This window comes from Enterobacter sp. BIDMC109 (assembly GCF_001037885.1).
GTDB classification, from domain to species: Bacteria; Pseudomonadota; Gammaproteobacteria; order Enterobacterales; family Enterobacteriaceae; genus Enterobacter; species Enterobacter hormaechei_C.
On the sequence record NZ_KQ090002.1, the window covers coordinates 2,229,848 to 2,287,518 of the forward strand.

Below are 57,671 nucleotides of genomic sequence, written 5' to 3' on the forward strand. Positions count from 1 at the left end.
CACCTCCCCTTCCAGCCCGCCGTAGATCGAGTAGTCATAGGCGGTGATTTTCACCAGCGCTTTTTGCCCGGGATGGATAAACGCGACATCGCGCGGCGAGATTTTCGCTTCTATCACCATCTGGTCATCAAGCGGTACCAGGCTCATCAGTTTGCCGTTCGGCGGGATCACCCCGCCCACCGTCGTCACGTCAATGTCCTTCACGATGCCACGCACCGGTGCATTAAACGTTAAGCGGGTGAGTGAATCTTCGCGCCCTTTCATGACCGAACGCTGCGCTTCCATTTCTGCGTTCGCTTTCGCCAGTTCTTCGCGGGCGCGAACGTAGTACTGGTTTTTCATCTCGGTGATTTTGCTCTCCAGCTCATTTTTTTGACGTTCAAGGCGTAAGACTTCGACCTTACTGGCTGCCCCCTGCGTCACCAGCGGGCGCGTTAATGCCAGTTCACGCTGCACGAGATCCGCTCCCTGGCGTAAACCCGCCAGCCCTTTTTCCAGGCTTTCGCGACGTGACTGATAAAGCGCCGTTTCCTGTTTGACCAACTCAACGTCGTCATCCAGCTCTGCCGGGAATGTCAGCGCGGTGTCGTTCACCTCAGCATTCAGACGCGCGGCCGTCGCCATCGCAGCGTTTAATCGAGACTCGCTCTCCAGCACGCTGGACTCGGTTTTCGTCCGGTCCAGTTGGGCAAGCTGTTGACCACGCTCGACGATATCGCCTTCGCGCACCATCAGACTGTGGATAATCCCCCCTTCCAGGGACTGGATCACCTGCTCGTGGGAGGACGGGATCACCTTGCCGCTGCCCGTCGTGACCTCATCCAGCTGGAACAGGCTGGCCCAGGTAATAAAGACCACCAGCAGGGCAAACAGCGACCATGCCACCAGCGACGAACGCGGCAGGCGCGGCTCCTTCAGCCGGCTGTTAAAGCGGGAGAAATCATTCATGCCACGCCCTCCGTTTTCAGTTTAACCGTGCGCTGCGGCGCCTGCTGCGGGGCCATTCCGTGCTGGCGTAAAATGGCATCACGAGGGCCATCCATCACCACTTTGCCGTTTTCCAGGACGATGATGCGGTCAACCAGGTCCAGAATCGGCAGACGATGCGTCGCCACCACCAGCGTCCGGCGCTTACCGAGCCACTGGTGCAGATGCTGGATAAACTGCTTCTCGCTGACCTCATCCAGCCAGGCGGTGGGTTCATCCAGCAGCAGAATATTCGGCGAGGTGATCAGCGCGCGCGCCAGCAGCAGCGCCTGACGTTGCCCGCCGGAAAGCCCCGTTCCGCCCTCATTGATGATGGTGTTCAGCCCCATTTTCTGCTTGCGCACAAACTCCAGCGCGCCGCTGTTGACCAGCGCCTGATGGATTTCCTCGTCTGTCGCCAGCGGATTACCCATCAGGATGTTGTCGCGTACGGAGCCGAAGAACAGCCGCGCCTGCTGGCTGAGCAACTGCATGTCGCGGCGCACGTCGGCCGGGTCAAGATGATTGAGAGCAATATCGTCCAGCAAAATGCTGCCCTGCTGTGGCTCCTGCATTCCCGCCAGCAGATGCAGCAAGGTGCTTTTCCCCGAACCATTCCGCCCGAGCACCGCCACGCGCTCCCCTGCGCGAATGCGCAGTTTGCTGATATTCAGCACGGTAAGCTTCTCTTCTTCATCGTAATAAAACCCGACGTCGTCCAGCCGATAATCACCGCGCAGATGGGCTTTATGCACTTTTTTGCCGTGCTGGGGATCGTCAATCGGGCGCTGCATCAGGTCATCCAGTCCCTTGCGGGCCACCTTTGCCGACTGCCAGCGGGAGAGCACGCCGGAAATCTGCGACAGGGGCGCGATGGTGCGGGACGCCAGAATCGAGGTCCCCACCAGCGCACCGGTGGTCATGTCGCCGCTGATAACCAGATAACACCCCACCAGCAGCACCACGGCGTAGACGATAGACTGCACCTCCTGGGTCCAGGTCAGCAGCAGCCCCGTCAGCCAGCGCTGCTTCATGCCGACGCTCGCGGCAACGTCATTGGTGTTATTCCACTGGTTCTGGAACCTCTGCTCGGCGCGCATTAGCTTGATGTCCTCAAGCCCCTGCACCGCTTCCACCAGCGTGGCGTTACGAATCGCCGATTCACGCATCCCTTCGCTGGAGAGTTTTCCCAGCGGGCGCTGCACCAGCAGGCCGCGAATGAGCAGCAGCGGTACGGCCAGCAGCACCACCAGCACCAGCGGGCCGCCAATCATCCACAGAATGAAGACGAACAGCAGGAAGAACGGCAGATCGGAGATAGCGGCAATGGTGGTGGAAGTGATCAGCTCCCGCACCGACTCCAGCTCGCGGATCTGGGCGATAAACGACCCGGTCGATTTCGACCGTGCGCCGTTTTTAATCCTCAGGGCGTGGGCAAACACGCGCTCGGAAATACGCAGGTCGGCGCGTTTCCCTACCACGTCCGAAATATGCACCCGCAGCATGCGCATGATGAATTCAAACACGATGGCGATCATCACACCGCCAAACAGCACCCACAGCGTGGCCTCCGACTGGGACGGCACCACCCTGTCATATACCTGCATGGAAAAGACCATGCCGGAGAGCGCCAGCACGTTGGCGACCAGCGCCACCAGCATTATGTCGCTGTAACGACGCCAGTCTTTCAGCGCCAGCTGCCAGAACCAGTTTTTCTCATAGGGTTTGATGTAATCATCCACGCGCGCATCCGGCGTGGACTCCAGGGGACGCAGCACCATCAGCCCCTTTAACCGCGAACCGAGTTCGTCGCGCGTCAGCGTCGTCTCCAGGCCCCCGTCGCCGCTAAACTGCACGCTGACGTTCCCTTCGTTGTCCATACGGTTGATGACCGCAATTTGCCCGCCGGTGAACTCCGCCAGCAGCGGTAAACGCCACGGATCGAGCGCTACGGCTCCCGCCGCCACCCAACGCATCCCCAGCCCAAGCTGGCGCGCCATCTCCTCCAGCACCAGCTGGCGTGGAGACTGGCTTTCATGGTTAATCGTGACCCGAACATGCTCCGCCGAAAAATCCAGCCGATAATATTTCGCGATGATGAGCATGCCCTGCAACCAGGGTTCGTACTGCGGATGTGTCTTCATAATGCTACGTCCTGTTCAGGGCGATGATTTCGCACTGAAATGATACCTTTCCGGGATGATTAGAAATCGAATACTGTCTAAACGAGCCCGCAAAATAATCTTGTGAAATATAGGGTTATGGCTATTCGTGTAAAGAAACGCAAAAGACCGCGAGGAGCGCTCCCCGCGGCGTTGTTTTACGCAATTAACAGTTGATGATTGGCCAACAGCGTCGCCAGATCCGTCTGCACGCCGTTCAGCGTCACCAGCGTGGTGGGCGTGAACTGACCGCCCGTCCCGTCCAGGTCAACCTGGATCTCGGTGTTGCTGCCGTTTTGCACAACGCGGATGTAGTCGGCGATGTTGCCCGCGCTGCTGTCCAGCGTCGCCACGCCGTTCACGTAGCTCGCCGAGCCGGTGCCGGTATAGCCGCTGTCGGAAAGCAGGTCGCGCAGATCGATACGGTCCGTATCCGCCGTCCCTTCCCAGGTGCCGACGGTAAAGCCGTTCACCACATCGCTACCGTTGCCGCCCGTCGCGTCAGACGCGTTGATCAGCTTATAGAGCAACGTATCGTGACCGCCGCTGCCGATGTTGAAGGTGTCGTTCCCGCCCCGGCCTTCGAACTGGTTATCACCGCTGTTGCCGGTGATCACGTCGTCATAGTCGGAGCCGTTAATCCCTTCAATATTCAACAACCGCGTGGTACCGAATCCGGTGTCCTGCGCCGTTGAGAGGCGCAAATCAACGGTTATCCCAGAGGTGGCATTACGATAATCCACCACGTCCATGCCGCCGGTATTGCTCCAGGTGTCGTAGTCGGAATGGGTATTCCAGCCGCCGGAGCCGTTATAGGTATAGGTCCCATCCTCTGCGATAAAGGTGTCGTTATACCCGGTACCGGTGATGGTTCCGCTGTGGCCGCCGGTGGCCGCTTCGGCGGTGAGAACATAACCCTCTTTGCCGTTGCCCGCGTCCAGGCCGGTCCAGGTGACGTTATCCGAGACGCCGTTGGTGATCTTCACGATCTCCGCCGAGTAGGTTTCGTTCGGATCCAGCCCGTAGAAACTCACCAGCGCAGAGGTATCGTTCGAGCCAATGCCGGACTGAGCGTTGATGATCTGCGAGGCCACCAGCACGCCCGCAGCGTTATACAGATTGACCGTATTGCCGTAGTACGCGTTGATGCCTTCGCTATCGACAATGTGCAGATGCATCGCGGTACCGTCAGCGATCTCCGCATTGTTCTGCACCAGCACCACCTTACCGTTCTGCTGAGACACCAGCAGATCCTGCGCACCGTCCCAGTTGTAGTCCACCGCGGCGACACCGGTGACGTTGGCCAGCCCAGAAGCCAGCTGGCTTGAAGTCCAGGTTGAGCCGTAGCCGTTGTTGGTGAACAGGGTCGCCGTCTGTGAGCTGCCGTAGGTGCTGAGCTTGATGATGTCCATCTGCCCGTCACCGTTCCAGTCTACCGCCACCGACAGATAGCCCGCCGTGGCGTTAGAGGCTTCCACCGCGCTTTTGGTCGTGGAAAGCTGCCCGGTACCGTCGTTGTAGTAAATCACCCCGCCGTTGTTGTTGTAGCTGCTGCCGAGGTACAGATCCATGTAGCCATCGCCGTTAAAGTCCGCCCACGTCATGGAGGCCGCCGTGGTGGTATTCGAGGCGTTGGCCACAAACACGTTGGTCAGGTTCTGGCCAATGGAAAGCGTACCGTTCCCGTTGTTGTTAATCACGGTGAGCGAGTACGCCCCGCTGCGGTTGGTGTGCTGCACGATGTCCACGGTACCGTCGTTGTTCAGGTCGACGCCGGAGATTTCACGCCCGGAATCGAACTGGCCGTAGAATCCACCTTCCCCGCCGGTGCCGTCCGGCGACAGAACGCCGTTGGTATTCACCAGGTAGGTCAGGGAGTCCATACCGGCATCGCCGTACGCCAGATCAAGATAGCCATCGCCGGTTTTGTCGTAGGCAATTACGCCGCCGTACCAGATGGTGGTTCCCATCGCCAGCTGGCTGGCGGTGTAGCTGCTGCCATCGTAGGTCCACATCACCTGCGTAGAGCCCGCGTAGGTGTTCTCCGTCGCAAAGATATCCTGCGTGCCGTTACGGTCAAAGTCAGCTGCCGTCTGGCTCACCACATAGTAGCTACGGGTGTTAGTTAACGTATTCCCGGCATAGGTTGAATCATCGCTGCTGGAATAAGACTGTCCATTAGCAATGATATTCCACAGCCCGCTGCTGTTCATGCCGAGAGTCATGGTTGAGTTGTTGCTGTTCCCCGCAGTGGTCGCCCAGTCGGTATTCACCGAGGTGGTATCGATCACCAGGCTACCGGTTGCCGTACCGGTGGTGTTACCGTTGCCCGCGCTACTCTTCACCTGCGCGGTTACGTCGTAACTCGCCACACTCAGGGCATCGCTGTCCGGGATCTGTAGATACCAGGTATTGTGATCCGGGTCGACGACCACCGCACCGCCGGTCTGGGAGGTGTAGGTTTTCCCGTTCACCGTCACCACCAGATATTCACCGTTCACCAGGTCTGCGGAGACCGTACCGCTGACAATCGGCGTGGTATCCGAGGTGGTCTGGGCAGTAATCGCCGCGGTGGTGGTCGGGATGCTGGTATCGACGTTCAGCACAAAGCCATCCGATTCCGTGTAGTTACCGGCTTTGTCGGTGACGCGCAGAATGTAGGTGTGATTCCCGTCGAGCAGGCCGTTGTCCTGATAGGACCAGCTTGCGCTGCCGTTCATCGTGACCTGACCCAGCAAGATCCCGTCCCGGTAAAGCTGCACGATTTCGCCATCTTCCGGAGCGCGGTTAAGCGTACCGTTGATCAGCGGCGAGGTATCGTCCGTCGCGACTGATGCGCCGTACGTGCCTGTACGTTCTCCTTCCCCGTCGGTATAGCTGACCACCGTTCCCACCGTGTCAGGCGGCGTGGTATCAACCGTTACCACCTGCGAAGAGGTTGAGCCGACGTTGCCCGCCTGGTCGATGATCCGCACCTGGTAGGTGTAATCCCCATCTGCCAGATCGCGGGTATCCGTATAGCTCCAGCGCTGGTTAGTGACGGTAGTGTCAATCCAGGTATTACCGCCGTCGAGGCTGATCTGTACGCGCTCGTCGCTGGCCAGCGCGCTGCCCAACGAGCCGTTGATCGTCAGCGAGGTGTCCATGGTGATGAAATCACTCCCGGACTGCCCGGTATCTTCGCTGATGCTGTCAATGGTGATGCCGTACTGCGGCGCCTGGGTATCCACCGTCACGTCCTGCGTGGTGGTGGCCCCAACGTTGCCCGCCTGATCGACAACCCGCACCTGATAGCGGTAGTCGCCGTCGGCCAGGGTGCGGGTGTCGTTATAACTCCACCGGGTGCCGCTTACCGTGGCGTAAACCCAGGTGGTGCCGCCATCCATGCTCACCTGCACATACTCACCCGCCCCGAGTTCGTCCCCGAGCGTCCCGTTGAGCGTGTACGAGGTCGAACTGGTCAGGAAGTCGTTATTGTCGAAGCCGGTATCGACGGTGATGTTATCCACGGTAACCGTAATCGCCGCATCCGGCGCGACCGTATCGACCATCACCTGCTGATGAGCGCTGGCACCTACGTTGCCTGCCGCATCCACTACGCGAACGTAGTAGTCATAGGTCTGGTTACCCAGCGTGCGGCCGTCCACGTAGTACCAGCTGTTGCCAGTGACGATCACGTTCTGCCAGGTGACCCCGCCGTCGATGCTGATCTGGGCATATTCGCCGTCGGCCAGCGTTGCGCCGAGCGAGCCGTGCAGCGTCAGGGAGGTATCATTGGTGATAAAGTCGCTGCTGCTCAGGCCGGTATCGTCGCTGATGCTGTCGATAGCGATCGTTTTGCTGGCGTCCGGCGCGACGGTATCAATGGTCACCACCTGGCTGGTAGTGGCGCTGATATTCCCCGCGTCGTCAATCACCCGCAGCTGATAGTTGTAGTCTCCGTCGGCCAGCGTGCGGCCGTCAACGTAGGTCCAGCTCAGGCCGCTGACGCTCACGTCAGTCCAGGTTGCGCCACCGTCGAGGCTGATCTGAGCGTGGTCGCCGCTGCCCAGGGCCGCGCCGAGCGTCCCTTTCAGGCTGATCTGGTTGTCGCTGGTAATAAAGTCGCTGTCGGACAGGCCGGTATCCTGCGAGACGGAATCCACGGTAATAGTCGCCGCCGCAGGCTTCGTCAGATCGATTACCACGTCCTGGCTGTCCGTTGCCCCAACGTTGCCTGCATTGTCGATCACGCGCACCTGGTACTGGTACGTACCGTCGGTCAGGGTACGGCCATCGGTGTAGCGCCAGGTGGTGCCGGTGACGGTCAGGTCAATCCAGGTGGTACCGCCGTCAAGGCTGATCTGCGCCTTCTCGTTATTGCCGAGCTGCGCGGTCAGGGAACCATTCACCACCACCTGGCTGTCGTTGGTGATGAAGTCATTCGCGCTGAGGCCGGTATCGTTTTGCAGGGAATCAATGCTGATCCCCATCGACGGTGCGGTGAGATCCACGGTAACGGTATGGTTATCGCTGGCGCTGTTGCCGATGGCGTTGCTCACCTGCGCGTTAATCACGTACGAACCGCCGTCCGCCAGCGCGGTCACGTCTGCGCTGCCGACCGTATAGCTCCAGGTGCCGTCATTTTGAACGGTAGCCGTGTAGGTTTTACCGTTAAGCGTAATGGTCACCGTCTGGCCCGTTGGCGCATCGGTGGTGCCGCTGATAACCAGCGGCGTGCCGTGCTCGGCGGCGTTGACGATATCATCCTGCGCAAAGGTGTTAATGGCGATGGTCGGCACGTCACCGTTCAGCGTCACGTCGTGCGTTGCGCTGCCCGGGTTACCTGCCTTATCGCTCACCGTAGCCGTAATGGTGTAATCCCCGTCGCTCAGTCCGAGGAAGTCGCGTCCCGGTACGAAGACGGACCAGGAGCCATTCGCCGCCACGGTCGCCTGATAGCTGTGGCCGTTGAAGGAGACGGTCACCGTCTGGCCCTGCTCCGCGGTGGTGGTCCCGCTGATGGTCTGTCCCGCCAGCTGCTCGGCGTCGTTGACGATATCGTCATCGGCCACGGTGCTGATGGTCACGGCTGGCGCGACGGTATCGACCGTTAAGGTATGCGTCGTCTGGCCGTTATTACCCGCCTTGTCGTTCACCGACGCGGTGACCGTCAGCGCGCCTTCGCTCAGGTTGGCAAGATCGGCGGCCGGGACGTCGAGCGTCCAGGTGCCGTCGTTTGCCACAAGCGCAGTGTAGGTTTTCCCGCCCAGCGTGACGGTCACCGTCTGGCCTGCTTCCGCGCTGGAAGAGCCGTGTACGGTGAGCGGCTGCTGGGCTTCCGCCGCATTCAGCACATCGTCGCCCGACAACGTGTTCACGCTAATCACCGGCGCGGTGGTGTCCACGCTGATGGTGTGCGTCGCCGAGGCGCTGTTCCCGGCGCTGTCCTGCGCCGAAACAGAAACCTGGTAGCGCGCGCCGTCGGCCAGGGTGCCCACGTCGGCGGCCGGTACGGTGGTTGTCCAGGAGCCATCGCTCTGGATAGTGGCCGTATAGCTCTTACCATTCAGGGTGATAGTGACCTGCGTGCCGTTAGCAAACTGCGCGCTCGAGCCGTTGATGACCAGCGACGCCCCCGCTTCTGCCGCATTGATCACGTCATCACCGCTGAGGGTGTTGACGGTCAGCGCGACCGATGCGGTATTTACCACCACGTCATGGGTCTGGGTGCTGCTGTTGCCCGCGCTGTCGGTGATTGTCGCGCTGAGGGTCACGGTGCCGTCGGTCAGGGCAGAAATGTCGCTGGCAGGAACGCCCACGCTCCATTTGCCACTGGCGTCAACGGTGGTGGTGTACTGGTTCGAACCTATCGTGATGACCAGCTTATCGCCGACGCTGGCGCCGGTTGCGGTGCCGCTGATGACCTGCGCCTGCCCGTGCTCAACGCTGTTGATGACGTCATCGCCCGCCACGACGTTAAAGCTGACGGTCGGCGGCGTAGTATCGAGCGTAATCGCTTTGCCCGCGCTGCCCGGGTTACCCGCGGCGTCACTCACGCTCACCTGCACGGTGTAGCCGTTATCCGCCAGAGTGGACAGATCGGCGGCCGGCACGTTAATGCTCCAGACGCCGCCCTGCTGAACCTGTGCGGTATAGCTGTTTCCACCGAGGTTAACGGTTACCGTCTGACCGACTTCAGCCGTGGTGGTGCCGGAAATGGCCACGCCCGCAGCCGCTTCGCTGCCGTTGATCACGTTGTCGCCGGCTACCGTGTCAATGGTCACGGTTGGCGCCGTGGCATCGACGCTGTACTCCCGGCCCGCAGACGCGCTGTTGCCGTTCACATTGGTCACGCTCACCTGCACGCTGGCGTCGCCGTCTTTCAGACCCGCAAGATCCGAGGAAGGCACGGTGGCCGTCCAGTTGCCGTCGGCATCGACTTTGGCGGTGTAAGACTTGCCGCCAAAGGTGATGGTCACGGTCTGGTTCTCTTCCACATTGGAGGTGCTGCCGGAAAGCACCAGATCCGCGCCTTTCTCCGCCGCGTTAATCACGTCGTCGGTGGCGATGGCATCAATGCTGATCGCCACGGCTGCCAGATCGACGGTGACGTCGTGGCTGATAGAGACCGGATTGCCCGCCGCGCTCTGGCCTGCAACGGTCACGGTAACCGTGCCCGCAGCCAGGGCCCCGACGTCTGCTGCCGGGATCGCCGCGCTCCAGGTACCGTCTGCCAGCACGGAGGCCGCATAGGTTTTGCCATTGACGGTCACGGTGAGCGTAGTGCCTGCCGCCAGTCCGTCGCTGGAGCCGGTGACAATCAGGTTCTGTCCATGCTCGATGCTGTTAATCACATCGTCGCCCGCGACGGTATCCACGCGCAGGCCCGGCAGGCTGGCGTCGATAGTGATATCGCGCTCGCCCGTTCCCGTATTGCCATGGTCATTAGTGACGGTTGCTGACACCGTTAAATCGCCATTGCCCAGCGCGGTCAGGACGGATTCCGGCACGTTAACGGACCAGGTCAGATCGCTCTGCACCGTCGCGGTATAGGTGTTGCCGCCGATGTTCACCGTCACGGTGTTACCGATGTCCGCGTTCGCCACCTTACCGGTAATGGTCTGGCCTGCGGCCACTTCCGCCGCGTTGATGACGTTGTCCCCCGCCACGGTGTTGATGGTGACGGTTGGCAGCGCGGTATCGACAAGCAGGTTCGCCGTAGTGCTGATGCTGTTGCCCACGCCGTTGGTGGCCGTCGCGCTCAGGGTGTAGCTGGCTTCACCGAGGCCTGACAGATCCGCAGCCGGAACCGTCAGGCTCCAGGTGCCGTCTGCCGCAGTCGTCGCCGTGTAGTTTTTACCGTTCATGGTCACGGTGACTACAGTGCCTTCCGCCAGGTTGGCGCTGGTGCCGTTGACGCTCAGATCCTGCCCTTTTTCTACCGCGTTCAGGACGTTGTCATCGCTGATAGCGTTGAAGCTGACCGACGGCAGACCGGTATCGACGGTCACATTATGCGTGCCGCTGCCGGTATTGCCCGCCGCGTCGGTGACTGACGCAGTGACGGTCACGCTGCCGTCGCTGAGGCCGGAAATGACGCTGGCCGGAACGCCCACGCTCCAGTTACCCGCCGCATCCAGCACGGTGGTATAAGTCTGGCCGCCGATCGTGACGGTGACCTTATCGCCCGCCGCCGCGCCGGTGGCGGAGCCGCTGATAATCTGCGCCTGATTGTGTTCAGCCACGTTAATCACGTCGTCGCCTGCCACGGTGTGGATGGTCACTGCCGGAACGGTGACGTCCACCGCCAGGGTGTGGTCCACCGACGCCGGGTTACCCGCCTTGTCGCTGACGGCCGCGGTCACGGTGACGCTGCCGTCGGTTAATCCTGCAAGGTCAGCTGCCGGCACGTTCAGCGTCCAGCTGCCGTTCGCGCTGACGGTTGTGGTGTAATCTTTGCCGTTCAGCGATACGGTCACCGTCTGGCCTGCTTCGGCGGTACTGGTGCCGGAGATTGCCAGGTCGGACTGCGCTTCCGTGGCGTTCAGGATATCGTCGGTGGCAATCGTGTTGATGGTCACGGACGGCGTGGTAGCATCCACGCTGTACTCGCGTCCCGCAGACGCGCTGTTGCCGTTCACGTTGGTGACGCTGACCTGCACGCTGGCGTCGCCGTCTTTCAGACCGGTCAGATCCGCAGACGGCACCGTGGCGGTCCATTTACCCTCAGCGTCCACCGTGGCGGTGTAGTTCTTGCCGCCGAAGGTGATGGTGACGATCTGGTTTTCTTCGACGTTCGAGGTGGTGCCGGAGAGCACCAGATCCGCACCCCTCTCGGCGGCGTTGATCACGTCGTCGGAAGCGATGGCGTCAATGCTGATGGCGACGTTTGCCAGATCCACCGTCACATCATGGTTGATAGTCACCGGATTGCCCGCGCTGCTCTGGCCTTCAACGTTCACGGTGACCGTGCCTGCGGCAAGGGCACTCACGTCCGCAGAAGGGATCGCCGCGCTCCAGGTGCCGTCTGCCAGCACGGTAGCCGGATAGGTTTTACCGTTTACGGTGACGGTCAGCGCTGTGCCCGCCGTCAGGCCGTCGCTTGAACCCGTGATAATCAGATTCTGCCCGTGTTCGATGCTGTTAATCACGTCATCGCCCGCTACGGTGTCCACGCGCAGGCCCGGCAGATTCGCGTCGATAGTGATATCGCGCTCGCCGCTGCCGCTGTTGCCCACGCCGTTCGTGACGCTGGCGGTCACAGTCAGATCGCCATTGCCCAGCGCGGTGAGCACAGACTCCGGTACGCTGACGGACCAGGTGAGATTGTCCTGTACCGTTGCGGTGTAGCTGTGGCCGCCAACAGACACAGTCACGGTGTTGCCCGCTTCGGCATTCACCACTGTGCCGCTAATGGTCTGGCCGGTTGCCAGCTCCGCTGCGTTGATCACGTCGTCGCCCGCCACGGTGTTGATGATGACGCCAGGCAGCACGGATTCCACGTTCACGGTGTGCGAGGTGCTGGAACTGTTGCCGACGCTGTCCGTCGCGGAGGCCGACACGGTGTAAAGCGCTTCACCCAGTTGCCCCACCTCGCTCGCCGGAACGGTTGTGGTCCATTGGCCATTGGTGTCCACCGTGGCGCTGTACGCTTTGCCGTTGAGCATCACGGTGACCACCGCGCCCGCTGCCAGCCCGGAAGCCGTACCTGTGATGGTCAGATCCTGCGTTTTCTCGCTGCTGTTGATCACATCGTCACCGGACACGGTGTCAATGGTCAGCACCGGCGCGGTGAGGTTGACTTCAACCTCGTGCGTTGTGCTGTTGCTGTTTCCGGCTTTATCGGTCAGCGCCGCGGTGATGGTGTAATCCCCGGCGGTCAGGGCACTCACGTCCGCCGCAGGCACGCCCACGCTCCACCTGCCGGAAGTGTCCAGGGTCGCGGTGTAATCTTTGTTATTGATGGTGACGGTCACCACGTCGCCCGCCGCCGCACCGGTCACGGAACCGGTGACAATCAGCGCCTGCGCATGCTCGGCGCTGTTGATCACGTCGTCGTCGGAAACGGTGTTAATGGTCAGCTGTGGCACCGTGGTATCCACCAGCACATCGCGGTCCGCCGAGGCCGGGTTACCCGCCTTATCCGCGACGGCTGCCGTGATGGTGTAATCGCCGTCGGTAATCGCGCCGATATCCGCAGACGGTACGGTGACGCTCCAGCTGCCGTTCGCCTGTACGGTGGTGGTGTAGTCCACGCCGTTCAGCGTCACGGTCACGGTCTGGCCCGCTTCGGCGTTGGAGACACCGTTAACGACCAGATCCTGCTGCGCTTCGGCCGCGTTGATGATGTTGTTGTCGCTGACGATCTCGATGGACACCGTCGGCGCGGTGGCGTCCACGCTGTATTCGCGGCCCGCCGAGGCGCTGTTGCCGTTCACGTTGGTGACGCTGACCTGCACGCTGGCGTCGCCGTCTTTCAGTCCGCCCAAATCGGCAGACGGTACGGTCGCCGTCCAGTTGCCGCTGGCATCCACCGTCGCGGTGTACAACTTGCCGCCGAAGGTGATGGTAACGGTCTGGTTTTCTTCCACGTTGGTGGTCGAGCCAGACAGCACCAGGTCCGCGCCTTTCTCAGCCGCGTTGATTACGTCGTCAGAAGCAATCGGATTAATGCTGATGGCGACTGCCGCCAGATCCACTTTCACGTCGTGGCTGATGGAAACCGGGTTACCCGCCGCGCTCTGGCCGTCAACGGTCACGGTGATCGTGCCTGCGCTCAGCGCGCCGACGTCCGCCGCCGGAATAGCCGCCGTCCAGGTGCCGTCCGCCAGCACGGTTGCCGCGTAGGTTTTGCCGTTGACGGTGACCGTCAGCGCCGATCCGCTCGCCAGCCCGTCGCTGGAGCCGGTGATAATCAGGTTTTGACCATGTTCGATGCTGTTGATCACATCGTCGCCTGCTACGGTATCCACGCGCAGGCCCGGCAGGCTGGCATCAATCGTGATGTCGCGTTCGCCGGTGCCGGTGTTGCCGTGGCCATTGGTCACGCTCGCTGTTACGGTGAGATCGCCGTTACCGATAGCGGTTAAGACGTCAGACGCCACGTTAACCGACCAGCTCAGGTCGTCCTGAACCGTCGCGGTATAGGTGTTGCCCCCGATACCGATCGTGACAGTGTCACCGCTCGCCGCGCCGCTCACTTTCCCGCTCAGGGTTTGTCCGGAAGCCACTTCCGCCGCGTTAATCACGTCGTCGGTGGCAACCGCATTAATGGTGACCTGCGGCAGCGCGCTGTCGACCAGCACGCTATGGCTGGTATTCGCGCTATTACCCGCGGTATCGGTCACGCTGGCCGTCACGCTGTAGCTTGCTTCGCCCAGTACCGAGACGTTTGCCGCCGGAACGGTGACGCTCCAGTTACCGCTGGCATCGGTGGTGGCGGCGTAACTGATACCGTTCAGGGTTACGGTGATGCGGGTCCCGTCCGGCTGGTTGCTGGTGCCGGAGATCAACAGGTCCTGGCCTTTTTCGGTCGCGTTGATCACGTCGTCAACCGCCAGGGTATTGATGGCAATCACCGGCGCGGTCAGGGAGACGTCAAACGCGTGCGTCGCGCTGGTGCTGTTGCCCGCTTTATCGGTGAGTGTCGCGGAGATCGTCTGATCGCCGTTAGCCAGCGCGCCCACGTCCGTCGCCGGAACGCCCACGCTCCAGTTGCCGGACGCATCCAGCATCGCGGTGTAGTCTTTCCCGTTCAGGGTCAGGGTAATCACATCGCCCGCCTGCGCGCCCGTCACCTTGCCGGTGACAATCAGCGCCTGGCCGTGCTCGGCAATATTAACAATGTCGTCGCCCGCCACAATGTTGAAGATAATCTGCGGCACGGTAGTGTCGACCAGCACGGACGCCCCCGCGCTGGCCGGGTTGCCCGCTTTATCGGACACGGTCACCGTGACCGCCGCGCTGCCGTCGGCGATCCCCGCCAGATCCGCCGCCGGAACGTCCAGCGTCCAGCTGCCGTTCGCCTGCACCTGGGCGGTGTACTGATTGCCGTTGAAGGTCACGGTGACCGTCTGGCCTGCTTCGGCAGTAGACGTCCCGCTCAGGGTCAGATCCTGCGCCGCCTCTGCCGCATTCAGCATGTTGTCGCCGCTGATGGTGTTGATGGTGACCGCTGGCGCGGCGGTATCGACGCTGAATGCCTGCGAGGAAGAGGCCGCGTTGCCGTTCACGTTGGTGACGCTGACCTGTACGCTGGCGTCGCCGTCCTTCAGGCCGCTCAGATCGGCAGCCGGTACGGTGCAGGTCCAGTCGCCGTTGGCATCGACCGTCGTGGTCCAGGTTTTACCCGCAAAGATAATGGTAACGGTCTGGCCCGCTTCAACGTTCGAGGAGGAGCCGGACAGCACCAGATCCTGGCCTTTTTCTGCCGCGTTAAGCACGTTGTCGTCCGTCACGCTGTTGATGCTTATCGCCACCGGGGCGAGATCGACATCCACAACGGTACCGATATTCACCGGGTTGCCGGAGGTATCCTGCGCGCTGGCGCTGATGGTGAGCGACCCGTCCGCCCACCGGGAGACGTCGGCAGCCGGAACCGCAGCCTGCCAGGTGCCATCTGCCAGTACCGAGGCGGAATAACTCTTGCCGTTGATGGTCACGGTGACGGTGCTACCCGCCGCCAGGTCGGTGCTGGTGCCGGAGATAACCAGGTTCTGCGCGTGTTCAATAACGTTAATGACGTCGTCACCGGCGACGGTATCAATGCGCAGGCCGGGCAGCTGGGCGTCAATGGTGACATCCAGGGAAGACGATCCGGTATTGCCGTGCGCGTTCGTTACGCTGGCCGATACGGTCAGGTCGCCGTTGCTGAGCGCGGTTAACTGACTCTGGGTTAACGGCAGGCTCCAGGTGAGATCGTCCTGTACGGTGGCCGTGTATGTCTGCCCGCCGAGGATAATCGTGACGGTATCGCCCGATGCCGCGTTAGAAACCTTTCCGGTCAGGGTTTGCCCTGCGGCCACTTCCGCCGCGTTGACGATATTGTCGCCCGCGAGGGTGTTGATGGTGACCACCGGCAGCGAGCTATCCACCAGCACATCGTGCGTGGCAGCGGCGCTGTTGCCCACATTATCGGTGACGCTCGCCGTCACGGTGTAATTGGCTTCACCCAGCGCGCTCACCGCAGAGGCGGGGACGGTAACGCTCCAGTTGCCGCTGGCGTCGGTGGTGGCGGTGTAGTTGATACCGTTCAGATTAACGGTGATGGTGGTTCCTTCCGGCTGGTTGCTGGTACCGGAAAGCAGCAGATCTGCGCCCTTCTCTGCCGCATTGATCACGTCATCCGCGGCCAGCGTGTTAATACCGATAACGGGCGTCACAGTATTGACCACCACATCCACTGAACTGCTGCCGGTGTTGCCGGATTGGTCGGTCACGGAGACGTTAATGGTCCAGGTGCCGTCCGTCAGCCCCTGAACGACGGACGCAGGCAGGCCGAGGCTCCAGTTGCCTGCCGCATCCACCACGGTGGTGTAGTCCACGTTATTGATGGTGATGGTGACCAAATCGCCCGCCGCCGCGCCGGTGACGGAGCCGCTCAGGATCTGCGCCTGAGCATGGGCCAGCTGGTTAACGGTGTTGGTGTCGGTGACGAAATCGTTGATGATCACCTGCGGCACGGTGGCATCCACCAGCCCAACGCGGTCCGCGCTGCTGCTGTTGCCCGCCACGTCACTGACGGTGGCCGTCACGGTGACATTGCCATCGGTCAGCGCGCCTACGTCGGCGGCAGGCACGTTCAGCTGCCAGCGACCGTCCGCCTGTACCGTGGTCTGGTAAGATTTACCGTTCAGCGTCACGGTGACCGTCTGGCCCGCTTCAGCGGTTGTGCTGCCGCTGAGCACCAGATCCTGCTGCGCTTCTGCCGCATTAATGATGTTGTCGTCGGTCAGGTTATCAAGCGTAATGGCTGGCGGCTGCGTATCGACGATCACCACGCGTGAGGCGTCCGCGCTGTTGCCGTTGACGTTAGTCACGCTGACGCTCACCTGCGCACGCCCGTCGATCAGCGTTTCCATCGCGCTCGCCGGAACGGTCAGGTGCCAGGAGCCGTCCTGCTGCACCTGTGCAGTAAAGGTTTGATCCGCGAATTTCACCACCACGGTCTGCCCGGCCTCCACGCCCTGCGTCTGACCAGAAAGCGTGACATCCGCACCTTTTTCCGCCGCGTTGAGCATATCGTCAGTGGTTACGGTATCGATGGTGACGGCCACCGCATTCAGGTCAAGCTCGATCGGGTGTTCAGCCGCCACGGTGTTGCCCCAGGTATCTTCCGCGCTGACGCTGACGGTCATGCCTCCCGCCGTCCATGCCTGAAGGTCCGCCGCCGGCACGCCAATCTGCCAGTTGCCGCTGGCGTTAACCGTGGTGACGTATTCGACATTATTGATGGTAACGGTGATCTGTGTGCCTTCGGCCAGATGAGTGCTGGAGCCGGTTACGGCCAGATCCTGCTGCTGCTCGATGGCGTTAATCACGTCATCGCCAGAGATCGTGTTCACGCGCAGGCCCGGCAGTTCGGCGTTGATGTTGATATCACGTTCGCCGATGCCGGTATTGCCGTGCGCATTGGTGACAGAGGCGCTGAAGGTTAAATCGCCGTCGCCAAACGCCTGGAGGTCGGCCGATGGGATCGTCACGCTCCATTTGAGGTCGCTGCCAACCGTCGCGGTGTAGCTCTTGCCGCCCACGGTGACAGAGACGGTATCGCCCGCCGCCGCGCCGGTGACGCGTCCACTGAGGGTTTGGTCAACCGCCGCTTCGGCGTTATTGACCAGGTTATCCCCGGCAAAGGTGTTGACGATCACCTGCGGCAGCACGGTGTCTACCAGCAGATTCGCCTCGGCGGAGCCGCTGTTACCCACGCTGTCGGTGCCGCTGACGCTGACGGTGTAAAGGGTATTCGCCAGATCCAGCACGTCGGAAACCGGCACCTGAACGGACCAGCGACCGTTCTCAACGGTGGCCTGATAGTTAACGTTGTTCAGCGTCACGGTGACAGCGCTGCCGTTCGGCAGATTACTGGTCCCGCTCAGGCTCAGGGGCTGCATGGCCTCCTGCGCATTCAGGACGTTATCCTGGCTGATGGGGTCAAGGGTAAATTCCGGCGGGTTGCCGCTCAGCGTAATGCCGTGCGTCGCGCTGCCGGTGTTGCCCGCCGCATCGGTCACGGAGACCGAAATGCTGTGGCTCCCTTCCCCCAGCGCGCCAATGACGGAGGCAGGCACGCCGACGCTCCAGCTGCCGTCCGCCTGGACGGCACCGGTAAAGGTCTTGCCGCCAACGGTCACGGTGACAATGTCGCCCTCCGCCGCGCCGTTCGCCTGGCCGGAAATAATCTGCGCCTGCCCCTGCTCGCTGGTGTTCAGAATGTCGTCGCCCGCGACGGTGTTGATAGTGACCACTGGCGCTGCGGTATCGACCGTGAAATCGGCGGTGGTGGATGACCCGTTACCCGCTTTGTCGCTGACGTTTACCGTCAGGGTGTGCTCGCCGTTAGCCAGCGCCTGTACTTCACTGGCCGGAAGCGTAACGGACCAGCTGCCGTCGCTGCCCACGGTCGCCGTGTGATTTTTGCCGTTCAGCGTGACCGTCACAATCTGGCCCGCTTCCGCATCGGTTTTCCCGGTCAGCGTCAGCGGCTGATTATGTTCAGCCGCGTTGATGATGTTGTCCTGGGCGATCGTGTCGACAGAGATCACTGGCGAGGCGGTATCCACGCCAATCGTCTGGCTGCCGGACACGGTGTTGCCCGCCGCGTCTTTTCCGCTGACGTTGACCGTCCAGGTACCATCGCCCAGCGCCTGTGCGTCGACCGCAGGGACCTTCACGCTCCATGCGCCGTTTGCCCCCACTTCTGCGGTATAGGTTTTACCGTTGAGCGTGACGGTAAGCGCCGTTCCCTGGGCCAGGTTTTTGCTGGTGCCGGACAGTGTAAAGCCAGCGGCCTGCTCGCTGGCGTTGATCACGTTATCGCCCGCCGTGGTGGCGAGCGTCACGCTGGTATCCGCTGTAGAAACGGTTACGGTAATACTGCCCGCAGAGGTCGATTTACTGCCGTCGATCTGTACGACGGACCAGGTATGTTCCCCGTCCGCCTGGGTCGGGAGTGTTACCGTCCAGGTGCCGTCCTTCGCAACCATGGTGCTGGCGATGGTGCTGCCGTTGCCGTCTTTAACCTGAATGGTCGCGCCCGGCTGCCCGGTACCGCTGAAGGTGGGGGTGTTGTCATCCGTGACCTCTTTTGCACTCAGCACGCCCTGCTTGTCACCCGCGTTGTCCGTCAGCAAAAATGTCGGCGTGGCGCTTTCGACTTCTTTTGTATTATCAATAACCCTGGTTTTGGTTTCGCCATCGCCGCCGTGAGCCAGCAGTGCGCCGATCGCACCGCCCCCTAACGCCGCACCGGCAATCCAGCCCCACGGCGCATCGCTTAAGACGCTTCCCTGCTCCAGGAAAGGTTCAATGCTGCTAATGGGTGCAGCCTGGGCGGTTAATTCGGTGGCGGCAACGCCTGATGCTTCCCCGGCATCGGCAAATGAAATATGCGTCAACGCCTGGTTATCGTTAAATACCAGCTCGGAATGATTATGGGTTTCCGTGTCTTCGACAAAATAATTATTGCAGCGGATCACGCTGCCATCTTTCATATAAATGAGGAGGTCATTCCCCTGGCGGACATAACGCACCACGTCCTGAGCAGAACCCTGAATTTCAATCACGCTCGGTGAGGAAATAGAGACCGAGAGATTCCCCTCTCCGGTTAATTTCGTCTTCTCTGCCGTTTTGCGAATGATGACATCAACAACTTTTGCGGTACTCATATTCTTCTCCTTGCAGGTGCGCGTATTCCTGTGGATATGTCCACCAGAGGGATGTAGCTATCCTTGGGAAAAATCACCCATTATTGTCTGACTTATTTCGCGCAGAAAGGCGCGCCTTTTTTTAACTTAAATCAGGTAATTTCGCGGCAGCGTTTTTCTCTATTCCGATAAGCGGCAAGAGATTATCCACCGCAGAGGCGTAATTAATCGCCGCACTCCAGCCATCGTATTCAGCCATTATTTTCGCTGAGGTGGCAGACCAGACATCCTGCTCCACGCTGAGCAGATCGTTAATGCTGCGCTTGCTCAGGGTATATTCATTTTTGTAGACATCGCGGGCGCGCAACGCATTTTCCAGCTGACGCTTCCCGGCTTCCATTCGTCCACGCGCCCCGGTCCAGTCGGCCTGTGCGACGGAGGCTTTTTGCAGGACATCAAAACGGGCCTGATCGACCTGGGACGATGCCATTGCCCTTGCGCCCTCGGCCTGACGGACGCGCGCCGAGACCGCGCCGCCCTGATAAAGCGGTGCGTCAATATTGAGCTGGATCTGATCATCCCAGTACGCGCGATTATCAGACTCATAGCGGGTGCGGCCCCCTTTCAGGCTTAAGGTCGGCCAGTGCTGAGACCTGGCGGTTTCTACGCCGTACTGGGCTGAACGCTCCATGTTCTGCGCGGCCATCACCGTTGGGATCAGTGAATAATCAATCCGGTTGAGAGAATCCGGCTCCACGGCCAGACCTCCCGGAACCGGTGAATAGCGTTCAGCCTGTATGCCAGTTAATACCGCCAGCCGCGCGCGGGCGCTGTTCAGAGAAGCATTATACTGCTCTACCGTCGCCTGCATCCCGGCGATACGGGTGCGGGTCTGAAGCTCATCAGAGGTGGAGCTTACGCCAGCATCGGCGCGGAGTTTTGCCAGCTGCTCAACGTTTTTAAGCGCCTGCACGTTCTCTTTTGCCGCCTGCAACAGATCGCTGTAGCGTTTTACTTCCACATAGCTGAGGGCCGTTTTTTCCGCGACGGCAGACATCGTGCTCATCAGTTGGTAGCGATAGCTGTCACGCTGAGCTGAAGACTGGCTGATGCTGTTATTGGTCTTGCCAAAATCGTACACCAGCTGCGTCAGGCTCAGGCCCCAGGCTGCGGAATTTCGCAACGAGCCGCTTGAATCGGTGGTCTGGCTGTGACCCGTACTCCCGTTCAGGGCTATTTGTGGCATCCAGCCACTGCGCGCTTCGTCTATTTGCGCCTGGCCGATCCCCAGTTGCGCTGCCTGCTGGCTCACCGAGGGGTCGCGATCGAGAGCGAAAAGAATACTTTCTTTCATCGTCATTGCCGCAACGGGAGATATCCCCGCCTGGCCGTTATTTGCATTAGCCGCAGTCACCACCAGCGAAATTAAGGTCAGGGAGACAGATAATCTGAGCAACCTGTTATTGCATTTCATCTTCATAATATCCCCCGACTCCAGGTGATAGCCAAATAAATACCCAGGAAGAGGTACAAATAATTCTTCAGAAATCCCTCACCTCTTCTCGATTAATTTGGGTAATAGTTCCCCAAGCCCATTTCAATTGAGATGAGAGCCGTTCAATCTCTTTTTTTCTTTTAAGAATTTACTTAAATATTTATTGATTCGCAGCATAACAAAATGTGATATGAGCAACCACACCCGCAATGTTAATGCGGTGTTACAAATAAGAAAAAAGATGGGGTTTCTGGACAAAACGTTATAAAAGGCCTTTCAGATGAAACAAATAAACCCCCTGTAATATAAAGAAAATTCTAAAATGCCCCGGTGTACATTTTTGCGTTAATTTCACCCCGAATCAGACACAAAGATTTTCAAAGAAATGTCAACTTAAGTAATACACCGAATAAAATTGAATTATTTTACTTTAAAAATAAAAACTCATAGATATATGCACTAATTTATAATTACAAATTAGTTAAACATTCTGGTTAGAGCCAATAATCCGGCAGCTTAAGCCAAATTTTCAAGTGAAACATAGCGATAACAACATACCTAAAAGATACATACATGTTTTTGATGACTGATTAATGCGATATCAATAATCACATCATTAAACTGTTTTTGGATAACATCCCGCACCTGTCGCGATTCCCTTTCCTGCAAAATGCTGTAAACTGCGATTTATTGCGACATTTTGCAGGATACTGCCCCATGCATAAAACCGCCAGACAGAAATATGTGCTTGATATCATTACTGAGCAAGGCCAGGCCAGCATTACCGAGCTGGCAGAGCGATTGCAGGTTTCGGCGGACACCATCCGTCGCGATCTGACCGACCTGGAAAAACAGGGACTGGCACAAAAAAACCATGGCGGCGCCATCGCGCTGAATCTCTCGACGATGACCCGAGTAAGCAGGAATAGCTTGCTCCCTGAAATTAAGCAGCGGCTGGGTAAACAGGTTGCGCAATGCGTGCCTGCGGGCTCGACGCTTTTTCTGGACGCCGGAAGCACACTGCTGGCCGTTGCCTCTTTCCTTCAGGGGCCGCTGACCATCATCACCCCTTCTCTTGATATCGCCCAGCAGGTTAGCGATCGGGAAGATATTGACCTGATCCTGCTCGGTGGAAAGTGGGATCAGAAACAACGCCTGTTTGCCGGAAGCGCCACCCTTTCCCTGCTCTCTCGCTACCGGGCGGATATTGCCATCCTTGGCGCATGCGCCATCCATGCCGAACTCGGATTGAGCGCCAGTCAGGAGGCGGATGCCGAAGTGAAGCGTGCCATGCTGGCCGCAAGCCAGGCGCACTGGGTAGTCGCCGACCATCTAAAACTCAACCAGTGCGAACCGTATCTGGTGTCAGGGTTATCCGAGATTCATCAACTGTTTTTAGATCGTCCCTGGGCAGAGCTCGGGGACCATAGCGCCTTGCAGGTTACCGTTGGCGCGCATTAACGTGGAGAAGGTCATGAATAAAGTGAAGACAATGAATATTGCGCTGATCGGGTATGGTTTTGTAGGTAAGACGTTCCATGCCCCGCTGATCCAGTCCGTCGAAGGCCTGAAGCTGGCGGTGGTCTCATCCCGGGATGAAGAGAAAGTGAAACGCGACCTGCCGGACGTCCTCGTTGTCGCCACGCCGGAAGAGGCCATTCAGCATCCGGATATCGACCTGGTGGTTATCGCCTCCCCTAACGCGACCCATGCGCCGCTGGCCACCCTGGCGCTCAATGCCGGCAAGCATGTGGTAGTGGATAAGCCGTTTACGCTGGATATGCAGGAAGCGCGAGATCTGATTGCGCTTGCGCAAGAAAAACAGCGCCTGCTCTCGGTCTTCCATAACCGCCGCTGGGATAGCGATTTTCTCGGCATTAAGCAGGTGATTGAGCAAGGCCGTATCGGTAAGGTGAAACATTTTGAGTCGCATATCGATCGTTTCCGTCCGGAGGTTCGCGTGCGCTGGAGAGAGCAAAACGTGCCCGGCAGCGGCCTGTGGTTCGACTTAGGCCCGCATATGATTGACCAGACGCTACAGCTTTTTGGTCTGCCGCAGTCGGTACAGGGCAACATCGCCACCCTACGTGACGGCGCGGAGATTAACGACTGGACGCACGTGGTGCTGAATTATCCGGAACACAAAGTGGTCCTCCATTGCAGCATGCTGGTGGCGGGTGGCGTTGCCCGCTTTACCGTCCACGGCGATAAGGCCAGCGTGGTGAAAGCGCACATCGATCAGCAGGAAGCCCAGCTGCTGGCAGGCGTCGTTCCGGGTAGCGAAAGCTGGGGTGAAGACAGCGACGCTATGGTGCTGTTTAATGCCCAGGGTGAAGCCAGCGCTATCCCTGCGCCAAAAGGCGACCAGCGGCAGTACTATATAAACGTGCGCGATGCCCTGAACGGCAAGATTGACAACCCGGTCCATCCGGTGGAAGCCCTGGCGGTGATGGCGGTGCTGGAAGCGGCGGTAAAATCTTCGGAAACGGGTTCAACTCAGGAACTGGACTTAACGGCGCAGGAGCGCGCGCAACTGCAATAAGCCGCAAAAAAATGCCCTGCGGGTTCGCAGGGCATTATCGGTTACTGACGCTTTTTCGGCATCATGCGCAGCAGCGTGTTGTCCTTCCAGAAGTAGTGATGCATCAGCGCGGCAAAGGCGTGCAAACCAATCACGAAGTACCCCAGATTCGCCAGCGTTACGTGCCACTCCTTTAGGGTATCCACCAGGTCAAAATTCCCCTCCGCCGCATGCGGCATCGTCAGGCCAAACGCAAACCAGTCATTTCCCCGGTTATACATCATCACCATGCCGATCAGCGGCAGCGTAATGAACAGCAGGTAGATTACCAGATGCCCGAGATGGGACAGCCCGGTGATCATCGCTTTTGGTTTCGGTTGAATAGGCGGAGCCGGGAATTTGAGGCGGATAAGCAGGCGCGCCACCATCAGCACCAGGATGCTGATCCCGCAGGAAACGTGGATCATATTAATAAGCGGACGATCGGTTCTTGGGAACCACCCTCTGAACTCCATGGCGCAATAGGCCATAATGACTAACAGAAAAACCAGCCAGTGAATGCTGATTTGCAGACCCGTATATTTTGTGCGCATGTTGTTTCCCGATAAAGAATCATTATCGCGCCAACATAACCACCTTTCCTTAAAATGTGAACCCCCTCGCATGGAGGGGGCTCCTGATTACGACTGCAAATAGACAACCTGCGTCTGCAAATACTCATTCAGACCGTGTTTGCCATCCGCCCCGCCGATACCGGATTTACGCCAGCCTGCATGGAAGCCCTGCATCGCTTCAAAGTTTTCACGGTTAATGTAGGTCTCGCCGAACTTAAGCCCCTTAATGGCTTTCATCGCGACGTTCAGGTCCTGCGTATAAACAGACGAGGTTAAACCGTAGTCGCTGTCGTTGGCCATTTTCAGCGCCTCTTCCAGAGTGTCGAATGCCACCACTGGCAGCACCGGGCCAAAGGTCTCTTCGTGCATGATGGCCATATCCTGACGTACGTCCAGCAGCAGCGTTGGGGGATAAAAATACCCTTTGCCTTCTGCCGCTTTACCGCCAAGGACCACTTTAGCCCCCTCCTGCACCGCGCGCGCCACCTTCTGCTCCACGCGCTCCAGCGCGGCGGCGTTGATCAGCGGCCCCATGGCAATATCCGTTCGCTCAGCCGGATTGCCAAACTGGACGGCTTTCATTGCCTCGCCCAGACGATTAACAAAGCGGTCGTAGATCCCCTTCTGGACATAGACACGTTCCGCACAGTTACACACCTGTCCGGTATTGATGACGCGTGAATCCACAATGGCCTTCACGGCCAGCTCGAGGTCGGCATCGTCCATCACGATGGCCGGGGCTTTACCGCCCAGCTCCAGCCCCACTTTGGTGATGTTTTTCGCCGCCGCAGCCATGATCTTTTCACCTGCCCCGACGCTGCCGGTCATGCTGACCATCGCCACTTTCGGGTTCCCGGCCAGCTCCTGTCCGACGGTTTCACCCCGGCCCAGCACAAGGTTAAAGACGCCTTTCGGCAGGCCAATCTCATCGACGATTTTGGCAAACGCAATGGCGTTGTTTGGGGTAAATTCGCTCGGCTTGATAACGATGGTGTTACCGGTGAGCAGCGCGGGAGCGAGCTTACGGGCAATCAGGAAGAAGGGGAAGTTCCACGGCAGAATGCCGGTGGTGACGCCCAGGGCACGCTTAAACACCAGAATACTTTCGCCCGGACGGTCGCTCTGAATGATTTCCCCTTCATAACGGCGTGCCCACTCGGCCATATAGTCGATATAGTCAGCGGTAAAGTTCACTTCCACTTCCGCCAGCTGCTGGATCTTGCCGCCTTCGGCCACAATCAGCGCGCTGATTTCACTGACGCGCTCGCGGATCCCGGCGGAAATTTTGCGTAGCCAGCTGGCGCGTTCAATAGCAGGCAGCGCCTCCCAGCCAGCCTGCGCGCGATCTGCCGCGTCAATGGCCTTGCGGGCGTCCTCGGCGCTGCCGTCGGGAATACGGGAAATGACCTCTTCCGTGGCCGGATTGATCACGTCAATCCATGCATCACCCTGCCAGGCAACAAACTGTCCATCAATATACATAGGATGTTGTACGGGTACTGTCATAACCTGCTCCTGTAATCACACTGTTTTTAACAAGTAAACTTAATGTTAAAAACTATAATTACCGGGGCAATTGCCTACTCTATGAGTCTGTTTTTGTGAGATATCTCATAAAAGAAACGGGTCAGCCCGTTTCCAAAATCACAAATCGGCAACACAGGATGCCCGTTTGCGTAAAAGATGGCGCAAACGGGCAGAGCATCACAGCAGGGAACGGCTCACCAGCGCGTCGGTGAGAATGACGTCGTTTCGCAAGATCTGCCACGCGGCGTCCACGTCGGCAGGGATATCGACATGGGCAATGAAATCACGTCCCGCCGGACCGTAGCCGTTGATGTCGTCCCTGAGTCGCGGAAATTCACCCAGCACCAGCGACAAGTAGCGCTCTACCGGCCATAACCCCTCGACCGGGCCGCTAAACACCAGACCGTCGTCGCTGTTTTGCAGCACGGGCGTCAGGCCGGGATGACTCACCCATGCGGTCGATGCGGCCTCGTCGCGGCAAACGCGGGCAAACGTAGCCATTGTGCGACGCTGCATTGTCGGGTCCTGCACCACCAGCACCCGGGCGGCGTTCAGTCCGGATTGTTTCATCAACGCCCGGCTGAAGCGGGCGTTTTCGCCACAGTTGGTCGACTGATCCTCAACGTGAAGATGCTCGGCCGGAATGTTCCAGAACTCACGGGCGATGTCGGCCAGAATAGCCGCCTCAGCCCGCCCGGTGGTGGGTATCCTGTTATAGCGGGGGTGTTTCGCAATCGCGGCGTAGAGGAAGGTCGTCGAGTGACCGATCCCGCCGCTGATGATCAGAGGAACACCCTGTTCAGCCGCGATTTTACAGGCAGCATCAATCGCGGGGATCACCGCATTACCCGCCAGAATCACCAGATCAACGGGCTGGTTGTCCTGATAGTCGTCCTGAGCAAGCCACGCCCCAACGGTATTCACGGCGTCGAGGGTTGTGCCAGGCAGACAGGGAAAAAGTGCCATTGTCATCGTTACCTCCTTACAGCATACAGAGCCTTCGATTATCCCCCTTTCTTTGCGTCATGCTATGGCATGAATGCTGAAAAAACGGGCCGGGATGTGCTCAAAAAGCACTCACATTTGATTAACATGAGAAAATCGTATTCACTTGAATTATGATTTGCGTCAGCCTTAGAATCATTAGCCCGCTCACAATTCAACTTTTTGAAAGGTAAACCCCGTTATGCGCCTGCCCCAACGCGACCCTTATGCTCCTCGCGAGTGGCAGCCACACGAGAAACCCGCCCTGCTGGGTTCCCCTTCCACCCCGGAACATCCAACGTCGAAACGAATCGCCTATGGCGTGGTCGGCCTGCTGGTGTGTCTGACCGGGGCGCTGGGTAACGCGGTCGTCACCGCCAATCTGCAAAATCTGCAAGGCACCTTTGGCGCCTGGTCGACTGAAATCGCCTGGCTCCCCGCCGTCTATGTCATGACCAACGTCTCCATCAACCTGCTGCTGGTAAAATTTCGCCAGCAGTACGGTTTGCGCGCCTTTACGGAAGGCTTCCTGGTGCTGTATGTGCTGGTCACCTTTTTCCACCTGTTTGTGAACGATCTCAGCTCGGCGCTGATGGTACGGGCGGCACACGGGATGGTCGCCGCCGCGCTCAGCTCGCTCGGCATTTATTACCAGATACAGGCCTGGCCCGCGAAGCACCGACTGAAGGCGCTGACCATCGGCATAACCGGGTCGTCGCTGGCGATCCCGCTGGCGCGGCTGTTCTCCACCGAGCTGTTACAGCTTGATGAGTGGCGCGGGCTGTACTTCTTCGAGCTGGGTCTGGCCCTGATCTCCCTGGCCTGCGTGATGGCGCTCAAGCTGCCGCCGGGCGATCGACGCAAGGTCTTCGAGAAGAAAGATTTCATCACCTTCTTTTTGCTTGCGCCCGGCATGGCGCTGCTGTGCGCGGTTCTGTCGTTAGGGCGTCTGGACTGGTGGTTTGAAGCGCCGTGGATCGGCTGGGCGCTGGCTCTCTCGCTGGTGCTGATTGTCTCCGCGATCGTGTTTGAACATAACCGCAACAACCCGCTGCTTAATACCCGTTGGCTCTCCAGCGGCAGCATCGTACGCCTGGGGCTGATCATGCTGCTGATCCGCATCGTACTGGCGGAGCAGAACACGGGCGTCATCGGCTGGCTGCAATATGTAGGCTTACAGAATGAACAGATGACCCATCTGGCGTGGGCTATTTTCGCCGGGATCGTCTGCGGTATCGTCACCAGCTGTCTGACGATTAAGCCCACTAAACTGGCCTGGCCGATTATCACCTCGCTGGCGCTGATGATCGTTGCCTCGCTGCTGGACAGCCAGTCCAACAACCTGACCCGGCCAGATCAGCTTATATTCAGCCAGTTCCTGCTGGGCTTCGGCAGCGCGTTCTTCCTTGCGCCTGCGATGCTGGCCGCCATTGGCGGGGTGATCGCCGATCCGCGCAATCTGGTCAGCTTTTCCGTGATGTTTGGCATGAGTCAGAACCTTGGGGGCCTGCTGGGTTCCGCGATCCTCGGCACCTTCCAGACCTGGCGCGAGAAGTACCATTCCAGCCTGCTGGCTGACCAGCTCACCACCCTTAACCCGCTGGTGAACGAACGGATTCAGCTTTACACCCAGATGTACAAAAGCCTGATTGGCGACAGTTCCCTGCTGGGAACTCAGGCCATTACCCAGCTCCAGACGGTGACGGCGCTTGAGGCAAACATCCTGGCTTACAACGATACTTATCTCCTGACGGCGAGCATTGCCACTGCCACGCTGGTCTGGATTTTATGGCGCTTGCTACGCCTGCGCATCACCGCCCGTATGGCCCTTAAGAACGCCACTGGCAACAAGTAATGACTATTTTTCAGGAGAAGTTATGAGTCAGCAGGATGCCGCCAAAGAGCAGGCCAACACCCGCAAAAATGTGCGCGTCGTTTCCATTTTCACCGCCGCGGCTATCGGTATTGTCGGGGTACTGGTGATCCTTTATGCCTGGCAGCTGCCCCCGTTCACGCGTCATGCCCAGTTTACCGATAACGCCTACGTGCGCGGCCAGACAACGTTCATCAGTCCCCAGGTAAACGGCTACATTACCGAGGTCCATGTTCAGGATTTCGCGCAGGTTAAAAAAGGCGAGCTGCTGTTGCAGATAGATGACCGCATCTATCGCCAGCGCGTCCATCAGGCCGAGGCGCAGCTGGCAATGAAAATTGCAGCCCTGAATAACAACCTGCAACAGCGCAAAAGCGCGGAAGCGGTGATTGCCAAAAACGAGGCGGCGCTGAAAAACGCCCGTGCCCAAAGTCTGAAAACCCAGGCGGATTTGAAACGCGTGAAAGAGCTGACCGCGGACGGCTCCCTCTCCATTCGCGAGCGCGATTCGGCGCTGGCCAGTGCCGCCCAGGGGAGCGCCGATATCGACCAGGCGAAAGCAACGCTTGAGATGTCGCGTCAGGATTTACAAACGGTCATCGTCAATCGCGGTTCGCTGGAAGCGGACGTTGAGAATGCGAAAGCCGCGCTGGAGCTGGCGCAGATCGATCTGCAAAACACCCGGATTGTCGCGCCGCGTGACGGTCAGCTTGGGCAGATTGCAGTGCGTCTGGGGGCGTACGTCACCGCCGGGACGCACCTTACCACGCTGGTCCCGCCGCAGCACTGGGTGATCGCCAATATCAAAGAGACGCAGCTGGCGAATTTACGCGTCGGACAGCCGGTGAAATTTACCGTCGATGCCTTAAACGATAAAGCCTATCAGGGCCGCGTAGAGAGCATATCCCCGGCCACAGGGGTCGAGTTCAGCGCTATCACCCCGGACAACGCCACGGGCAACTTTGTTAAAATCGCCCAGCGCATCCCGGTACGCATTGAGGTACTCGGTGAGCCGGAGGCGTACCGGTTGCTGCGTCCTGGCATGTCGGTGCAGGTGACCATCGACACGCGGGAGGCGAAACAATGACGCTTCGCCCGATAGCCGGCCTGCTGATAATGACTATCCTGGCGGGATGCCAGTCGGTAGACGTTGAGCCCGCCAAATCGTCCCTGCACATACCGGCCCAGTGGCGCGCGACGTCGGGGCCAGCCAGCCCGACAGAGCAGCTCTGGTGGCGAAATTTTCACGACAGCAATCTGAATCGCTATGTGGATCAGGCGCTGAAGAATAACAGCGACGTGCTGATTGCCCGCGAGCGGATTAACGAGTACCAGGCCCGGGTGTACGCCGCTGACGGCAGCCTGTTCCCGTCGCTTGACGCGGGCGTGACCGGGACGCGCGCGCGCTCGCAGTCCGCCGCCACGGGGCTTCCGGTATACGGTACGTTGTACAAAGGCAGCCTGACCGCCAGCTACGACGTGGATATCTGGGGCGTAAACCGCAGCACCTCCCGTGCCGCTGGAGCGTCGCTGGAGGCACAAAAGGCGGCGGCTGCGGCGGCTGATCTTACCGTCGCATCCTCGGTGGCCTCCGGGTACGTCACCCTGCTGTCGCTGGACGAACAGCTTCGCGTTACCCGGTCCACGCTGAAGTCGCGTGAAGAGGCGTTCAACCTCGCCAAGCGACAGTTTGAGACGGGATACAGCTCTCGCCTTGAGCTGATGCAATCGGATTCTGAGCTGCGCGCCACCCGCGCCCAGGTTCCACTGCTTCAGCACCAGATTGCGCAGCAGGAAAATGCGCTTAGCCTGCTGCTGGGCAGCAACCCGGGTGACGTTGCGCGCAGTGAAAGCTTTGATGCCCTGACGCCGCTGAAACTGCCCTCCCAGCTGCCGTCGACGCTACTGAACCGACGCCCGGATATCGTCCAGGCTGAACGTCAGCTGATTGCGGCGGACGCGACGCTGGCGGCATCGCGCGCCAGCCTGCTGCCGTCGATCAACCTCACGGCCACGGGATCGGTGCAGGATCGCACGCTGTCGGGATTGCTGGATAACCCGCTACAGCTCTGGAGCGTGGGCGGCAGTATTCTTGCGCCGCTGCTGAACCGTCAGGCGCTGAATGCGCAGGTAGATATCTCTCAGTCCCAGCGGAATCAGGCGCTGTATAGCTACGAAAAAACCGTGCGTAACGCGTTTGCTGAGGTGAATGACAGCCTTGATGCCATCACCCGCTATCAGGAACAGCTTACCGAGCTGCTGGCACAGCAGACGGTCGCGCAGGAGACGCTGCGGATTGCGCAAAACCGCTACCGCAACGGATACTCTTCTTATCTGGATGAGCTCGATGCGCAGCGCACGCTGTTCTCGGTGCAGACCAGCGTGGTACAGGTGAAAAACAACCTGCTGCTGGCGCAAATTGATTTGTATAAAGCGCTGGGCGGCGGCTGGAGCAGTGCCTGAAGACATGCCCGGAGGCGCTGCGCTTACCGGGCCTACATTTCGCACCCGACGATACCCTCCAGGGAGTCAATCTATGCAACAACAGTGGTGTTCAGTAGATACTTACATGATTTCTTCGCTTATTCCTGAGGATGAGGTTCTCCAGAGCGTGCTTGAAAACAACAAACGCGCCGGTTTGCCCGAGCACGATGTTGCCGCTAATCAGGGGCAACTGCTGGCGCTGTTTGTCCGCATGACACAGGCGCGTCGAATACTGGAAATCGGTACGCTGGGTGCGTATAGCTCAATCTGGATGGCGCGCGCCCTGCCGCCGGATGGAAAGCTGATTACGCTTGAAGCGGACCCGAAACATGCCGCTGTTGCACGCCAGAACATTCACCTTGCGGGACTCAGCGATCGTATCGAATTGATTGAAGGCCCGGCGCTAAAGTCGCTCGAGAATTTCGGTGACGTCCCTCCCTTCGACCTGATCTTTATTGATGCCGATAAGCCTAACAACCCCGGTTACCTGGAGTGGTCGCTGCACTACTCCCGCCCCGGCACGGTCATTATCGGCGACAACGTGGTACGTGACGGCGAGGTGATTAACGGGCAAAGCGACGATGCACGCGTGCAGGGAGTACGGAAGTTTATCGAGATGACTGGAGATAACCCGCGCTTAACCGCCACTGCGCTGCAAACGGTGGGCATTAAGGGATGGGATGGGTTTACGCTGGCGATGGTGAACGGGTGAACAAAAGCCGGGTGGCGGCTACGCCTTACCCGGCCAACATGTTTTACCGTAGGCCCGGTAAGCGCAGCGCCACCGGGCAACGGTTTTAGCCGGAAATCTGCTCCATCGCCTGCAAGATACGCTTATCCGAAATGGGATACGGCGTTCCCAGCTGCTGAGCGAAGAAGCTGACGCGCAGCTCCTCGATCATCCAGCGGATCTCCCGCACGTCGTCATCATCGCGACGCGCCGGCGGCAGTTTGTTGAGCCACTGCTGCCACGCCTGCTGCACGTTTTCGACTTTCAGCATCTGCGCACGATCGCGATGCGGATCGACCGCCATTTTCTCCAGACGCTTCTCTATCGCCTGCAAATAACGCAGCGTATCGCCCAGACGCTTAAAGCCATTGCCGGTGACAAAGCCGCGATACACCAGCCCCGCCATCTGCGCCTTGACGTCCGACAGCCCCAGGGCCATGGTCATATCCACCCGCCCCTTCAGGCGCTTGTTGATATTGAACACGGCGGTAAGGATCTGCTCGACCTGTTTGGCAATCTCGACCACGGTGTCGTTCAGCTCCGCGCGCACCTTTTCATGAAGCTGAGCAAAGCCCTCTTCCGTCCAGACCGGACCGCCCGCCTCGTGGATCAGCTTATCCACACCGCAGGAGATGCAGTCGTCGATCAGGTCCAGCACCTTACCGTACGGGTTAAAGTAGAGCCCCAGCTTGGCTTTGTTCGGCAGCTTCTCGTGCAGATACTTAATCGGCGACGGGATGTTAAGCAGAAGCAGTCGACGCAGCCCGCGCCACATCATCTGCTGTTGCTCCTGCGGATTGTCAAAGAGCTTAATCGCCACGCTGTCGCGCTCATCCACCAGCGCGGGCCAGGCTTTCACCTTGTAGTTCCCGCGCTTCTGCTCGTAGCTTTCCGGAAGCTGACCAAAGCTCCAGATGTGCAGCCCGCTCTGCTCAATGCCGTCATCGGCCACCGCAGAGAGCGTCTCCTGGACTTTACCTTTCAGCGCCTCTTTCAGCTCCGTCAGAGAACGGCCTTCGAGCAGCTTTTTGTTTTTATCGTCCACCACGCGGAATGTGATTTTCAGGTGATCGGGCACCTGATCCCAGTTCCAGTCGTCGCGGTCGATGGTGGTTCCGGTCATGCGGCGGAACTCACGCTCCAGGGCGTCCAGCAGCGGCAGCTCCAGCGGTGTGACGCGGCCTAAAAACGCTTCGGCGTAGTTCGGCGCCGGCACAAAGTTACGCCGCACCGGTTTAGGCAGGGATTTGATTAACGCAATGACCAGCTCGCGGCGCAGGCCGGGGATCTGCCACTCAAACCCGCTCTCTTCCACCTGGTTTAACAGCGGCAGCGGAATGTGCACCGTCACACCATCGGCATCCGCGCCCGGCTCAAACTGATAGGTCAGACGCAGCTTGAGGTTGCCCTGATGCCAGAAGTTCGGATAATCGAGCTTGCTGACCGACTCCGCGCCCTCTTTGATCAGCATGCTCTTTTCAAAGTTGAGCAGGTCCGGGGCCTCTTTGCTGGCTTTCTTCCACCAGCTGTCGAAATGGCGCGCCGAGATCACATCGTGGCTGATGCGCTGATCGTAAAACTCAAACAGCGTCTCGTCGTCCACCAGAATGTCGCGACGGCGGGACTTGTGCTCAAGCTCTTCCACCTCGGCGCGCAGCTTCAGGTTTTCGCGGAAGAAGGCATGACGCGTCTGCCAGTCGCCTTCCACCAGCGCGTGGCGGATAAACAGCTCGCGACTCAACGCCGGATCGATCTGGCTGTAGTTAACCTTACGCGCGGCCACCACCGGCAGGCCGTAGACGGTGACTTTTTCCGTCGCCATCACCGCGCCCTGCCCGCGCTCCCAGTGCGGCTCGCTGTATGAGCGTTTCAGCAGGTGCTGCGCCACTGGTTCAACCCACTCCGGATCGATACGCGCGGCGATACGCCCCCACAGACGGCTGGTTTCCACCAGCTCGGCGACCATGGTCCACTTCGGCGGCTTCTTAAACAAACCGGAGCCCGGGAAGATGGAGAAACGCGCGTTGCGTGCGCCGGTATATTCCTGCTTATCCGCATCCTTCATCCCGATATGAGACAGCAGGCCGGTCAACAGGGCGATATGGATTTCGCGGTACTCCGCCGGTTCACTGTTCACCGGGATACCCAGCTCTTTCACCACCTGGCGCAGCTGGGTGTAGATATCCTGCCACTCGCGTACTCGCAGATAATTGAGGAAATCCACCCGGCACTGACGGCGGAACTGGTTCGAGGAGAGCGCTTTTTGCTGCTCGCCAAGGTAGTTCCACAGGTTCACAAAGGCGAGGAAATCGGACTCTTTATCGTGGAAGCGACGGTGTTTTTCATCCGACGCCTGCTGCTTGTCCATCGGACGCTCGCGCGGATCCTGAATGGAGAGCGCCGAGGTGATGATCATCGCCTCGCGCACGCAGCCGTGTTTTTGCGCCTCCAGCACCATGCGCGCCAGACGCGGGTCGACCGGCAACTGGCTAAGCTGGCGGCCCAATGGCGTTAGCTTGTAGGCCGTCGCCTGTTCGTCGGTGGTGATGGCCCCCAGCTCTTCCAGCAACCGCACCCCGTCCTGAATATTGCGCTTATCCGGCGCTTCCACAAACGGGAAGGCGGCGATATCGCCCAGCCCCAGCGCGGTCATTTGCAGGATAACGGATGCCAGGTTGGTCCGCAGGATCTCCGGATCGGTAAACTCCGGGCGCGACAGGAAATCGTCTTCCGAATAGAGACGAATACAGATCCCTTCCGACACGCGGCCGCAGCGCCCCTTACGCTGATTAGCCGACGCCTGGGAAACCGGCTCAATCGGCAGGCGCTGAACTTTGGTGCGGTAGCTGTAGCGGCTGATGCGCGCCGTACCCGGGTCGATCACGTATTTAATGCCCGGTACGGTCAGGGAAGTTTCGGCCACGTTGGTCGCCAGCACGATGCGGCGCCCGCTGTGCGGCTGGAACACGCGGTTCTGCTCGCTGTTCGACAGGCGCGCGTACAGCGGCAGGATCTCGGTATGGCGCAGATCGCGTTTGCCGAGCGCATCGGCGGTATCGCGGATCTCGCGCTCGCCGCTCATGAAGATCAGAATGTCGCCAGAACTCTCGTTGCCCAGCTCGTCGACGGCATCAAAGATGGCCTGAAGCTGGTCGCGCTCGGTATCGTCCGCCTCTTCCACAATCGGGCGATAGCGCACTTCCACCGGATACGTGCGTCCTGACACCTCGATAATCGGCGCATTGTTGAAATGTTTTGAGAAGCGCTCCGGGTCGATGGTCGCGGAGGTGATGATGATTTTCAGATCCGGACGCCGGGGCAGCAGCTCTTTCAGGTAGCCGAGCAGGAAGTCGATGTTCAGGCTGCGCTCGTGCGCTTCATCGATGATGATGGTGTCGTACTGCATCAGCAGACGATCCTGCTGGATTTCCGCCAGCAGGATACCGTCGGTCATCAGCTTAACCATGGTGTTATCGCTGACGTGGTCGCTGAATCGCACCTTGTAGCCGATGCAGCCACCCGGCTCCGTTTGCAGCTCTTCCGCAATACGGTTCGCCACGGTGCGCGCCGCCAGACGACGCGGCTGGGTGTGACCGATCAACCCTTTCACCCCGCGGCCCAGCTCCATGCAGATTTTCGGCAGCTGAGTGGTTTTACCTGAACCGGTTTCCCCCGCGACGATCACCACCTGGTGGTCGCGTACGGCCTCAAGAATGTCCTGTTTCTTCTGGCTGACGGGCAGATTTTCCGGATAGGTAATCTCCGGACGTGCGGCTTCACGCAGCACAACTTTCCCTGCCGCCTGTTCAATCTCGTTGGCCATCTCCTGGTAAATGGCCTGTTGTGCATCAGGATTTTTAACCTTCTTAACGCCGTGCAGACGGCGCGTAAACCGCTGTTTATCGCGCAGCATCAGCGAATCAAGCTTTTGCATCAGCATCGGGAAGGTCAATTTTTGGTGTTCTGTCATAGCGTTAACGGGCAGTGCACTGCCGGATAAAATCTCTTTTTAATGATTGGTATAGAGTACCACATCAGCGCTTTTCGCGCCTTATTCAAAAAATTCGAACATAGGCTTCGATATATTGCGCTATCCCTGTGGCAGGATTGTGAATAAAGTGTCAACAAGCAACGGGGCAACCCCCTCAATCAAATACAAAACAGGAATTTCCCATGAGCAAAGTATTAGTGTTGAAATCCAGTATTCTGGCAGGGTATTCACAGTCTGGTCAGCTGTCTGACTATTTCGTTGAACAGTGGCGTGAACAGCACAGCGCGGATGAAATCACCGTGCGTGACCTGGCGGCAAACCCAATTCCTGTGCTGGACGGCGAGCTGGTTGGCGCGCTGCGTCCGAGCGATGCGCCTCTTACCCCGCGTCAGCAGGAAGCCCTGGCGCTCTCCGACGAGCTGATTGCTGAGTTGCAGGCGCACGACGTTATCGTGATCAACGCCCCAATGTACAACTTCAACATTCCTACCCAGCTGAAGAACTACTTCGACCTGGTGGCGCGTGCTGGCGTAACCTTCCGTTACACCGAGAACGGCCCGGAAGGTCTGGTGAAAGGCAAGCGTGCGGTTGTACTGACCAGCCGCGGCGGTATTCACAAAGATACCCCTTCCGACCTGGTCGCACCGTACCTGACGCTGTTCCTGGGCTTCATCGGCATTACCGACGTGAACTTCGTGTTCGCTGAAGGTATCGCTTACGGCCCGGAAGTGGCCACCAAAGCGCAGACCGACGCGAAAGCCGCTATCGACAGCCTGGTCGCTGCCTAAGTTTTCCCCCTCTCACCGCCCGGTGGGAGGGTTTTTCTTTTCCCCCGTATTTCGTTATCATCCGCACCCACTCTCCAGCCCGGCGGCCTGATGTCTGTCATTATCGATACGTTTATTGCACCACCCTGTCACGACGACATTGAGATCCTCTGGCAGGACGAGCATCTGCTGCTGATCAATAAACCTTCCGGTCTGCTCAGCCTGTCGGGGAAAAATCCGCAAAACCTCGATTCCGTCCACCACCGTCTTGTTCAAACCTTTCCCGGCTGCACGCTGGTGCATCGTCTTGATTTTGGCACTTCGGGTCTGATGGTCATTGCACGTAACAAAGCGATCAACGCCGCGCTTTGCCACCAGTTCAGTCAGCGCGCCGTGAACAAGGTTTACACCGCCCTGCTGTGCGGACATGTGGAACAGGACGAAGGGACCGTGGATGCGCCGATTGCCAAAGATCCGGCGCTGTTTCCGCTGATGACGATCTGTGCCTGCACCGGTAAGCCCGCTCGCTCCCGCTATCGGGTGGTGGAACGTATTTACCAGGATACGACAATGCCGCTGACGCGGGTTGAGCTTACCCCGGAGACCGGGCGCACCCACCAGCTGCGCATTCACTGCCAGCAGTTAGGCCACCCTATTCTGGGGTGCGATCTGTATGGTGGTCTGGAATGGCCGGGGGCGGAAGAAACGCCCCGGCTGATGCTGCATGCAAGCGCTCTGAATTTTATTCATCCGCTGAGCGGCGAGACGATGAACGCCCGTCACGCCGCGCCGTTCTGAGCGGGGATTACCACATTAAATCGTCAGGGATTTTGAAGTCTGCGTACGGATCGTCTTCGTCCTGCTCTTCCTGACTCAGGGCGCTGTTTAGCACAATGCTGTCCGCATCGCGCTGGGCAATTTTATCCGCCACTACTGCCGGGATAATCGCGTAATCACAGTCGCCATTCGCGTTAATCACCAGTCGGGCAATCGCCAGACGGCCGTTGATCAGCTGGGTTTGCGTCTGCTTATCGACCTCGATTTTTTTGATAAGGTTGCCGTCGGTAAAGTTAAAGGTAATGTTGCCCTTCGCCACGGTGATGCGGTTCATCTCAATCAGCTGCTTCACCTGCGCCCTGAACTCTTTTGCCAGCACCGCCTGTTTTTGCTGTTCGCTCAGCTGTTTATCACGCTCCAGCTGGGCTTTCTTGTTCTCTTCAACAGCCTCTCTCGCCTCGCGAGCCTGGACGCGGGATTTTTTCGCCGTGCGCTGGACCTTCGCCATCTTTTTACTGCTGACTAAGCCCGCTTTCAGCATCTGCTCTTGTAGGGTGAGTTTTGTCATGTTCGTTTAAACCGGTTGGAAATGTCGGGGGATTATACCTGAATCGCGCAGTTCATGAAGAACCCTCATGTTGCAGTGAAATTAAGTCACTTCCCCTGCGCCAGTGGCTCAGGCATAAATTATGCATTGATAACGTTCCGGCAACATGAACTTAGGATGCATAACCAAATGAGTCAGGCTTTCACATTTACCCTTAAGCGCAGTTGCTTTGATGAAAATTATAACCCGTCAGAAAACACGCGTACCACCACCAACTTCGCCAACCTGGCGCGTGGCGAGAAGCGTCAGGAGAACCTGCGCAATACGCTGGTGATGATCAACAACCGCTTTAACGCGCTGGCGAGCTGGGATAACCCGAAAGCTGACCGCTATGCCGTCGAGCTGGAGATTATTTCAGTCGATATGAATATCGGCGGCGATTTTACTTTCCCGGCCATCGAAATTCTGCAAACGACGATCGTGGATAAAAAAACCCACGAGCGCATCGAAGGCATCGTCGGAAATAACTTCTCATCGTATGTTCGTGACTATGATTTCAGCGTCCTGCTGCTGGAGCATAATAAATACCGGGCCCGTTTCTCCCTCCCCGAGAATTTTGGCGAGCTGCACGGCAATATTTTTAAAAGCTTCGTTCATTCTGCGGAATATCAGGCGAACTTTAAAAAAGCGCCGGTGATCTGCCTGAGCGTCTCCAGCAAAGACACCTATCGTCGTACCGGTAACCACCACCCGGTGCTGGGCTATGAGTACCAGCCGGACGGCGAGTCGCTAACGGAACAGTACTTCGCGAAGATGGGCCTGAAGGTTCGCTATTTCATGCCGGAAAACAGCGTCGCGCCATTTGCCTTCTTCTTCACCGGCGATTTACTGCGTGATTACACCAATCTGGAACTGATCGGCACCATCAGCACCATGGAGACGTTCCAGAAGATCTATCGCCCGGAAATTTATAACGCCAATTCCGCTGCGGGACAGTGCTATCAGCCCGACCTGAATCAGCAGGATCACTCTTTAACCAAAATCGTCTATGACCGTGAAGAGCGCAGCCGTCTGGCCATTGAACAGGGTAAATATACCGAAGAGCGGTTTATCAAACCCTATAAAACCCTTCTTGAGCAGTGGTCTCAACACTTCACGCTTTAATTTTATACGGATAAAAGGTTCTTTTATGAAAACATTGCTCCCGACATCAACGGCTGGCAGCCTGCCGAAACCCACCTGGCTTGCGCAGCCGGAAACGCTCTGGTCGCCGTGGAAACTCCAGGACGAAGAATTACTGGCAGGGAAACAGGATGCGCTGCGTTTGTCTCTGGATGAACAGATTCGCGCCGGGATTGATATCGTCAGCGACGGGGAACAAACCCGCCAGCATTTTGTCACCACCTTTATTGAACATCTCAGCGGCGTGGATTTTGAGAACCGTCAGACGGTACGCATCCGTAACCGTTACGATGCGAGCGTGCCGACCGTGGTAGACGCGGTGGCGCGTCAGAAGCCGGTGTTTGTTGACGACGCTAAATACCTGCGCCAGCTGACTGACAAGCCGATCAAGTGGGCGCTGCCCGGCCCGATGACCATGATCGACACGCTATACGATGCCCACTATAAAAGCCGCGAAAAGCTGGCCTGGGAGTTCGCTAAAATTCTCAATCAGGAGGCCCGCGAGCTGGAAGCGGCCGGCGTCGACATTATTCAGTTCGACGAACCTGCCTTTAACGTCTTTTTCGACGAGGTGAATGACTGGGGTATCGCCGCACTGGAGCGCGCCATTGAAGGGCTGAAATGCGAAACCGCGGTACATATCTGTTACGGGTACGGCATCAAAGCCAATACGGACTGGAAAAAGACGCTCGGCTCCGAGTGGCGCCAGTATGAAGAGGCATTTCCAAAGTTACAGACCTCGAAGATCGATATCATCTCGCTGGAGTGCCACAACTCGCGCGTGCCGATGGATCTGCTGGAGCTTATCCGCGGTAAAAAAGTGATGGTCGGGGCAATTGACGTCGCCACCCAGACCATCGAAACGCCTGAAGAGGTGGCCGATACGCTGCGCAAGGCGTTGCAGTTTGTTGATGCAGACAAGCTCTATCCGTCCACCAACTGCGGTATGGCCCCCCTTTCCCGCCAGGTCGCCAACGGTAAGCTGAAGGCGTTAAGCGCCGGGGCTGACATTATCCGTCGCGAGCTTGCCCGCTAACCTTCAGGTTTGCCAGTACAGTGGCGTACCGAATCGCTCAATATAGTAATCAATCACCGCCCTGACGTTCAGGGGCGGATGACGCGCGTTCGGGTAAATCGCCGCAATCGTCAGTGGCTCCGTATTAATTGAACACTCCATTTCCGGCAGCAGTGCCACCAGCTCACCGCTTTTGAGCCGTTCGCTCACCATCCAGTCCGGGAAAAGCACAACGCCCATGCCGCCCAGCGCCGCAATCAGGAGCGTTTCCGCGTTATTGGAAGTCATCAGCGGTACAATGGGATAGTGAACCCACGCCTCGCCCGGCCGCCGGATCAGCCAGCGGTTAGGCCCGGACGAGCCGCGGTAAACCAGACAGTGGTGACGGCTGAGATCGTCCGGCCCCTCGGGCGCGCCATGTTTTTGCAGATAGTCCGGCGAGGCCGCCAGATGATAGAACTGCTGCCCGAACACCCGGGCGTGAAACGAGGAGTCAGTCAGCGCGCCGATGCGGAAGATAACGTCCGCGGCGTCACGGTGCGGATCGATAAAATCGTCGGTGAGGGTCAGTTCAATGGAGAGACGAGGGTAACGCGCCAGAAGCCCCGGCAGGCCCGGCGCGATGTGCCTTTGTCCGAAAAAGACCGGGCCATTGATACGCAGCGTGCCCGACGGCTCGCGGGCGCGTTCATCCAGCTCGCGTCGCGCGTCCTCCATATTCCCGGCCATCGCACGGGCATAGCGCACAAAAAGATGCCCGCTCTCTGTGGGCATAATCGCCCGCGTGTTGCGGTAGAAAAGCTGTTGCCCGAGGGCGTCCTCAAGCTGGTGGATCACGCGTGAGACCTGCGACGCAGAAATCCCTTCCCGCCTCGCCACCACGGAAAAATTCTGCGTTTCATAAACGTCGATGAAGATCAGCAGCGCGCGAATGCTGATATGTCCGGCATCCATCATTAATGCATTTCCTGCAAAGGTGTTTCCTGCATTATGGCATTTTTCTCAATGATGTTCAGACGTAATCTTCTCCGCCTGGAAAAAGGAGAAAAAGCGTTATGCACATTATTTTAATTTTACTGGTGATTGCCGGCGGCATGGGGCTGTCCGTGGAAGCCGGGCTGCTGGGGCCGCTGGGCGCAGAGGTGGGCGACCTGTGGGCGGCGTTCAGCATATTCAGCGTGGGAACGGGGCTGACGTTTCTGCTGATGCTGTTTTTCAGCCCCCGCAACAGTCCCTCATTTTTTGCGCAGCCTTCATGGCACCTGTTGGGCGGCGTGCTCGGCCCGGTTTACGTCATCATTCTCACCATTGCCACGCCTGCGATCGGCATTGCCATGACGATGATCGGCATTCTGGCAGGCCAGGTTTTTAAAAGCCTGATTATCGACCACTATGGCCTGCTGGGTACGCCGCACCGCAGGATCGATACAAAACGCATTATTGCGCTGGGATTTATCATCGCCGCGCTCATTCTCGTGGCGCAGGGGTAACGTTATGACAGTGATTATGATTATTCTGGCGGTGATTGGCGGCGCAACGCTGAGCATTCAGGCTGCCATTAACGGGCAATTAGGCAGCAGCGTGGGGGTATTTAAAAGCGCGTTTCTGACGTTTTCCGTCGGCGCGCTGGTGACCGCCATGCTGATCTTCTTTTTTGAGCCGAAACAGGCGGTCAGCCTGATGGATGTGCCCAAATGGCAGCTTCTGGGGGCCCTGTGCGGCGTGCCCTATATCGTGATTATGGTGCTCGCAGTGCAGCGCATCGGGACCGCCGTTGCCACGGTAGCGGTTATCCTGGGCCAGCTGGCCATGAGCATGCTGATTGATAACTTTGGCTGGCTGAACAATGAAGCCATTCCGTTTTCAGTGAGCCGTTTCGGGGCCGTCGTCTGCCTGAGTATTGCGCTCTTCTTCATCTACTCAAGCAGTAAACCTCAGCCCGAAGAGGATTGACCGCCCTCTTTGCGGGTAAAGAACAGCGTCACCGTGGCGACGGTGACGCCAAATTTCTTCATCTCGGTTTTATTAAACAGACGGGTGCTGTCCTGCAAATACATCCAGTCATCAAAGTGCAGCAGCCAGGTTTTGCCGTCCGCCTTCACGTTCATGCTGTAGCGCCAGTTAAGGGCATTGCCCGCCGCCTGGCCTGTCGCGACACCTTCTATGTCACCCGCCGTGCCTTCATAGCGATTCTGCCCAACGCGGCGGATATGCCAGACGCGCTGCTGCTTCTCGCCGTCATCGTAGACAAAATGTTCATTCAGGGTCAGCGTATCGCCGATAACATCCCCGGCAATCTCGACGTGAAAACGACGGATCTGCTTACCGCTGCGATCCTGCACCATCCCCCACGCCTCGGTTTTCCCCTGGAAGTAAGTAAAAATATCAAGCCGTGGCTGCTGCTGACGATACTCTGTCACCTCGGTGCTACATCCGGCCACCAGCATCGTCAGGGCAAGCGCCATTAACAGGAAACGTTTCATTGTGGTCCTCCGATTAACTGCTGACGCAGTTCAGGATACTCGCTCAGCCACGCTTCACTCTGCGGCTCCTGCTGCAAAATGCCCTGCGCCTGCCACTGGTCGCGGGTCGCCTCAACCAGGTCGTCACCATCGATGTCCCGGGCATAGGTGATAATCAGCGCATTATCGCCGTCTAACCCTGTATAGCTGCCGTCGGGCGTCAGAAGCTGAGAGGTATAAACGGTAAACGGCCCCCAGGTGAGAGTGGCATCACCCACCTTGCGCCAGCCCAGCCAGTCTGCCGCCTGCACGGTACAGGTGAAGACGGACAACGCGAGCATCAGTACCAGATTTCTCATTGTTGTCTCCCCATCAACAGGTGGAAAAACAGCATCAGCACCAGCCAGCCGGGGAACATCCAGCCGACGACGATAAAGGTCGGCTCCTGAAACGTAATGGCCCCCAGACGCTCGCCGATCAGGTAGGCCACCGGCCCGCCCAGGGTCGCCAGCACCGTCAGCAACCAGCCCGGCAAGGTGGTCGTGCGGGTCAGTTGCGTCCAGACGGTGGCAAACATTAGCCACAGCGCCACCATCCATAGCGGCATCAGGGACGCGCCCGTGAACGCAATCAGCCCCGTCAGCGTCCAGTAGAGATCAAACCCGATGGCCAACAGAAATACCTGCCCGTAGCGCTTCATACGCGTTCCGCAGTCAGCTGCACCACGCTGATGGTGCGGGCATTAAACCCGGCTTCACAGTAGCCGAGGTAGTACAGCCACATCCGGCGGAAACGGTCATCAAACCCGAGCTTTTCAATCTCCTGCCAGGCGTGAACGAACCGCTGACGCCAGTGCGCCAGCGTGCGGGCGTAGTCCGGTCCCATATCGAAGAGGTTACGCACCACAAAATCGGTATGGCGGGTCATGAGTTCATTCATGGCGGTGATGCTGGGCAAAAAGCCGCCGGGGAAGATGTAGCGCTGAATAAAATCGACGCTTTTGCTGTAGTCGCGATAGCGTTGATCCTGAATGGTGATGGCCTGAATCGCCATCCGCCCGCCTGGACGCAGACGCGCCTGGCAGGTGCGGAAAAATGTTGGCAGGTAGCGTTGACCGACGGCCTCAATCATCTCAACCGACACCAGCTTGTCGTAGACCCCGGTCAGATCGCGGTAGTCGCAGAGCAGCACCTCAACACGATCCTGCAACCCTGCCCGGGCGATACGCGCGGTGGCCCAGTGGTACTGCTCCTGCGACAGCGTGGTGGTGGTCACCCGGCAGCCGTAATGACGGGCGGCATATTCCGCCATCGCCCCCCAGCCGGTGCCAATCTCCAGCAGATGATCGTTTGCCGTGAGCGCCAGCTGGTCGCACAGCCTCGCCATTTTCGCCTGCTGAGCCGCGGTCAGATCCTGCTCGTCCCCGCTAAACAGCGCGCTGGAGTACAGGAGATGTTCATCAAGGAAATGGGCGTAAAAGGCGTTGCCCAGATCGTAATGGGCGGCAATATTTTCCCGCGCCTGCGCGCGGGAGTTGCGCCGCATCCAGTGCCGCAGCCGCTCCACCGGTTTCCCGAGCAGGCGAAACCCTTTTTCCAGCTTTCCGAGGATTTGGCTATTGCGCGCAATCAGCTCCAGCAGCGGCGTCAGGTGGGGCGTCTCCCAGTCGCCATCCATCCACGCTTGTGCCGCGGCGAGGCTGCCCCCGGTTAAAATGCGCCAGTAGACGCCCGGAGCAAGTACCTGCACCTCAGCGTGAAGCGCGGCGGAGGCGTCGCCGAACTGGAACGTCTGCGCGCCTTCACGCAGCGTCAGCGAGCCACCGTGCAGGCCATTCAGCAGGCGGAAGAGCAACCATCGCGCGACGCGGACGTTGCGCGGGATATCGGGTTCAAGCGCAAAGACGGGATTGGTCATGAGCGTTCACTCCTGCTGAGGGGATGGTTATGCAGCGGTACGCGCTTCAGCCACAGCCTGAGCGCCTGCCAGTAAATGGCGAAAACGGTTTTGAGGGTCATCAACGGGATCCGCGCCAGCAGCGAACGCAGCGCCGTGCGCGTCAGCGGGACCCGGCGCAGCGTCAGGGTGGCATCAAACACCTTCGTCTCCTGATGGTTTTCGATATGCATGCGCAGCGTGCTGTCCGGGCTGTTGAAGCGCCAGTGGTAGATCATGTCCATCGGATTAAAGGGCGAGACGTGAAACGCTTTCTCCGTCGGCGGGGCGTCCCGCCCCGCTACCGCGTAGTAATGTCGTTCATTCCACGGCGTGTTACGGACTTCGGCGAGAACCCAGCGCAGGGTGTCTTCCCCGTCATAGCAGTAGTAGAAATTGACCGGGTTGAAATGAAAACCGAAATAGCGCAGCTGAGTCAGAAGCATGACCCGCCCCGCCGGACGTTCGCCGGTCAGATTTTCCAGACGCTCAAGGACACGCGCTTTGAGCGGCGTACCCAGCGGGTAGTCCGCATCATAAAATGCCGCGGGCGCAACGCGGTTACGACGCACGCCGACGGAGGGCAGCGCGTCCAGCTCATCCAGATCGAGCCAGGCCATAAACACGCTGTAGGTAAAGTGGTGCGCTTTCGGCGCAAGCCGACGATGGCGCAATGTACCGTGGTATAGGCAGCTGTTCATCTCAGTTGCCCTCCCCGGCCGCGATAGCGTTGACCACGTCCAGCGCACTGCGTACGCCATCTTCGTGGAAGCCGTTGTACCAGTACGCGCCGCAGAACCAGCTCCGCTGGCGACCGTTTATTTCGCCGCGCCGGGCCTGTGCTTGCCAGCTTTGCGGGTTAAAAAGCGGATGCTCATAGACAAAGCGGCGCAGCACAAACCGTTCCTCCACCGGCGTTTCCGGGTTGAGGGTGACGCAAAACAGCGGGCTACCCGGCGGCAGTCCCTGCAAGATATTCATGTTGTAGGTGACGCAGGCGCTGGCCTGATCCTGCTCGCTGAGGCGGTAGTTCCAGCTCGCCCACGCGCGTTCGCGCACCGGCAGCCAGCGCGGATCGCGGTGAAGCACCACCTCGTTACGCTGCCAGCCGATATCCCCCAGCACCTCGCGTTCAGCCTGCGTTGGGCTGGCGAGCATCGCCAGCGCCTGAGCGGAGTGGCAGGCGAAGATCACCTGATCAAAAGTGTCTGTTACGCCCTCACGCGCAATATCAACCCCGCGATCGTGGCGAATAACCTGCTGCACCGGCGCGTTAAGGTGCAGCGTCAGGCGATCGCCGAGCGTATCCAGCATCGCGCGGATATACTCCCTGGAGCCGCCTGGCACCACGTACCACTGCGGACGATGGGTAATGTCCAGCAGACCGTGGTTTTCAAAAAAGCGTAAAAAGAGCGGCAGCGGAAAGCGTTTCATCTCCTGTAGCGACGACGACCAGATAGCCGCCCCCATTGGCAGGATGTAGTGGCGCGCAAAAAAGGGCGTAAAACGGTGCTGGCGCAGGAACGTTTCCAGCGTGGCGGAACCATCGACTTCGCCCCGGAGCGTCTGTTTCGCCAGCCGGTTAAAGCGCACGATCTCCTTCAGCAGCGTCCAGAAAGCCGGGTTGAGCAGATTACGTCGCTGGGCGAACAACGACGTCAGCGTGTGCCCGTTGTACTCCAGCCCGCTCTGCGGGTTGTGCACCGAAAAGCTCATCTGCGTTTTTTGCCCGCAGATGCCCAGTTCGCTGAGCAGCCCCATGAAGCGCGGATAGGTGCGGTCGTTGTAGACGATAAAACCGGTATCGATGGCAAAGCTGCCCTGCGGCGTATCGACATCCACCGTTGCGGTATGGCCGCCCGGCGTGGCCTGCGCCTCAAACAGCGTGACCTGATGATGTCCGGCGAGCCGCCAGGCACAGGTTAACCCGGCGATGCCGCTGCCGATAATTGCGATTTTCATGGTCGCACCATCCTGCGCAGCAGTGCGCGCTGAAGTACATCGGGCAGGCCGGAAAGCAGGCGCAGCGCCAGGCTGAACCCGGCGGGAAACGCGATGTGATCCTTCCCTTTTGCCAGACCGCGACGAATGGCGTGGACGGCGTCCCCCACGCTGACCCGGCCCGGCATCGGGAAATCGTTTTTGCGGGTCAGCGGCGTGTCGACAAAACCGGGTGAAACGACCGTGACGGCAATCCCTTTCGGTTCCCAGTCGAGGCGCAGCGTATCGGCGAACCAGGTTAACGCCGCCTTGGAGGCGCCATACGCTTCGGCTCGCGGGAAGTGAAGCCAGTGCGCCATCGAACTGACCAGCACCACGCGGTTGCCGGATACCAGCTGCGGCTGCAACGCCGCAAGGCAGTTTACCGGCCCGATGAAATTGGTGGTCATGACCCGCGTCACCAGCTCGGCATCCACCTCGCCGCGGTCGAGATACTCGCAGGTTCCGGCGCAGAGAATCACCGTGTCGGCAGTACAGTCCGCCAGCGCCTGGCGACAGGCGTCCCTGTCTGTCATATCGAACAGGCGCACCGTAATGTTGGGGCTGTACTGATGCACGGCTGCCAGACGTTGCGCATCGCGCCCGCAGGCAATCACCCGGTAACCATCGTCGGCAAAAGATTTCGCCAGCCCCACCCCGATGCCCGAGCTTGCGCCGGTGATCAGAACCGTTTTCATGATTTCACTCTTCGCTTCACGCCGCGCACGGCCCAGCCGAGTATCGGGAGATGTTCGTAAATCATCTCTCCGGCATCGTAGTAATCCCGCTGGCGAACAATGCGATCGTCGCGCATGTCTACCACGGAGCAGCCCGGCAGCTGGCGCATTGCCCCCCCGGCGATACGCGGGTGCGACCAGTGCATCATCCAGGTGACCACAAAGCGATCGCCCTGCTGCAACGGTGCATCGACGGTAAAGCGACAGTGCTGGACGTTAGCCAGCAGATGGGTGAAATAGCGTTGAATCGCGAACACCCCGCTGTGTTCGCCAAAGGGATCGATAAGCGTGGCATCGGCGCGATAAATCCCCGCCAGCGCCGAAGGTGGCTGGGTATCCAGCGTGGCGTAGTAATCAACGAACCGACTGATGACGGACGGCAACGTGCTCATGGGTCACATCCTGGGTATAAACAACGTAGCGGAATCGCATAATTTAAACTTACACAATTAACTTTATTTGTCCAAGTTTGCGCAGAAATATTTTTTATTCTTATTATTTTTCAGTTACATGGAATGTCACCACGCACAACCATTTTGTGAAAAATATGAATTTCTCCGCCAGGCTGCCGTTTTTTTAGGGATAACCTTAAGGCAAAGGTGCCATTTATCTTCCAGACTTATCCTTTTAATTCATAAGGATGTCACGCGATGAAACATTTACTGATGACGCTCTTTTCCAGCCCGGAATCCTTGTTGCAGGTCATGAGTCACCAGGAAATTATCGAAGCCGTAGAGGATGGCGACCGCATCATCATCGATCAGGATGGAAACGCCTCGGTTAACTACAAAAGCCACGAAGTACGGCAGGACTTTCTGCGCCATGTCAACGCGCTGAAGAGGGCCTGAAATGGGAACGGCAATATTCATGGTATTGATGGTATGCGGGTACTGGTACACCAGCCGCGACCTCTCAACACGGTTTAAAATCAAGCGATCCTTTGGCTGGGACGTCTATTTTCTTGTTGCACTGTATGGCTGTATTTTTGTTCTTCAGGGGGTGATCGCCACCGGCCTGCTGTGGCTGCTGTTGTTCGCCCTCTCCGCCGCCGATAACACGTTCCATTTCACGTCAGCAAAATATGCCGACTGGCAAATTGATTTTATGAACTGGAGCTTCCTGGGGATTCAGGCCCCGGTGGTGGTGATGCTGACCTTCGCGATCCTGTTTTGTCTCTACCGATCGAACTGGGCCGGAAGCGCGCGGCTGGACGGTGAGGGCCGGAAAAAATTGTACAAGCGGCTGGCGCAGTCGAGCGGGATTGAACAACTGCTCTATCAGTGCATGGAGGAAGGTGAACTGGCGCACGTCACGCTGAAATCGCGGCGGATCTATATTGGCATGATCCATACCGCCACGCTGGAGTATGAAAAAACGGCCAATATCGTGCTTATTCCGATGCTGAGCGGCTACCGTGACGGGAAGAACATGCAGCTCTGTATCGAACATAACTACAGCAAATGGTATGCCGAGCATGACATTACGCTCGATTCGGAACCCAAAAGCGCCATGGATTTTCGCAAAGTGATCATGCTGGATCAGATCGAGAGTATTTCGCTGTTCGATCCGGCAAGCGCCAGCGCGCTGGCGATGCGTGAATGAAAAAAATGGCGCCTTATCGTAATAAGGCGCCAGGATTAACCAGGATTAACGCTAAACTTATGGCGTGACAATATTGAACCAGAAGTCAAATGTGTCAGGTAGCTCAGCATCTCTTCCAGCTTCGCTCTGTCTCCGCTCACCTTGACGTCACCCTTGTCCATCGCCTGCTTGAGCGTCTCTTTCTTAAGGATGATGTCGTTCAGCGTGGTGCGGTCCAGGGTGATGGTTGCGTCAGCATCCTTCGCCTGCGCGTTGGCGGTATGGTTCAGCACGCCGTTTTCCAGCTCCAGCTTATATTTGCCGCCATCCTTACCGAGATCGATGTTAAAGACCGCTTTCGCGTTACCGGCCCGCACCCCGTTGATGTGCACGCCCAGGTAGTCGAAGAACATTTCCGGGGTCATCGCCCGCACGGTATCCGGGCTGGCGGTGTTCGGCGTCGGCAGCTTCTTCACGCCATTACGCAGTTCCTGCGCGCCGGTCAGGTAGAAGTTACGCCAGGTGCCCGCTTCCGCCTGGTAACCTAACTGCTCCAGCGCGTCGGCTTCCAGATTACGTGCCGCAGCGTTCTGCGGATCGGCGAAGACAATTTTGCTGGTCACCTGCGCCACCCAGCGGTAGTTGCCCTGCTGATAGTCAGCTTTGGCTTTCTGCATGATGGCATCGGCCCCTCCCATGTATTCCACAAACTTCTTCGCAGCCTGTTCAGGCGGCAATTCGTCGAGGGTAGCCGGGTTGCCGTCGAACCAGCCGAGATAAAACACGTAGGTGGCTTTGACGTCGTGGCTGACGGAACCGTAATAGCCGCGGCTCGCCCACTGTTTTTCCAGCGATTCCGGCAGTGTAAATTCAGCGGCGATCTCGTCGCGGGTCAGCCCCTTGTTTGCCATACGCAGGGTCTGGTCGTTGATGTAGCGATACATATCGCGCTGGCCTTTCATCAGCTTGACGATATTCTCGTTGCCCCAGGTCGGCCAGTGGTGCTGCGCAATAATCACTTCCGCGTCCGCGCCCCAGCGCTCAATGGCGGCGTTGATGTACTTAGACCAGGCCAGCGGATCGCGGATTTTCGCGCCGCGCAGGGAGTAGGTGTTGTGCAGGGTATGGGTCACGTCCTCTGCGGCTTCGATCATTTTCTTCTCTTTGACATACCACAGCATTTCGGACGGGGCTTCTGAGCCCGGCGCCATCATAAAGTCGTAGGTCAGCCCGTCAATCACTTCCTGCTGGCCGGTATGGGTAATGTAGTTGGTCGGCGGGATCAGGGTCACCGTACCCGCAGAGGTGGTGGTGCCAAGACCCGCCCCCACCTGGCCTTTTGCATCCGGCTTCAGCAGGTTGCCGTACATATAGCTCGCACGGCGGCTCATCGCATTCCCGGCCATAATGTTTTCGGAAACCGCTTCTTTCATAAAGCCTTCCGGGGCGTAGATCTTCACTTTGCCGGACTTCACGTCGGCTTCGTCAACCACACCGCGCAGGCCGCCGTAGTGGTCGACGTGACTGTGGGTGATCACCACAGCGACGACCGGTTTCTTCCCGCGGTTTGCATAGTAGAGATCCAGCGCTTCTTTCGCCGGTTCAGCGCTTAACAGCGGGTCGATAACGGTGATGCCCTTCTCGCCTTCAATGATGGTCATGTTGGAGAGATCGAGATTGCGGATCTGATACACGCCGTCGGTGACCTTAAACAGCCCGCCAATGTTGATCAGCTGTGACTGACGCCACAGGCTCGGGTTTACCGTATCCGGGGCTTTTTCACCCTCTTTCACGAAATCATATTTCGCCGGGTTCCAGATAACGTTCCCCTGCTCGCCTTTAATCATGTTTTGTGGCAGCGGGGCGATAAAACCTTTATGGGCGTTCTCAAAGTCGGTTTTATCGGCAAACGGTAATTTGTTATACAGGGCGTTATTTGCCTGCCGGGTTGTGGCAGTGGCATCCTGCGGCTGCACTTCCGCAAACGCGGAAAGCGACAGCGACGTCAACACACCGGCAAGCGCCAGATGTTTAGCAATTAGGGTTAATTTCATTGAATGGCCTCATAGATTAATTGCGCCGCCTGGATATTTACGGTTGGCGGATAATTTTAATGCGAACTCATTGACGACCATTCTAATCAGAATACTTTCTCATCATAGTCCCATATGGGACTGGTTATTTATCGGTTCGTAATCCGGGGACTATTGCTGCTATACTCGTTACCACGGCAGACGTTGCGGGGAGAGGCTTAGCGTGAATTTTCAGGATATCCATACCTATTATCAGCAACTCAATATTGGGCAATTCTTTCCGCACATGCTTTGTAAAGGCGAGGCCTTAACCGTTGCCGCAAATAAAAAATTCACCGTCGAGCCTGGCTATATCTATTTTTGCACTGAAGGGTCGCTGACAATATTAATGCCTGATGATGGCCTAAATATTGGCAATACTATCGAGTATATGCCGATAGGGTTAATGGAAAGGTATTGTCCACTGGCGAAGTATGAATATCGCAGCAGTGCGAAGGTGAAGCTGGTGAGAATAGCCTGGGCCGACTTCGACCAGCTATTTTTCGAGGGCGGGTCTGAGCGCATGCAGGCGCTGGCCACCATACTGACCTACATGTCCATTTTCACCATCGACCTGCACAATGAACGCAGGCAGGTCACCAGCTACCAGACCATCAAACCGATGCTGTACCGCTATCTCTATCGGCAGGAGACCCACACGGGAGAGAATGAGGGCCTGGCGCTGTTTATCATTAAGCGCACTAACCTGTCACGCACGCATGTCTTTCGCGTGCTGGCAGATCTCAAAGCCGGGGGCTATATCACCATGAAGCGCGGAAAGCTGGTGTCGATTGACCGGCCCCTGCCGGAAGCGTATTAAGCTCATCTTCACGCCTTGAGCAACACGCGGGAACGAACGGCCTTATTTATCCCGGCCAGCCGACTTGGGCCGTAAATTCTCATCGAAGACCAGCCGTTTGCGTCCGGGCTCTTCTTCCCGCAGCGGCTCCACCTGATGCAGCGTCTGCTTACAGCGATCCACCAGTACCTGATACTCCCGCGTGCCCTGCTTTTTCCACTCTATTTCCTGCGCGCTTAACTCACGAATCGCTTTCGCCGGACTGCCAAGAATTAAGTGATTCGCAGGCATCTCCGCTTTGGCCTTCACAAACGCCGCCGCCCCGACGATGCTGTTTTCGCCGATCGTCGCCCCGTCCATCACGACCGCATTCATCCCCACCAGCGCATTACGGCGGATAATGCAGCCGTGCAGGATCGCGCTGTGGCCGATATGCCCGTCCTCTTCCACCACCGTGTCCTGCTCCGGAAAACCGTGCATCACGCAGTTATCCTGGATGTTCGCGCCGTCTTTAACCACGATCCGGCCAAAATCACCGCGGAGGCTGGCGTTAGGGCCAACGTAAACGCCCTTGCCCAGAATCACGTCGCCAATCAGCACCGCGGTCGGGTGTACATAGCTCTCGTCAGGCACGACCGGCGTCAGACCATCAATTTGATAAACAGGCATACCCTCTCCTTATGTGATATTCAGACCACCAAAACGCTGGTGATAAAGCGTGCCGGGAGCGGGCAGCTCGCCCACGGAGGTTTCCCCCTTCTCACTGACAAACGCCAGGGCTCCCGCCGCCACGCGCTGATAGATGTTAATACACAGCTGTCGCGCGCTCTGTCCCGCCCAGTGCGCAGGAAGTAACTCCTCCGGCAACAGCGGATCTTTCAGCACCACGCGACGATAAAAATGAATGAGTAACAGCTGGATCTGGAAGCAACGTTCCGGGGTCAAATCCTCAGGCGGTGCTTCTTTCAGCAGCGGCAGCAGCGGACGGAACGAGTTGATAAACGTTTCGTACATCGCGTTTTGTTCGGTCAGCTGCCAGCACTCTTCCACCCGCGAACGCAGCGCCGCGCGGGACAGCGCCAGCGGCGAATGGGCCTCAAAGAAGATGACGTTTTCCGCCACGCCCGCGTCGTGGAGCAGCGACTGTACGTCCGCCAGATGCTGCGACGGCGAGGCCATCAGGCTCGGTGCCAATGTGCCAAACCCTTGCCATATCAGCTGTTTTTTCACATCGGCCAGCGTGGTTTTATCCAGCCCTTCTGACAGCAGCAGCAGCCATTTACCATCCCACGCCGGCAGTTCCGCACGGTAGATTTTATTTTCCGCGCGGCGGGTCAAACGCAGCCCCTTGTCGCTGAGACGGTAAAAGCTGCGACGGCCAATGCGGGACACGTCCAGCCAGCCCTCTTTGTTGAGGCGAAACAGCGCGGTGCGCACAAAGCGCTCCCCGAAACCCATCCCTTCCAGCAGGGCCGCCAGGCTGCCGAGCCAGATCTCTCCGCCGCGATGGGAAAGCGCGTCGCCATACAGCGAGGAGATAAGCGACGTTCCGCTGACGGGAACAGAGCTGACTGCGTGCTGGATAAAGGCATCAAGTTTATTCATGTGATTCATTCTGTTGTTATTTTTTTCCTGGATGAATCATAGCATACGAATCTGGGGTGTACCCTCACCCTAACCCTCTCCCAAAGGGAGAGGGAACTTAATACACCCTCTCCCTTTGGGAGAGGGCTGGGGTGAGGGAAATTCAACCGTTGGCTGCCACTTTACGCAAATCAAACACCCGGCAGGCTTTACCCTCGGAGCGCGGAATGCTGCCGCAGTTAACGATCATCACGTCGGTTGAGATCCCCACCATCGATTTAATCCGATGACGCAGCTGATGGCACACCTGACAGCGCTGTTCATGGGTCAGCGTTAAGCTGCTCTGTTTCAGCTCGACCTTCACCGAAAGTGAATCAAGATGCCCGCGGCGGTTCACCTCCAGCTGATAGTGCGGCGAAAGGTGTTCGAACTTAACGATCTCCTCTTCCAGCTGAGACGGGAAGACGTTCACGCCGCGAATAATGAGCATGTCGTCGCTGCGACCGCTGATGCGATCCATCCGGCGCATGGTGCGTGCGGTGCCCGGCAGCAGGCGCGTCAGGTCGCGGGTGCGGTAGCGGATCACCGGCAGCGCCTCTTTGGTCAGCGTGGTGAACAGCAGCTCGCCCTGCTCGCCGTCGGCCAGCGGCGTGCCGTCATTCGGGTTGACGATCTCCGGATAGAAGTGATCTTCCCAGATGGTCGGGCCGTCAGCGGTTTCAAGACACTCCATCGCCACGCCCGGCCCCATCACTTCGGAGAGACCATAGATATCCAGCGCGGTAATGCCCAGCCGTTTTTCAATTTCGCGGCGCATCGCCTGCGTCCACGGCTCGGCGCCAAACACGCCGACGCGCAGGGAACAGGCGCTGGCATCGCCGCCCATCTGACGCTCCAGCTCTTCAATCAGGTTCAGGCAGTAAGACGGCGTCACCATGATCATATCCGGCTGGAAATCGCGGATCAGCTGCGCCTGCTTCTCCGTCTGTCCGCCGGACATCGGGATCACCGTCGCTCCCAGACGCTCGGCACCGTAGTGCGCCCCCAGCCCGCCGGTGAAGAGCCCGTAACCGTAGGCGACGTGAATTTTATCCTTCGCGCTGCCCCCGGCGGCGCGCAGGGAACGGGCGACGATATTGGCCCAGTTGTCGATATCATTCTGGGTATACCCCACCACGGTCGGCTTTCCGGTGGTGCCCGACGAGGCATGGATGCGTACCACCTGTTCCATTGGCACCGCAAAGGTATCAAACGGGTAGTTGTCGCGCAGATCCTGCTTGGTGGTGCACGGGAATTTTTGCAGGTCCGCCAGCTCGGTGAAATCGTCAGGGTGAACGCCCGCGGCATCAAACTTGCGTTTGTACATCGGAACATTGTTGTAGGCGTGGTGCAGCGTCCACTTCAGGCGCGCGGTCTGCAACGCCTGCAATTCATCAATGGACGCGGTTTCGATCGGATCAAGCTTTGTTGTATTTATCATCGCAGGGTACTCACATTATTGTTCGCTCAAACACGCTCAAGGATCATGGCAATGCCCTGACCCACACCGATGCACATCGTACACAGCGCGTAGCGCCCGCCGCGTCGGTGCAATTCATTGCTTGCGGCCAGCGCCAGTCTGGCACCGCTCATTCCCAGCGGATGACCTAGCGCGATCGCCCCGCCGTTCGGGTTGACATGCTCCGCGTCATCCGGCAAGCCCAGCTGACGCAGCACACCCAGCGCCTGTGCGGCGAAGGCTTCATTAAGCTCAATGACGTCCATATCGGTGATACTGAGTCCGGCACGCTCCAGCACCTTGCGGGTGGCGGGCACCGGGCCTAATCCCATCAGGCGCGGCTCGACGCCCGCTGTCGCCATGGCCACAATGCGGGTGCGCGGGGTTAACCCCTGGGCAAGCGCCATCGGCTCGCTGGCGATAATCAGCGCCGCCGCCCCGTCGTTGACGCCAGAGGCGTTCCCCGCCGTCACCACACCGTTCTTACGGAACGGGGCTTTCAGCGCGGCAAGCTGTTCCAGGGTGGTTTCGGCGCGCGGATGCTCGTCCACGCTCACTTCCGTTACCGCACCTTTTTTGCCCGCCACCTGTACCGGGATAATCTCCTGCGCCAGAACGCCATTCTGCTGCGCCCGCGCGGTGCGCTGCTGGCTGCGCAGGGCAAATGCGTCCTGATCGGCACGGCTTATATTTAACAATTCCGCTACATTCTCTGCCGTTTCCGGCATGCTGTCAGTTCCGTATTGCTGATGCATGAGCGGATTCACAAATCGCCAGCCGATGGTGGTGTCGAAGATCTCCGCCTGACGCTGAAACGCCGCCGTGGCTTTGCCCATCACGAACGGCGCACGGGACATGGATTCGACGCCACCGGCGATCAGCAGATCGCCATCCCCGGCCCTGATGGCGCGCGCCGCAAAGCCAATGGCATCCAGACCGGAGCCGCACAGGCGGTTAATGGTGGTGCCGGATACCGTCTGCGGCAGCCCGGCCAGCAGCGCCGACATGCGCGCCACGTTGCGGTTATCCTCTCCGGCCTGGTTCGCGCAGCCGAAGATCACGTCATCTATGCGCTCCAGATCTAGCTGCGGGTAACGCGCCAGCAGCGCACGCAGCGGCACGGCCCCTAAGTCATCGGCGCGCACGCTGGATAATCCTCCGCCGTAGCGACCAACCGGGGTACGCACCCCCTCACAAATAAATGCGTCACGCATCAGACTTCTCCTGTCACACTGCCGCCGGTGCGGTGCGATTTCCCGCGAAAAAGAGCGACGGTTTTCTGGTGTTGGTTCTGAATTTCAATGTCGTAGACGCCGGTCAGTTTGCCCTGATGCTTCACCCGCGCGGTGGCGGTGAGCTTATCTCCGGCAAAGCCCGGACGCAGAAAATCGATGGCGCAGCCTGAGGCCACCGCCGCCAGCCCCTGACTGTTGCAGGCGTAGGCAAAGGCGGTATCGGCCAGCGAGAACAACTGTCCGCCGTGGCAGGTTTTATGCCCGTTGAGCATCTGCGGGGTGATGGTCATGGTCACCACCGCGTAGCCCTCGCCCATGTCGATAATGTCCATCCCCATCGCCTGCGCGCAGGCGTCCCGTTCGTACATCGCGCGGGCGTTATGCCAGGCGTTATGACTCATAGCTACTCTCCAGAAGCGCACGCTGGCGCAGCAGTGAACAGGGGCGATAGCGTTCCTCGCCGTAGTGACGTTGCAGATTCTCCAGCAGCGTTAACAGACGCTGCCAGCCAAGGCGCTCGCCCCAGGCGATGGGCCCGCAGGGATAGTTGACCCCTAAGCGCATGGCGGTATCGATGTCTTGCTCGCTGGCGACCCCTTTTTGCAGGGCGTCCAGCGCTTCGTTGGCAATCATCGCTACCGTGCGCCAGACCAGCAGGCCGGGGTAATCGGCAATCTGTACCACCCGTTTCTCCTGATGCTGCAACCAGTAAATGGCTTTCTGCGTGGCGGCGTGCGGGTTGCCCGGTGCGGCGGCTATCACGGCCACATCCCGCTCGATGCGGTCGACCACCACCACCGGGCAGCCGTGGCGCAGCGCCAGCGACTGCGCGGTTTCACCCTGCGTTTCGATCAGCAACAGATCGTCAATTTCCGTGACACCGTCACTTCTTCGCTGTACGCGCATCGGGCTGAAGCTGTCGCTGACCGGGGCGAGCCAGCTGACGGCGGGTTTCTCCTCCAGCCAGCGGTAAACGCCCTGCCCGCTTTTCTTACCCAGACGCCCCGCCAGCACTAGCTCCTGCTGCACCAGCGACGGCAGAAAACGACGCTCCTGCCAGAAGGCGTTAAACACGGAGCAGGTCACGGCAAAGTTGACGTCCTGACCAATCATGTCCGTCAGCTCAAGCGGCCCCATCGGGAAGCCTCCGCCGTCTCGCAGGGCGGCGTCGATCACCTCGGGCGTTGCCACCTGCTCTTCCAGCGCGCGCCAGGCTTCCGAGTAGAACGGGCGCGCCACGCGGTTGACGATAAACCCCGGCGTGGACTGGCAGCGTACCGGCTGCTTTCCCCAGCTCAACGCCAGCTCGCACAGTGCATCGGCCACTTCGGGAGAGGTCGCCAGCCCGCTGACCACTTCCACCAGCTTCATCACCGGGGCAGGATTGAAGAAGTGCAGCCCGGCGACGCGTTCAGGGTGGTTTATCTCCGCCGCAATCGCGGTAACGGAAATGGACGAGGTATTGCTGGCAAGCAGCGTCTGCGGCGGGCAGATCTCTGCCAGCTGGGTAAACAGCGCTTTTTTTACCTCAAACCGCTCGGAGGCCGCCTCGATCACCAGATCGGCTTTCGCCAGAGCACTGATAGTCGTCACCGGCGTAAGGCGGGCGAGGATCTGTTCCCCGGCGTCGGCAGAGAGTTTTCCGCGCGCAACGCGAGAGGAGAGCCGCTGATGAATGCCGTCGATGGCGCGGGAAATCGCCGCTGCATCAATGTCGTACACCAGAACCGGATGACCGTGGCTGGCTGCCACTTCGGCAATACCGGCGCCCATGGTGCCGCTGCCAATGACGGCGACCGTATGGATA

General features: G+C 58.7%; 38 protein-coding genes and 2 pseudogenes (2 of these 40 running past the window's edge). 15 read left to right on the top strand and 25 right to left on the bottom strand.

The features are described 5' to 3' along the window. From SK62_RS10625 to SK62_RS10640, 4 genes are all read right to left on the bottom strand, one after another. Positions 1-948, bottom strand: the 5' portion of a protein-coding gene (locus SK62_RS10625) for an HlyD family type I secretion periplasmic adaptor subunit (RefSeq protein ID WP_032619700.1). The gene continues 228 nt to the left of window position 1, outside the view; only the first 948 of its 1,176 coding nucleotides appear in the window; the start codon lies at positions 946-948; the stop codon falls past the left edge of the window. Further along, on the bottom strand, positions 945-3,110 hold the full coding sequence (locus SK62_RS10630) for a type I secretion system permease/ATPase (protein WP_047719579.1): 2,166 nt from the start codon (positions 3,108-3,110) through the stop codon (positions 945-947). Before SK62_RS10630 ends, SK62_RS10625 begins: the two co-directional genes overlap by 4 nt. Positions 3,111-3,286: 176 nt before the next feature. Further along, a complete protein-coding gene (locus SK62_RS10635) occupies positions 3,287-19,495 on the bottom strand; it encodes an Ig-like domain-containing protein (RefSeq protein WP_047719580.1) in 16,209 nt (5,402 codons plus the stop codon). Between the two features lie 121 nt (positions 19,496-19,616). After that, a complete protein-coding gene (locus SK62_RS10640) occupies positions 19,617-20,954 on the bottom strand; it encodes a TolC family outer membrane protein (protein WP_023303703.1) in 1,338 nt (445 codons plus the stop codon). 732 nt (positions 20,955-21,686) lie between these two features. Between SK62_RS10640 and SK62_RS10645 the strand changes: the two genes are divergently transcribed. Together SK62_RS10645 and SK62_RS10650 are read left to right on the top strand one after the other, a co-directional pair. Beyond that, positions 21,687-22,430: a DeoR/GlpR family DNA-binding transcription regulator gene (locus SK62_RS10645; RefSeq protein ID WP_015570569.1), complete on the top strand. Its 744-nt coding sequence runs from the start codon at positions 21,687-21,689 to the stop codon at positions 22,428-22,430. A 13-nt stretch (positions 22,431-22,443) separates the two neighbouring features. Continuing rightward, a complete protein-coding gene (locus tag SK62_RS10650) occupies positions 22,444-23,511 on the top strand; it encodes an oxidoreductase (protein WP_047719581.1) in 1,068 nt (355 codons plus the stop codon). Between the two features lie 41 nt (positions 23,512-23,552). Here SK62_RS10650 and cybB read toward each other — a convergent pair whose 3' ends face one another. The 3 genes from cybB to SK62_RS10665 all read right to left on the bottom strand — a co-directional run bounded on the left by cybB (position 23,553) and on the right by SK62_RS10665 (position 26,603). Beyond that, positions 23,553-24,083 (bottom strand): cytochrome b561, encoded by a 531-nt coding sequence (gene cybB / locus SK62_RS10655; protein WP_047637363.1) that lies wholly within the window; start codon positions 24,081-24,083, stop codon positions 23,553-23,555. 87 nt (positions 24,084-24,170) lie between these two features. Further along, a complete protein-coding gene (gene aldA, locus SK62_RS10660) occupies positions 24,171-25,610 on the bottom strand; it encodes an aldehyde dehydrogenase (protein ID WP_032671118.1) in 1,440 nt (479 codons plus the stop codon). A gap of 198 nt (positions 25,611-25,808) precedes the next feature. Next, positions 25,809-26,603, bottom strand: a complete 795-nt coding sequence (locus tag SK62_RS10665) for a YdcF family protein (protein ID WP_072250110.1) — start codon at positions 26,601-26,603, stop codon at positions 25,809-25,811. 214 nt (positions 26,604-26,817) lie between these two features. On the opposite strand from SK62_RS10665, the gene SK62_RS10670 reads away from it, so the two are divergent. The 4 genes from SK62_RS10670 (at position 26,818) to SK62_RS10685 (ending at position 31,684) form a co-directional block, all read left to right on the top strand. Continuing rightward, positions 26,818-28,470 carry an MFS transporter gene (locus SK62_RS10670; protein ID WP_023303698.1) on the top strand — a complete coding sequence of 551 codons (1,653 nt, stop codon included), beginning with the start codon at positions 26,818-26,820 and terminating at the stop codon, positions 28,468-28,470. 22 nt (positions 28,471-28,492) lie between these two features. Further along, complete coding sequence (locus tag SK62_RS10675; RefSeq protein WP_017693458.1) at positions 28,493-29,575, top strand: HlyD family secretion protein; 1,083 nt, start codon at positions 28,493-28,495, stop codon at positions 29,573-29,575. Then, positions 29,572-30,951: an efflux transporter outer membrane subunit gene (locus tag SK62_RS10680; RefSeq protein WP_047719582.1), complete on the top strand. Its 1,380-nt coding sequence runs from the start codon at positions 29,572-29,574 to the stop codon at positions 30,949-30,951. The genes SK62_RS10675 and SK62_RS10680 overlap by 4 nt, the downstream gene beginning before the upstream one ends. A gap of 73 nt (positions 30,952-31,024) precedes the next feature. Then, positions 31,025-31,684, top strand: a complete 660-nt coding sequence (locus tag SK62_RS10685) for an O-methyltransferase (RefSeq protein ID WP_017693460.1) — start codon at positions 31,025-31,027, stop codon at positions 31,682-31,684. 85 nt (positions 31,685-31,769) lie between these two features. Here the strand turns inward: SK62_RS10685 and hrpA are convergent, their stop codons facing one another. Continuing rightward, the gene (hrpA, locus tag SK62_RS10690; RefSeq protein ID WP_047719583.1) at positions 31,770-35,672 is read right to left on the bottom strand and encodes an ATP-dependent RNA helicase HrpA; all 3,903 of its coding nucleotides are present in this window, start codon (positions 35,670-35,672) and stop codon (positions 31,770-31,772) included. A 203-nt stretch (positions 35,673-35,875) separates the two neighbouring features. Between hrpA and azoR the strand changes: the two genes are divergently transcribed. Both azoR and SK62_RS10700 read left to right on the top strand, forming a co-directional pair. Then, positions 35,876-36,481, top strand: coding sequence for an FMN-dependent NADH-azoreductase (gene azoR, locus SK62_RS10695; RefSeq protein ID WP_047719584.1), 606 nt, complete (start codon positions 35,876-35,878; stop codon positions 36,479-36,481). Between the two features lie 90 nt (positions 36,482-36,571). Beyond that, entirely contained in the window at positions 36,572-37,258 is a 687-nt protein-coding gene (locus SK62_RS10700; RefSeq protein WP_047719585.1) for an RluA family pseudouridine synthase, read from the top strand. A gap of 7 nt (positions 37,259-37,265) precedes the next feature. Here the strand turns inward: SK62_RS10700 and SK62_RS10705 are convergent, their stop codons facing one another. Then, positions 37,266-37,805 (bottom strand): DUF2058 domain-containing protein, encoded by a 540-nt coding sequence (locus SK62_RS10705; RefSeq protein WP_017384500.1) that lies wholly within the window; start codon positions 37,803-37,805, stop codon positions 37,266-37,268. Positions 37,806-37,973: 168 nt separating this feature from the next. Here SK62_RS10705 and SK62_RS10710 point away from each other — a divergent pair, with 168 nt between their 5' ends. Further along, positions 37,974-38,948 carry a DUF1852 domain-containing protein gene (locus SK62_RS10710; RefSeq protein WP_047719611.1) on the top strand — a complete coding sequence of 325 codons (975 nt, stop codon included), beginning with the start codon at positions 37,974-37,976 and terminating at the stop codon, positions 38,946-38,948. A 25-nt stretch (positions 38,949-38,973) separates the two neighbouring features. Further along, on the top strand, positions 38,974-40,002 hold the full coding sequence (locus SK62_RS10715) for a methionine synthase (RefSeq protein WP_003857302.1): 1,029 nt from the start codon (positions 38,974-38,976) through the stop codon (positions 40,000-40,002). Positions 40,003-40,005: 3 nt separating this feature from the next. Here the strand turns inward: SK62_RS10715 and SK62_RS10720 are convergent, their stop codons facing one another. Then, complete coding sequence (locus tag SK62_RS10720) at positions 40,006-40,938, bottom strand: LysR family transcriptional regulator (RefSeq protein WP_015570582.1); 933 nt, start codon at positions 40,936-40,938, stop codon at positions 40,006-40,008. Between the two features lie 98 nt (positions 40,939-41,036). On the opposite strand from SK62_RS10720, the gene SK62_RS10725 reads away from it, so the two are divergent. Next, complete coding sequence (locus SK62_RS10725; protein WP_003857304.1) at positions 41,037-41,471, top strand: DMT family transporter; 435 nt, start codon at positions 41,037-41,039, stop codon at positions 41,469-41,471. Positions 41,472-41,475: 4 nt separating this feature from the next. Further along, positions 41,476-41,934, top strand: coding sequence for a DMT family transporter (locus SK62_RS10730; protein WP_023296569.1), 459 nt, complete (start codon positions 41,476-41,478; stop codon positions 41,932-41,934). Here the strand turns inward: SK62_RS10730 and SK62_RS10735 are convergent. The 8 genes and pseudogenes from SK62_RS10735 to SK62_RS10770 all read right to left on the bottom strand — a co-directional run bounded on the left by SK62_RS10735 (position 41,916) and on the right by SK62_RS10770 (position 47,487). After that, a complete protein-coding gene (locus tag SK62_RS10735; RefSeq protein WP_033486780.1) occupies positions 41,916-42,464 on the bottom strand; it encodes a DUF3833 domain-containing protein in 549 nt (182 codons plus the stop codon). The two genes, SK62_RS10730 and SK62_RS10735, sit on opposite strands and share 19 nt — an antisense overlap. 23 nt (positions 42,465-42,487) lie before the next feature. Beyond that, a pseudogene (locus SK62_RS10740) lies at positions 42,488-42,802 on the bottom strand (hypothetical protein); the annotation flags it as partial. Beyond that, complete coding sequence (locus SK62_RS10745; RefSeq protein WP_047719586.1) at positions 42,799-43,143, bottom strand: DUF2878 domain-containing protein; 345 nt, start codon at positions 43,141-43,143, stop codon at positions 42,799-42,801. The pseudogene SK62_RS10740 and the gene SK62_RS10745, both read right to left, overlap by 4 nt. Further along, entirely contained in the window at positions 43,140-44,360 is a 1,221-nt protein-coding gene (locus SK62_RS10750) for an SAM-dependent methyltransferase (protein ID WP_045141532.1), read from the bottom strand. The genes SK62_RS10745 and SK62_RS10750 overlap by 4 nt, the downstream gene beginning before the upstream one ends. After that, positions 44,357-45,079, bottom strand: coding sequence for a DUF1365 domain-containing protein (locus tag SK62_RS10755; protein ID WP_023296566.1), 723 nt, complete (start codon positions 45,077-45,079; stop codon positions 44,357-44,359). Before SK62_RS10755 ends, SK62_RS10750 begins: the two co-directional genes overlap by 4 nt. A gap of 1 nt (position 45,080) precedes the next feature. Further along, the gene (locus tag SK62_RS10760; RefSeq protein ID WP_039270809.1) at positions 45,081-46,340 is read right to left on the bottom strand and encodes an NAD(P)/FAD-dependent oxidoreductase; all 1,260 of its coding nucleotides are present in this window, start codon (positions 46,338-46,340) and stop codon (positions 45,081-45,083) included. Beyond that, entirely contained in the window at positions 46,337-47,056 is a 720-nt protein-coding gene (locus SK62_RS10765; RefSeq protein WP_017693470.1) for an SDR family NAD(P)-dependent oxidoreductase, read from the bottom strand. The genes SK62_RS10760 and SK62_RS10765 overlap by 4 nt, the downstream gene beginning before the upstream one ends. Further along, positions 47,053-47,487: a nuclear transport factor 2 family protein gene (locus SK62_RS10770; RefSeq protein ID WP_017384507.1), complete on the bottom strand. Its 435-nt coding sequence runs from the start codon at positions 47,485-47,487 to the stop codon at positions 47,053-47,055. Before SK62_RS10770 ends, SK62_RS10765 begins: the two co-directional genes overlap by 4 nt. Positions 47,488-47,745: 258 nt before the next feature. Here SK62_RS10770 and SK62_RS10775 point away from each other — a divergent pair, with 258 nt between their 5' ends. Then, positions 47,746-47,943: a hypothetical protein gene (locus SK62_RS10775; RefSeq protein WP_003857318.1), complete on the top strand. Its 198-nt coding sequence runs from the start codon at positions 47,746-47,748 to the stop codon at positions 47,941-47,943. 1 nt (position 47,944) lies between these two features. After that, complete coding sequence (locus SK62_RS10780; protein WP_022651152.1) at positions 47,945-48,697, top strand: hypothetical protein; 753 nt, start codon at positions 47,945-47,947, stop codon at positions 48,695-48,697. Positions 48,698-48,754: 57 nt separating this feature from the next. On the opposite strand, the pseudogene SK62_RS10785 reads toward SK62_RS10780, so the two are convergent. Further along, positions 48,755-50,730: pseudogene (locus SK62_RS10785) on the bottom strand (alkyl/aryl-sulfatase). A gap of 202 nt (positions 50,731-50,932) precedes the next feature. On the opposite strand from SK62_RS10785, the gene SK62_RS10790 reads away from it, so the two are divergent. Continuing rightward, positions 50,933-51,568, top strand: coding sequence for a helix-turn-helix domain-containing protein (locus tag SK62_RS10790; RefSeq protein WP_023296565.1), 636 nt, complete (start codon positions 50,933-50,935; stop codon positions 51,566-51,568). A gap of 42 nt (positions 51,569-51,610) precedes the next feature. Here SK62_RS10790 and paaY read toward each other — a convergent pair whose 3' ends face one another. The 6 genes from paaY to paaH form a co-directional block, all read right to left on the bottom strand. Next, positions 51,611-52,216: a phenylacetic acid degradation protein PaaY gene (gene paaY / locus SK62_RS10795; protein WP_047719587.1), complete on the bottom strand. Its 606-nt coding sequence runs from the start codon at positions 52,214-52,216 to the stop codon at positions 51,611-51,613. Positions 52,217-52,225: 9 nt separating this feature from the next. Then, positions 52,226-53,161, bottom strand: coding sequence for a phenylacetic acid degradation operon negative regulatory protein PaaX (gene paaX / locus SK62_RS10800; RefSeq protein ID WP_047719588.1), 936 nt, complete (start codon positions 53,159-53,161; stop codon positions 52,226-52,228). 133 nt (positions 53,162-53,294) lie between these two features. Next, a complete protein-coding gene (gene paaK / locus SK62_RS10805; RefSeq protein WP_017384511.1) occupies positions 53,295-54,611 on the bottom strand; it encodes a phenylacetate--CoA ligase PaaK in 1,317 nt (438 codons plus the stop codon). Between the two features lie 26 nt (positions 54,612-54,637). Continuing rightward, complete coding sequence (gene pcaF / locus SK62_RS10810; protein ID WP_023296563.1) at positions 54,638-55,843, bottom strand: 3-oxoadipyl-CoA thiolase; 1,206 nt, start codon at positions 55,841-55,843, stop codon at positions 54,638-54,640. Continuing rightward, a complete protein-coding gene (gene paaI, locus SK62_RS10815) occupies positions 55,843-56,265 on the bottom strand; it encodes a hydroxyphenylacetyl-CoA thioesterase PaaI (protein WP_045327934.1) in 423 nt (140 codons plus the stop codon). Before paaI ends, pcaF begins: the two co-directional genes overlap by 1 nt. Then, on the bottom strand, positions 56,255-57,671 hold the 3' portion of the coding sequence (paaH, locus tag SK62_RS10820) for a 3-hydroxyacyl-CoA dehydrogenase PaaH (RefSeq protein ID WP_032668908.1). It continues 8 nt past the right edge of the window; only the last 1,417 of its 1,425 coding nucleotides appear in the window; its start codon lies off the right edge, out of view — the gene reads right to left on this strand; it ends in the stop codon at positions 56,255-56,257. The genes paaI and paaH overlap by 11 nt, the downstream gene beginning before the upstream one ends.

Coding starts and splice junctions, on each gene's coding strand:
- SK62_RS10765 (WP_017693470.1), bottom strand. CDS start 47,056: ATGAAAACGGTTCTGATCACCGGCGCAAGCTCGGGCATCGGGGTGGGG.
- SK62_RS10780 (WP_022651152.1), top strand. CDS start 47,945: ATGGGAACGGCAATATTCATGGTATTGATGGTATGCGGGTACTGGTAC.
- SK62_RS10635 (WP_047719580.1), bottom strand. CDS start 19,495: ATGAGTACCGCAAAAGTTGTTGATGTCATCATTCGCAAAACGGCAGAG.
- SK62_RS10745 (WP_047719586.1), bottom strand. CDS start 43,143: ATGAAGCGCTACGGGCAGGTATTTCTGTTGGCCATCGGGTTTGATCTC.
- paaI (WP_045327934.1), bottom strand. CDS start 56,265: ATGAGTCATAACGCCTGGCATAACGCCCGCGCGATGTACGAACGGGAC.
- SK62_RS10760 (WP_039270809.1), bottom strand. CDS start 46,340: ATGAAAATCGCAATTATCGGCAGCGGCATCGCCGGGTTAACCTGTGCC.
- SK62_RS10730 (WP_023296569.1), top strand. CDS start 41,476: ATGACAGTGATTATGATTATTCTGGCGGTGATTGGCGGCGCAACGCTG.
- SK62_RS10750 (WP_045141532.1), bottom strand. CDS start 44,360: ATGACCAATCCCGTCTTTGCGCTTGAACCCGATATCCCGCGCAACGTC.
- paaK (WP_017384511.1), bottom strand. CDS start 54,611: ATGATAAATACAACAAAGCTTGATCCGATCGAAACCGCGTCCATTGAT.
- SK62_RS10680 (WP_047719582.1), top strand. CDS start 29,572: ATGACGCTTCGCCCGATAGCCGGCCTGCTGATAATGACTATCCTGGCG.
- SK62_RS10700 (WP_047719585.1), top strand. CDS start 36,572: ATGTCTGTCATTATCGATACGTTTATTGCACCACCCTGTCACGACGAC.
- azoR (WP_047719584.1), top strand. CDS start 35,876: ATGAGCAAAGTATTAGTGTTGAAATCCAGTATTCTGGCAGGGTATTCA.
- SK62_RS10675 (WP_017693458.1), top strand. CDS start 28,493: ATGAGTCAGCAGGATGCCGCCAAAGAGCAGGCCAACACCCGCAAAAAT.
- SK62_RS10755 (WP_023296566.1), bottom strand. CDS start 45,079: ATGAACAGCTGCCTATACCACGGTACATTGCGCCATCGTCGGCTTGCG.
- paaX (WP_047719588.1), bottom strand. CDS start 53,161: ATGAATCACATGAATAAACTTGATGCCTTTATCCAGCACGCAGTCAGC.
- SK62_RS10640 (WP_023303703.1), bottom strand. CDS start 20,954: ATGAAGATGAAATGCAATAACAGGTTGCTCAGATTATCTGTCTCCCTG.
- SK62_RS10630 (WP_047719579.1), bottom strand. CDS start 3,110: ATGAAGACACATCCGCAGTACGAACCCTGGTTGCAGGGCATGCTCATC.
- aldA (WP_032671118.1), bottom strand. CDS start 25,610: ATGACAGTACCCGTACAACATCCTATGTATATTGATGGACAGTTTGTT.
- SK62_RS10665 (WP_072250110.1), bottom strand. CDS start 26,603: ATGACAATGGCACTTTTTCCCTGTCTGCCTGGCACAACCCTCGACGCC.
- hrpA (WP_047719583.1), bottom strand. CDS start 35,672: ATGACAGAACACCAAAAATTGACCTTCCCGATGCTGATGCAAAAGCTT.
- SK62_RS10685 (WP_017693460.1), top strand. CDS start 31,025: ATGCAACAACAGTGGTGTTCAGTAGATACTTACATGATTTCTTCGCTT.
- SK62_RS10715 (WP_003857302.1), top strand. CDS start 38,974: ATGAAAACATTGCTCCCGACATCAACGGCTGGCAGCCTGCCGAAACCC.
- paaY (WP_047719587.1), bottom strand. CDS start 52,216: ATGCCTGTTTATCAAATTGATGGTCTGACGCCGGTCGTGCCTGACGAG.
- SK62_RS10725 (WP_003857304.1), top strand. CDS start 41,037: ATGCACATTATTTTAATTTTACTGGTGATTGCCGGCGGCATGGGGCTG.
- SK62_RS10770 (WP_017384507.1), bottom strand. CDS start 47,487: ATGAGCACGTTGCCGTCCGTCATCAGTCGGTTCGTTGATTACTACGCC.
- SK62_RS10720 (WP_015570582.1), bottom strand. CDS start 40,938: ATGATGGATGCCGGACATATCAGCATTCGCGCGCTGCTGATCTTCATC.
- SK62_RS10705 (WP_017384500.1), bottom strand. CDS start 37,805: ATGACAAAACTCACCCTACAAGAGCAGATGCTGAAAGCGGGCTTAGTC.
- SK62_RS10775 (WP_003857318.1), top strand. CDS start 47,746: ATGAAACATTTACTGATGACGCTCTTTTCCAGCCCGGAATCCTTGTTG.
- SK62_RS10710 (WP_047719611.1), top strand. CDS start 37,974: ATGAGTCAGGCTTTCACATTTACCCTTAAGCGCAGTTGCTTTGATGAA.
- pcaF (WP_023296563.1), bottom strand. CDS start 55,843: ATGCGTGACGCATTTATTTGTGAGGGGGTGCGTACCCCGGTTGGTCGC.
- cybB (WP_047637363.1), bottom strand. CDS start 24,083: ATGCGCACAAAATATACGGGTCTGCAAATCAGCATTCACTGGCTGGTT.
- SK62_RS10650 (WP_047719581.1), top strand. CDS start 22,444: ATGAATAAAGTGAAGACAATGAATATTGCGCTGATCGGGTATGGTTTT.
- SK62_RS10735 (WP_033486780.1), bottom strand. CDS start 42,464: ATGAAACGTTTCCTGTTAATGGCGCTTGCCCTGACGATGCTGGTGGCC.
- SK62_RS10645 (WP_015570569.1), top strand. CDS start 21,687: ATGCATAAAACCGCCAGACAGAAATATGTGCTTGATATCATTACTGAG.
- SK62_RS10670 (WP_023303698.1), top strand. CDS start 26,818: ATGCGCCTGCCCCAACGCGACCCTTATGCTCCTCGCGAGTGGCAGCCA.